The organism is Nocardioides sp., assembly GCF_047606145.1.
GTDB lineage: Bacteria > Actinomycetota > Actinomycetes > Propionibacteriales > Nocardioidaceae > Nocardioides.
Window position 1 is genome coordinate 1 of sequence record NZ_JASGET010000172.1, and the last position, 57,671, is coordinate 57,671.

At 69.3% G+C, this 57,671-nt stretch carries 51 protein-coding genes and 1 tRNA gene (1 of these 52 running past the window's edge); 24 read left to right on the plus strand and 28 right to left on the minus strand.

Annotated features, from left to right (window positions below; all coding sequences use genetic code 11):
- Window positions 1–276 precede the first annotated feature (276 nt).
- On the plus strand, window positions 277–984 hold the full coding sequence (locus QM638_RS23050) for a helix-turn-helix transcriptional regulator (protein WP_415146029.1): 708 nt from the start codon (window positions 277–279) through the stop codon (window positions 982–984).
- A 50-nt stretch (window positions 985–1,034) separates the two neighbouring features.
- On the opposite strand, the gene pth is transcribed toward QM638_RS23050, so the two are convergent.
- Together pth and QM638_RS23060 are read right to left on the minus strand one after the other, a co-directional pair.
- Window positions 1,035–1,637, minus strand: coding sequence for an aminoacyl-tRNA hydrolase (gene pth, locus QM638_RS23055; protein ID WP_415146031.1), 603 nt, complete (start codon window positions 1,635–1,637; stop codon window positions 1,035–1,037).
- A 49-nt stretch (window positions 1,638–1,686) separates the two neighbouring features.
- Window positions 1,687–2,304 carry a 50S ribosomal protein L25/general stress protein Ctc gene (locus QM638_RS23060; protein ID WP_415146033.1) on the minus strand — a complete coding sequence of 206 codons (618 nt, stop codon included), beginning with the start codon at window positions 2,302–2,304 and terminating at the stop codon, window positions 1,687–1,689.
- A gap of 250 nt (window positions 2,305–2,554) precedes the next feature.
- Here QM638_RS23060 and pepN point away from each other — a divergent pair, with 250 nt between their 5' ends.
- Entirely contained in the window at window positions 2,555–4,978 is a 2,424-nt protein-coding gene (pepN, locus tag QM638_RS23065; protein ID WP_415146035.1) for an aminopeptidase N, read from the plus strand.
- A 111-nt stretch (window positions 4,979–5,089) separates the two neighbouring features.
- Here the strand turns inward: pepN and QM638_RS23070 are convergent, their stop codons facing one another.
- The 7 genes from QM638_RS23070 to QM638_RS23100 are packed head-to-tail and all read right to left on the minus strand — an operon-like array spanning window position 5,090 to window position 13,384.
- Window positions 5,090–6,370, minus strand: coding sequence for an MFS transporter (locus QM638_RS23070; RefSeq protein ID WP_415146037.1), 1,281 nt, complete (start codon window positions 6,368–6,370; stop codon window positions 5,090–5,092).
- A gap of 37 nt (window positions 6,371–6,407) precedes the next feature.
- Window positions 6,408–6,893, minus strand: coding sequence for a ribonuclease E activity regulator RraA (rraA, locus tag QM638_RS23075; protein WP_415146039.1), 486 nt, complete (start codon window positions 6,891–6,893; stop codon window positions 6,408–6,410).
- Window position 6,894: 1 nt separating this feature from the next.
- The gene (locus QM638_RS23080) at window positions 6,895–8,565 is read right to left on the minus strand and encodes a thiamine pyrophosphate-binding protein (protein ID WP_415146041.1); all 1,671 of its coding nucleotides are present in this window, start codon (window positions 8,563–8,565) and stop codon (window positions 6,895–6,897) included.
- A 41-nt stretch (window positions 8,566–8,606) separates the two neighbouring features.
- Window positions 8,607–9,353 carry an SDR family NAD(P)-dependent oxidoreductase gene (locus QM638_RS23085; protein ID WP_415146043.1) on the minus strand — a complete coding sequence of 249 codons (747 nt, stop codon included), beginning with the start codon at window positions 9,351–9,353 and terminating at the stop codon, window positions 8,607–8,609.
- A 13-nt stretch (window positions 9,354–9,366) separates the two neighbouring features.
- The gene (locus QM638_RS23090; protein ID WP_415146045.1) at window positions 9,367–10,533 is read right to left on the minus strand and encodes an ABC transporter ATP-binding protein; all 1,167 of its coding nucleotides are present in this window, start codon (window positions 10,531–10,533) and stop codon (window positions 9,367–9,369) included.
- Window positions 10,530–12,284 carry an ABC transporter permease gene (locus QM638_RS23095; protein ID WP_415146047.1) on the minus strand — a complete coding sequence of 585 codons (1,755 nt, stop codon included), beginning with the start codon at window positions 12,282–12,284 and terminating at the stop codon, window positions 10,530–10,532. The genes QM638_RS23090 and QM638_RS23095 overlap by 4 nt, the downstream gene beginning before the upstream one ends.
- Window positions 12,281–13,384, minus strand: a complete 1,104-nt coding sequence (locus QM638_RS23100; RefSeq protein ID WP_415146049.1) for an extracellular solute-binding protein — start codon at window positions 13,382–13,384, stop codon at window positions 12,281–12,283. Before QM638_RS23100 ends, QM638_RS23095 begins: the two co-directional genes overlap by 4 nt.
- A gap of 452 nt (window positions 13,385–13,836) precedes the next feature.
- Here QM638_RS23100 and QM638_RS23105 point away from each other — a divergent pair, with 452 nt between their 5' ends.
- Both QM638_RS23105 and QM638_RS23110 read left to right on the plus strand, forming a co-directional pair.
- Window positions 13,837–15,231, plus strand: coding sequence for a CapA family protein (locus tag QM638_RS23105; protein WP_415146051.1), 1,395 nt, complete (start codon window positions 13,837–13,839; stop codon window positions 15,229–15,231).
- A gap of 98 nt (window positions 15,232–15,329) precedes the next feature.
- Window positions 15,330–16,334: a LysR family transcriptional regulator gene (locus QM638_RS23110; RefSeq protein ID WP_415146052.1), complete on the plus strand. Its 1,005-nt coding sequence runs from the start codon at window positions 15,330–15,332 to the stop codon at window positions 16,332–16,334.
- 234 nt (window positions 16,335–16,568) lie between these two features.
- On the opposite strand, the gene QM638_RS23115 is transcribed toward QM638_RS23110, so the two are convergent.
- The gene (locus QM638_RS23115; protein WP_415146054.1) at window positions 16,569–16,751 is read right to left on the minus strand and encodes a hypothetical protein; all 183 of its coding nucleotides are present in this window, start codon (window positions 16,749–16,751) and stop codon (window positions 16,569–16,571) included.
- Window positions 16,752–16,776: 25 nt separating this feature from the next.
- Between QM638_RS23115 and QM638_RS23120 the strand changes: the two genes are divergently transcribed.
- Window positions 16,777–17,772, plus strand: a complete 996-nt coding sequence (locus tag QM638_RS23120; protein WP_415146056.1) for an L-dopachrome tautomerase-related protein — start codon at window positions 16,777–16,779, stop codon at window positions 17,770–17,772.
- Window positions 17,773–18,055: 283 nt separating this feature from the next.
- Here the strand turns inward: QM638_RS23120 and QM638_RS23125 are convergent, their stop codons facing one another.
- From QM638_RS23125 to QM638_RS23135, 3 genes are all read right to left on the minus strand, one after another.
- Window positions 18,056–19,027 carry a ribose-phosphate diphosphokinase gene (locus QM638_RS23125; RefSeq protein ID WP_415146143.1) on the minus strand — a complete coding sequence of 324 codons (972 nt, stop codon included), beginning with the start codon at window positions 19,025–19,027 and terminating at the stop codon, window positions 18,056–18,058.
- Window positions 19,028–19,115: 88 nt separating this feature from the next.
- Window positions 19,116–20,597, minus strand: coding sequence for a bifunctional UDP-N-acetylglucosamine diphosphorylase/glucosamine-1-phosphate N-acetyltransferase GlmU (gene glmU / locus QM638_RS23130; RefSeq protein ID WP_415146058.1), 1,482 nt, complete (start codon window positions 20,595–20,597; stop codon window positions 19,116–19,118).
- A 19-nt stretch (window positions 20,598–20,616) separates the two neighbouring features.
- Window positions 20,617–21,084: a type II 3-dehydroquinate dehydratase gene (locus QM638_RS23135; RefSeq protein ID WP_415146060.1), complete on the minus strand. Its 468-nt coding sequence runs from the start codon at window positions 21,082–21,084 to the stop codon at window positions 20,617–20,619.
- A gap of 281 nt (window positions 21,085–21,365) precedes the next feature.
- Between QM638_RS23135 and QM638_RS23140 the strand changes: the two genes are divergently transcribed.
- On the plus strand, window positions 21,366–23,534 hold the full coding sequence (locus QM638_RS23140; RefSeq protein ID WP_415146062.1) for a PQQ-binding-like beta-propeller repeat protein: 2,169 nt from the start codon (window positions 21,366–21,368) through the stop codon (window positions 23,532–23,534).
- A 130-nt stretch (window positions 23,535–23,664) separates the two neighbouring features.
- On the opposite strand, the gene QM638_RS23145 is transcribed toward QM638_RS23140, so the two are convergent.
- The 6 genes from QM638_RS23145 to QM638_RS23170 all read right to left on the minus strand — a co-directional run bounded on the left by QM638_RS23145 (window position 23,665) and on the right by QM638_RS23170 (window position 31,747).
- Window positions 23,665–24,432 (minus strand): ABC transporter ATP-binding protein, encoded by a 768-nt coding sequence (locus tag QM638_RS23145; protein ID WP_415146064.1) that lies wholly within the window; start codon window positions 24,430–24,432, stop codon window positions 23,665–23,667.
- Window positions 24,429–26,294, minus strand: coding sequence for an ABC transporter permease subunit (locus QM638_RS23150; RefSeq protein ID WP_415146066.1), 1,866 nt, complete (start codon window positions 26,292–26,294; stop codon window positions 24,429–24,431). Before QM638_RS23150 ends, QM638_RS23145 begins: the two co-directional genes overlap by 4 nt.
- Complete coding sequence (locus tag QM638_RS23155; RefSeq protein WP_415146068.1) at window positions 26,291–27,160, minus strand: branched-chain amino acid ABC transporter permease; 870 nt, start codon at window positions 27,158–27,160, stop codon at window positions 26,291–26,293. Before QM638_RS23155 ends, QM638_RS23150 begins: the two co-directional genes overlap by 4 nt.
- 74 nt (window positions 27,161–27,234) lie before the next feature.
- Window positions 27,235–28,389 (minus strand): ABC transporter substrate-binding protein, encoded by a 1,155-nt coding sequence (locus tag QM638_RS23160; RefSeq protein ID WP_415146070.1) that lies wholly within the window; start codon window positions 28,387–28,389, stop codon window positions 27,235–27,237.
- Between the two features lie 37 nt (window positions 28,390–28,426).
- Entirely contained in the window at window positions 28,427–30,220 is a 1,794-nt protein-coding gene (locus tag QM638_RS23165) for a thiamine pyrophosphate-binding protein (protein ID WP_415146072.1), read from the minus strand.
- 42 nt (window positions 30,221–30,262) lie between these two features.
- Window positions 30,263–31,747: an aldehyde dehydrogenase family protein gene (locus tag QM638_RS23170; protein ID WP_415146074.1), complete on the minus strand. Its 1,485-nt coding sequence runs from the start codon at window positions 31,745–31,747 to the stop codon at window positions 30,263–30,265.
- Window positions 31,748–31,945: 198 nt separating this feature from the next.
- On the opposite strand from QM638_RS23170, the gene QM638_RS23175 reads away from it, so the two are divergent.
- The 9 genes from QM638_RS23175 (at window position 31,946) to QM638_RS23215 (ending at window position 42,160) form a co-directional block, all read left to right on the plus strand.
- On the plus strand, window positions 31,946–32,728 hold the full coding sequence (locus QM638_RS23175; RefSeq protein WP_415146075.1) for an IclR family transcriptional regulator: 783 nt from the start codon (window positions 31,946–31,948) through the stop codon (window positions 32,726–32,728).
- A gap of 62 nt (window positions 32,729–32,790) precedes the next feature.
- Window positions 32,791–33,984: a CaiB/BaiF CoA transferase family protein gene (locus tag QM638_RS23180; protein ID WP_415146077.1), complete on the plus strand. Its 1,194-nt coding sequence runs from the start codon at window positions 32,791–32,793 to the stop codon at window positions 33,982–33,984.
- Between the two features lie 3 nt (window positions 33,985–33,987).
- On the plus strand, window positions 33,988–34,833 hold the full coding sequence (locus QM638_RS23185; RefSeq protein WP_415146079.1) for a citryl-CoA lyase: 846 nt from the start codon (window positions 33,988–33,990) through the stop codon (window positions 34,831–34,833).
- Window positions 34,830–36,728, plus strand: coding sequence for an FAD-dependent oxidoreductase (locus QM638_RS23190; protein WP_415146081.1), 1,899 nt, complete (start codon window positions 34,830–34,832; stop codon window positions 36,726–36,728). The genes QM638_RS23185 and QM638_RS23190 overlap by 4 nt, the downstream gene beginning before the upstream one ends.
- 103 nt (window positions 36,729–36,831) lie before the next feature.
- Window positions 36,832–36,960, plus strand: coding sequence for a hypothetical protein (locus QM638_RS23195; RefSeq protein ID WP_415146083.1), 129 nt, complete (start codon window positions 36,832–36,834; stop codon window positions 36,958–36,960).
- Window positions 36,957–38,768: an FAD-dependent oxidoreductase gene (locus QM638_RS23200; RefSeq protein WP_415146085.1), complete on the plus strand. Its 1,812-nt coding sequence runs from the start codon at window positions 36,957–36,959 to the stop codon at window positions 38,766–38,768. The genes QM638_RS23195 and QM638_RS23200 overlap by 4 nt, the downstream gene beginning before the upstream one ends.
- Window positions 38,765–39,577: a sugar phosphate isomerase/epimerase family protein gene (locus tag QM638_RS23205; RefSeq protein ID WP_415146087.1), complete on the plus strand. Its 813-nt coding sequence runs from the start codon at window positions 38,765–38,767 to the stop codon at window positions 39,575–39,577. Before QM638_RS23200 ends, QM638_RS23205 begins: the two co-directional genes overlap by 4 nt.
- A gap of 461 nt (window positions 39,578–40,038) precedes the next feature.
- Entirely contained in the window at window positions 40,039–41,109 is a 1,071-nt protein-coding gene (locus QM638_RS23210) for a ThuA domain-containing protein (RefSeq protein ID WP_415146089.1), read from the plus strand.
- 160 nt (window positions 41,110–41,269) lie between these two features.
- Complete coding sequence (locus QM638_RS23215; RefSeq protein ID WP_415146091.1) at window positions 41,270–42,160, plus strand: shikimate dehydrogenase; 891 nt, start codon at window positions 41,270–41,272, stop codon at window positions 42,158–42,160.
- A 155-nt stretch (window positions 42,161–42,315) separates the two neighbouring features.
- On the opposite strand, the gene QM638_RS23220 is transcribed toward QM638_RS23215, so the two are convergent.
- The 4 genes from QM638_RS23220 to QM638_RS23235 all read right to left on the minus strand — a co-directional run bounded on the left by QM638_RS23220 (window position 42,316) and on the right by QM638_RS23235 (window position 44,764).
- A tRNA-Gln gene (locus QM638_RS23220) sits at window positions 42,316–42,397 on the minus strand.
- A gap of 101 nt (window positions 42,398–42,498) precedes the next feature.
- A complete protein-coding gene (locus tag QM638_RS23225; RefSeq protein ID WP_415146093.1) occupies window positions 42,499–42,726 on the minus strand; it encodes a DUF6752 domain-containing protein in 228 nt (75 codons plus the stop codon).
- A complete protein-coding gene (locus tag QM638_RS23230; RefSeq protein WP_415146094.1) occupies window positions 42,723–44,342 on the minus strand; it encodes a class I SAM-dependent methyltransferase in 1,620 nt (539 codons plus the stop codon). Before QM638_RS23230 ends, QM638_RS23225 begins: the two co-directional genes overlap by 4 nt.
- The gene (locus QM638_RS23235; RefSeq protein ID WP_415146096.1) at window positions 44,339–44,764 is read right to left on the minus strand and encodes an adenylyltransferase/cytidyltransferase family protein; all 426 of its coding nucleotides are present in this window, start codon (window positions 44,762–44,764) and stop codon (window positions 44,339–44,341) included. Before QM638_RS23235 ends, QM638_RS23230 begins: the two co-directional genes overlap by 4 nt.
- 481 nt (window positions 44,765–45,245) lie before the next feature.
- On the opposite strand from QM638_RS23235, the gene QM638_RS23240 reads away from it, so the two are divergent.
- The 7 genes from QM638_RS23240 to QM638_RS23270 all read left to right on the plus strand — a co-directional run bounded on the left by QM638_RS23240 (window position 45,246) and on the right by QM638_RS23270 (window position 51,750).
- Window positions 45,246–45,989 carry a hypothetical protein gene (locus tag QM638_RS23240; protein ID WP_415146098.1) on the plus strand — a complete coding sequence of 248 codons (744 nt, stop codon included), beginning with the start codon at window positions 45,246–45,248 and terminating at the stop codon, window positions 45,987–45,989.
- Window positions 45,986–46,513 (plus strand): hypothetical protein, encoded by a 528-nt coding sequence (locus QM638_RS23245; RefSeq protein ID WP_415146100.1) that lies wholly within the window; start codon window positions 45,986–45,988, stop codon window positions 46,511–46,513. The genes QM638_RS23240 and QM638_RS23245 overlap by 4 nt, the downstream gene beginning before the upstream one ends.
- 547 nt (window positions 46,514–47,060) lie before the next feature.
- Entirely contained in the window at window positions 47,061–47,252 is a 192-nt protein-coding gene (locus QM638_RS23250; RefSeq protein WP_415146102.1) for a hypothetical protein, read from the plus strand.
- A gap of 78 nt (window positions 47,253–47,330) precedes the next feature.
- Window positions 47,331–48,668 carry an MFS transporter gene (locus QM638_RS23255; RefSeq protein WP_415146104.1) on the plus strand — a complete coding sequence of 446 codons (1,338 nt, stop codon included), beginning with the start codon at window positions 47,331–47,333 and terminating at the stop codon, window positions 48,666–48,668.
- 125 nt (window positions 48,669–48,793) lie between these two features.
- Complete coding sequence (locus QM638_RS23260) at window positions 48,794–48,976, plus strand: hypothetical protein (RefSeq protein WP_415146106.1); 183 nt, start codon at window positions 48,794–48,796, stop codon at window positions 48,974–48,976.
- A gap of 1,105 nt (window positions 48,977–50,081) precedes the next feature.
- The gene (locus tag QM638_RS23265; protein ID WP_415146108.1) at window positions 50,082–51,167 is read left to right on the plus strand and encodes an ATP-dependent DNA ligase; all 1,086 of its coding nucleotides are present in this window, start codon (window positions 50,082–50,084) and stop codon (window positions 51,165–51,167) included.
- 19 nt (window positions 51,168–51,186) lie between these two features.
- The gene (locus tag QM638_RS23270) at window positions 51,187–51,750 is read left to right on the plus strand and encodes a hypothetical protein (RefSeq protein WP_415146110.1); all 564 of its coding nucleotides are present in this window, start codon (window positions 51,187–51,189) and stop codon (window positions 51,748–51,750) included.
- Window positions 51,751–52,026: 276 nt separating this feature from the next.
- On the opposite strand, the gene QM638_RS23275 is transcribed toward QM638_RS23270, so the two are convergent.
- On the minus strand, window positions 52,027–53,109 hold the full coding sequence (locus QM638_RS23275) for a DNA polymerase domain-containing protein (RefSeq protein WP_415146112.1): 1,083 nt from the start codon (window positions 53,107–53,109) through the stop codon (window positions 52,027–52,029).
- A gap of 22 nt (window positions 53,110–53,131) precedes the next feature.
- Between QM638_RS23275 and msrB the strand changes: the two genes are divergently transcribed.
- On the plus strand, window positions 53,132–53,539 hold the full coding sequence (gene msrB, locus QM638_RS23280; RefSeq protein WP_415146114.1) for a peptide-methionine (R)-S-oxide reductase MsrB: 408 nt from the start codon (window positions 53,132–53,134) through the stop codon (window positions 53,537–53,539).
- 44 nt (window positions 53,540–53,583) lie between these two features.
- Entirely contained in the window at window positions 53,584–53,898 is a 315-nt protein-coding gene (locus QM638_RS23285; protein WP_415146116.1) for a thiamine-binding protein, read from the plus strand.
- Between the two features lie 82 nt (window positions 53,899–53,980).
- Here QM638_RS23285 and hemQ read toward each other — a convergent pair whose 3' ends face one another.
- The 4 genes from hemQ to QM638_RS23305 form a co-directional block, all read right to left on the minus strand.
- On the minus strand, window positions 53,981–54,697 hold the full coding sequence (gene hemQ, locus QM638_RS23290; RefSeq protein WP_415146117.1) for a hydrogen peroxide-dependent heme synthase: 717 nt from the start codon (window positions 54,695–54,697) through the stop codon (window positions 53,981–53,983).
- Complete coding sequence (gene hemG, locus QM638_RS23295; RefSeq protein WP_415146119.1) at window positions 54,694–56,067, minus strand: protoporphyrinogen oxidase; 1,374 nt, start codon at window positions 56,065–56,067, stop codon at window positions 54,694–54,696. The genes hemQ and hemG overlap by 4 nt, the downstream gene beginning before the upstream one ends.
- 100 nt (window positions 56,068–56,167) lie before the next feature.
- A complete protein-coding gene (locus QM638_RS23300) occupies window positions 56,168–57,508 on the minus strand; it encodes an MFS transporter (protein WP_415146121.1) in 1,341 nt (446 codons plus the stop codon).
- Between the two features lie 8 nt (window positions 57,509–57,516).
- A protein-coding gene (locus QM638_RS23305) for a flavin reductase family protein (RefSeq protein ID WP_415146123.1) crosses the window boundary here: on the minus strand, window positions 57,517–57,671 show its final stretch. 403 nt of this gene lie beyond the right edge of the window; 155 of the gene's 558 nt are visible here — the last part of the coding sequence; the start codon falls outside the window, past its right edge; the stop codon is at window positions 57,517–57,519.

Genomic DNA, 57,671 nt, shown 5'->3' on the forward strand with positions numbered 1-57,671 from the left:
GCCGGCGTCGGCCGGCGTCGGCCGGCGTCGGCCGGCGTCGGCCGGCGTCGGCCGGCGTCGGCCGGCGTCGTCTGGGGGAACACTCCCCGGTACGTCGTACCGCCGGCGGCGCCGCGTCCCCAACATGAGTGAGGTTCGTCGCCGCGTGGACCAGGTCGAAGCCGATCACGACGAAGATCGCCGAAGAGGTTCCGTGCGTGGCGCGTCGCCGGGCACGGAAGCTCCCAGGACAGCCCGGGCGGATTCGCGAGGGCTCGACCGCTAGGAGACCACCACATGTCAGCCCCGTCCACGGGACGCCTCCGAGTCGCCATCGCCGCGGAGGCCTCACTCGTGCTCGAAGCTGTCCGCGCCGCGCTGACCGCACGCGACTTCGACGTCATCCCGTTGCACTGGTCCGAGGACGGCCCCGGCTTGTGGATGGGGCCGGACGAGGTCGACGTCGCGCTGATGATCAGCGAGCTCGAGAGATGGCAGCGACTGCGCACCGTCGGCGGCATGATGCGTGCCGTCGGGGCTCCGTGGGTGGTGCTGACCGGCGCGCCGCGCGGATCGATGTGGGGCGCGGTGATCGAGTTCGGAGCGCGCACCATCCTGCCCAGCGACACCTCGCTGCGCGCCGTACAGCACGCGCTGCGAGCGACGGTGCGTGGCGAGTCGACGCTCTCCGCGCTGGAGACCGCGGTGCTGCGCAAGAACTGGGCCCAGCTCCGTGAGGAACGGGAGGCGCTGCGCGGCAAGGTCGCCACCCTCACCCCGCGAGAACGCGAGGTGCTACGGCTGCTCTACGCCGGCGACTCGGTGGTCGGCATCGCCGAGACGTTCAGCGTCTCCCCCACCACCGTCCGCAGCCAGGTGAAGGCGATCCTGCGCAAGCTCGAGGTCAACTCCCAGCTGGCCGCGGTCGCCGCGTTCGACCGGTCCATCGACTATCAGGGCGCCGACCTCCCGATGGCCGTCCTGAGCCAGGCGGAGCCCGGCTGAGCCGGCGACGCTGCCGCGTCGCGGCCGTCGGTCTGGTCGGCTCGGTCCGGTCAGGAGTTGAAGCGCTGCTGGGTGGTCGCGAGGCCGTCGACCAGCAGCGACTCCGCCGCGTCCGCGGCGTTGTCCACCACGAACGGCAGCGCCTTGCGCTCGATGGCGGAGAAGTTCGACAGCACGAAGTCCGCGACGTCCTGTCGTCCGGGCGGGCGGCCGATGCCCACCCGCACCCGGTAGAAGTCGCCGGTGCCCAACGACCCGCGCAGTGACTTCAGCCCGTTGTGCCCGTTGTCGCCTCCGCCGAGCTTGACCCGGAGGGTGTCGAAGGGGATGTCGAGCTCGTCGTGCACGACCACGAGGTGGTCGGGCGCCACCTTGTAGAAGCTGGCCAGCGCCTTGATCGGGCCGCCGACCTCGTTCATGTAGGAGCGTGGGCGCCCGATCACCACCCGCGGACCGGGCCGCCCGGGCATCCCCAGGCGGCCCTCCACGACGTCGGCGCGACCGGACTTGTGGGCGCGCAGACCGCCGCCCAAGCGGCGTACCAGCTCGTCGGCGACCAGATACCCGATGTTGTGCCGGTGTCCGGCGTACGTCGGACCGGGGTTGCCCAGCCCGACGACCAGCCAGACCTCGCCGGCGGGAGTCTGCGTCACGGGTTCCTCGCTGCCTCGATGATCGGCCGGCGTCGCCGGCCGATCCGGGTCACTCGGCCGACTCGGCCTCGGTGCTCTCCTCGTCCGCGGCCTCACCCTCGGCCACCGTCTCCTCGACGGCCTGGGCCTGGGCGGCGGTGACGTTGACCAGCAGGGTCTCCGGGTCGGTGGCCAGCGAGACGTTCGCCGGCAGGGTGAGCTCGGCGGCGGTGATCTGGGTGCCGGCCTCGGCGCCCTCGACCGAGACCTCGATGCCCTCGGGCACGTGGGTCGCCTCGGCCTCGAGGGTGACGGTCTCGCTGATCGTGCTGACCAGCGTGTCGGGGCCGGCCTCGCCGACGACCACCACCGGGATCTCCACGGTGACCTTCTCGCCGGCGCGCACCGCGATGAAGTCGACGTGCTCGATGACGCGGCGGACGTTGTCGACCTGGACCTGCTTGGTCAGGGCGAGCTGGGTCTTGCCGTCGATCTCGAGCTCGAGCAGCGCGTTCGGGCCGTGGTGCTTGAGCGCCATCATGGTGTCGTGGCCGGGCAGGGTCACGTGGACCGGGTCCGCGCCGTGGCCGTAGAGCACGGCCGGGATCTTGGACTCGCGACGGATGCGGCGGGCCGCGCCCTTGCCGAACTCGCTACGCTGCTCGGCGACGATCTTCTCGCTGGACATATCTACTCCTGGTCTGGTGCTGACGTCGGTGCCGCCGGAGCAGTGCGAGCGGGCCGCGATCCGGCCCGGGCGCACCGAGTGCGCCAGCCCTGTCGATCACGGAGCGTCCGCTCCCTCGCCGAGGCAACCGGTACAGCCTAGCCAGCGCCCCGGCGTGGTCGCCAATCCTCGTCGGCCCCCGGCACCCGAGCCGCGGGCGAGCGCGCCCGACGACGACCGGCACGTAGGCCGGCGCCACGTAGGGTGGTGGGTGTCCCTGACCCTCGCCGAGGCCCGCACCCGAGCCGCCACCGTCCACGCCGTCTCCTATGACGTCGACCTCGACCTCACCGACACGCGGAGCTTCACCAGCCGCACGACGGTCCGGTTCACCAGCAACGGCACCGAGACGTTCCTGGAGCTGAGCGACGCGGACCGACTCGAGGTGAGCGCGCCCGGACCCACGTCGTACGACGGCCGGCGGCTGCAGCTCCACGATCTGCCGGTGGGGGTTCCGGTCGAGGTGCGGGTGCGTGCCGAGCTGCCCTACCGCAGCGACGGCGCCGGCATGCACGCCTTCGTGGATCCGGTCGACGGCGAGCGCTACCTCGGCGCCTACCTGGGGCTCGACCTGGCCCAGCGGGTCTATCCCTGCTTCGATCAGCCCGACCTCAAGGCACCGTTCCGGGTCAGCGTGCGTGCCGACCCGGCCTGGACGGTGCTCGCCAACGCCCGGGTCGAGAGCCGGGAGCCGGGCAGGTGGCGGTTCGCTCCCACGCCGCCGATCCCGGGCGCTCTGCTCGCGATCTGCGCCGGACCGTGGCACTCGGCGACCTGGGAGCACGCCGGACTGCCGTTCGGCTGGCACGCGCGGCGCTCGCTGGGGGCCGAGCTGGAGCGCGACCTGCCCGAGCTGCGCGCCACCACCGAGGCCTGCTTCGACCACTTCGCCGGGCTCTTCGACGAGCCCTACCCGTTCGACTCCTACGACCAGGTGATGGTGCCGGAGCTGAACTGGGGCGCGCAGGAGCTGCCGGGATGTGTGATCCTGCGTGACGAGCTGCTGCCCCGCGGCGCGGTCACCGAGCGGTTGCGCGGCACCCGGGCGATGATCATCGCCCACGAGATGGCGCACATGTGGTTCGGCGACAGCATGTCGCTGACCTGGTGGGAGGACACCTGGCTGCAGGAGTCCTTCGCCGACTACATGGGCTACCGGGTCGCCGAGGCGTTGGGCAACCCGGCGCTGGTGGAGCTCGAGATCGCCCGCAAGCCCTGGGGGTACGACGGCGACGCCCGGCGCTCCACCCATCCGGTCGCGCCCCGGGCCGAGGAGGTGCCGGACCTGGACGTGGCCGCCACCTGCTTCGACGCCATCTCCTATGCCAAGGGCAACGCCTGCCTGCGGCAGCTGGCGACCTGGCTCGGAGACACCGAGTTCCTGGCCGGGGTCAACGTGCACCTGAGCCGCTTCCGGTTCGGCAACGCCACGCTGGCCGACTTCGTCGACTCGCTCGACTCGGTCACCGACCGCGACGTGCGGGCCTGGACGCAGGCGTGGCTGCGGCGGACCGGGTTCGACACCATCGGTGTGACCCGCCGGCCGGACGGCGTACCGGTGCTGCACCGGGAGGGCACGCGCACCCATGCCGTCACCGTCACGGCGTACGACGACCGGCTGCGGACGGTCGGGACCCGACGGGTGGAGCTCGGCGAGGAGCCGCTGGCGCTGCCGGAGTACGCCGGCGCGGCTCTGTGCCCCAACGCCGGCGGGGAGACGTTCGCGGCGCTGCGGCTGGACCCGGACTCGTGGGACCGGCTCGGCGGCGGACTGTCCCGGGTCGAGGACCCGATGGTCCGGGCGGTGCTCTGGTCGACCGCCTATCGGCGGGTGCGAGCCGGCGAGTCGAGCCTGCACGAGCATCTCGAGCTGCTGGTCGACCAGCTGCCCGCCGAGCCGCTGCCGGTGATCATCGAACCGACGCTGCAGCGTGCCCTGCGGCTGATCTCGGAGCTGGCCGCTCCGGGACAGGTGGCGGACTGTCGGCGGCTGCTGGCGCGATGCGCTGCCGCGGGGCTCGCCGACGCCACCGCGAGCACGCACCCCGGCGGCGACCAGCGAGCGCTGGCCTTCGCCGAGACGCTGGCGGCGACCGACAGCGAGGTGCGCCGGATGCGACGACGGCTCGCGACCGGCGCCCTCTCCCCCGGCGTGCCGCTGCTGCCCAGCGTCCGCTGGCGGATGCTGGCGAGACTCGCCGAGCTCGGCGCCGCGGACGCCGCCCTGATCGAGACGGAACGGCGGCGCGACGGTACCGCCGAGGGTGACCTCGGCGCCCTCCGCGCGTTGGCCGCACGGCCGCTGCCGGGAGCCAAGGCGGACGCCTGGCGTGCCATCGCCGAGGATCCCGAGGTCTCCAACCGGTCGGTCACCGCTCGCGCCGCGGGCCTCTGGTCACCGGAGCAGACCGAGCTGTTGGCCGACCACGTCACCGCGTACGTCGAGACCGCGCCCCGCCTGGCCGCCCGCGGACCGGCCTTCGAGGGCGTCCTCGGCGACATCTTCCCGGCGATCCCACTCACCGCCGCCCAGCTGGGCCTCTTCCGGGCCGCCCTCGACTCCGGCCGGGTGCCGGTGGTGCTGGCCCGGGCCTGGGAGGACGCGCTCGACGACCGGATGTGTGGAGCGACTTGACCGCATAGAGGTCACTGCACTCCACACATCAACGCAGCGGAGCGACCGCCCGGCCAGCCAGGGGTGATCGGGTGGCGACCGATCGACCGACCGTCGGGGCAACGCTGGGTGCTACCGATCGACGGCACCCCGCCCCGCGGACGGTTCGGGTGCCACCGGCGCGGCTCGTGTGCCGATGATGCCACTGGCACCGGCCAGACCCACCCCTGCGGCGAGCGCGCACCCGACCGCGCCGACGCCGAGGGCGGCCCGGGCCGAGACGTGCTCGGCGACGATGCCGAGGAGCGGGCCGCCGATCGGCGTACTGCCAGCGAAGCTGATCGACCACAGCGACATCACGCGGCCGCGGAACTCGTCGGCGCTGGCGAGCTGGATGGTGGCGTTGGCGACGGACATGAAGATGGTGCCTCCAGCCCCCACCAAGACCGCCACGCCTACGGCGACGATGACGTTCGGTGACAGCGCCAGTACACCGATCGCCGTACCGAACCCAAGACCGGCCACCGCCATCCGACGCAGTCCGACGCCACTGTGCCGAGCGACGGCGAGCCCGCCCGCGACCGCACCGACTCCCATCGCGGTGGTCAGCCAGCCGTAGGTGCGCGAGTCACCATGGAGTCCTCCGCGGGCCAGCATGGGCAGGGTCACCGGGAACTCCCAGGCCAACGTGCCGACGAGCGCGATCGCGGACAGCGGCAGGAGGAGTTCGCGACGGCCGAGGACGTGGGCCAACCCCGCCCGCAGCTGACCGGATGCTCGCGGCGCAGCGATCACAGCCGCGGTCGGCAGCGGCAGGGTGACCAGTGCCGCGATCACCGCCACGAAGGAGACCGCGTTGGCCGCGAAGCACCACCCGGCGCCGACGGCTGCGACCAGGATGCCAGCGATCGCCGGACCGACCGCACGGGCGCAGTTGATCGCGATGCTGTTGAGCGTGATGGCGTTGCGCACCAGCTCCCTGTCGACCAGCTCGCTCACGAACGCCTGCCTGGTCGGGTTGTCCTGCGCGGTGGCGATGCCCAGCACGACCGCACCGATGACGATCGCGGCCACGCCGACGTGCCCGGAGAGCGTGAGCACCGCCAGGACGAGTGCGACCGCGGCCATCGTGCTCTGGGTGAGGATCAGCAACAGTCGCTTCGGGTGCCGATCCGCCATCAGGCCGGCGTACGGTGCAAGCAGGAGCACCGGTACGAACTGCGCCGCCGTCACCAGGCCGAGAACGGTGCCCGAATCGGTCAGCTCGAGCACCAGCCAGCCCTGAGCAATGGTCTGCATCCATGTCCCGGGCAGGCTGAACGCCTGCCCGATGAAGTAGCGACGATAGGCGGGAGAGCCGAGCGCCGCGAACGTGCCGCGGGCCTTGATGACCGGTGATGTCTCCGTGCTCACCCGCCGCAGCCGCCGCGACCTGGCGGAGGAGACGCGATCACGAAACCATCACGACGACGCCGTCGTCGTCGACGAACACCCGGTCGCCGGGGGTGAAGACCACCCCTCCGAAGCCGACCGGCACGTCCCGTGCACCGGCGCCGGCCTTGCCGCTGCGTCTCGGGCTGCTGCCGATCGCCACGACACCGAGAGCGATCTGCGCCAAGGCTCGTACGTCGCGCACGGAACCGTTGACCACGAGCCCGGTCCAACCGTTGCTGACGGCGAGTTCGGCCATGTTGTCCCCCAACAGCGCCACCCGCCGGGATCCCGACCCGTCGACGATCAGGACGCGGCCGTCGCCGGGCTCGCTGAGCACCGCACGCACGAGCACGTTGTCTTCGTGACAGCGGACCGTGGAGACCGTTCCGTCGAATCGCCGGCGTCGACCGTAACTGACGAACGGCGTCTCGCAGCAGGCCGCCTCGGCATGTTCGTCGCAGATGTCGGCGGTGCGCCAATCGCTGTTGATCTCGAGCGTCATCTCAGGCTCCCCTCCCTACCCGGCCGCGTTCCATCGGGCGTTCACTCGGGTCGGGCAGACGCCGCCACCGCAGGTGCCGGCTCTCCACGCTCCGGGAGGTGCGCAGTTCCAGCAGACCGATCGGTGCGGCGAGAACTCGATCGATCGCATCGCGGACATCGGCCTGACTGGCGACTCTCACGGCATCGACGCCGGCAGAGCGTGCCATCGTGGCGATCTCCGGGGTGGGCACGAGCGCGAGGTCGGCACCCTCTCCTTCGTGGTGGAGGCGGTGATACTCGGTCCCCAGCGCCTCGTCGTTGAAGACGATCGCCGTCAGGTGGGCGCCGACACGCCTGGCCGTCTCCAGCTCCTGTGCGTGCATCATGAATCCCGCGTCTCCCTCGAAGACGACAACGTGGCGCTCGGGCGCGCCCAGCGCGACGCCGACCGCGGTCGTCAGCCCCTGCCCGATCGCCCCGAAGCCCTGGGCGAGGTGCAGTCGCCGTGGCCGCGAGGTCCGCACCAGCGCCGAGGCGAACCCCGAGCAGTGGCCGTTGCTGATCACGATCACCGCATCGTGGGGAAGCCTGCGGTCGATCTCGATCACGGCGATCCGTGGGTCGACCGTGTCCGGCGCCAGTTCGGGGGCGAACTCGTCGAGTTCGGTGCGCCAGTTCTCCGGCCACGCACGACAGGCGGGGAACCAACGGCCGGCGACGCCCCGCTCACGGTGCCGCCTCGCGGCGGCGGTGGCGACCGCGGCGGCATCGCCGAGGATCGCTGGTACGGCGGACCCGGCAGCTCTCTCCGGGTTGCGCTCTACCCGCAGGACCCGGGCGCTCGAGAAGAGTCGGCCCGAGCGGGTGGTGCTGGCGCCCAGCGAGGTGCCGAAGGCGAGCACCAGATCTGCCCTGGCGAAGACCGGCTCGGCGTCCGGGCTGGTGAGGCCGCCCGCGATGCCGAGATCGTTGTCGTGGCCGTCGAAGAGACCCTTGGCCGGGAGGGTGGTGGCGAGGCCGGCTCCGCTCGTCTGGGCGAGATCGATCAGCTCGTCCTGCGCCTGCACCGCCCCGCGTCCGGCCAGGATGATCGGCCGTGCGGCCGCGGCCAGCGCGCCGTGTACGGCGTCCGCGGCAGCCGCGACATCGGCCACGGCGGCAGGCGGCGCTGCCGGCGACTCCGGCTTGGCCAGGCGATCTCCTCGGGCTGCCTCGAGCAGGTCGGAGGGGATGCCCACTACCACGGGCCGACACAACGCGCTCGCGTCGGCGATCGCCGACGCGACCACCGATCCGGCATCGTCTCCCGCCGTCACCCGGCGATAGACGGCCTCGCATGCCTCGACGAACCGGCGTTGGTCGAAGTGCTGGGCGCCGGCGTAGCCGTCGGCGGTCTCCCCGACCAACAGCACCAGTGGACTGCGATTGCGAGCGGCGACCAGCAGCGAGGTGGCCGTGTGGCTCAGGCCCGGTCCATGGGTGGTCGAGCAGATCCCGACTCGTCCCGAGGACCAGCCGTAGCCCTCTGCCATGGCCACTGCGGCGCTCTCGTGTCGCACCTCGACGGGGATGATCCCGGCGGTATCGAGCGCGAGGATCAGGTGCATGTTGCCGTCACCCATCAGGGTGAAGACCCGAGTGCTGCCGTACTCGGCCAGCACTCGGGCAATGGACTGTGCGTTGGTCTGCAAGGAGGGTTCCTTCGCGGTCGAGTCGTCCGGTGTCGAGTTGTCTAGTACTGATAGCGCCGCAGGCCGCCGTCGCAGGCGATCACGGTGCCGGTGATGTATGCCGCTCGCGGCGAGCAGAGGAAGCAGGCGAGCGCGGCGAGCTCGGCGGGATCGCCGTAGCGGCCGACGGGGATCTCGCGGGCGTGCTCGTCACGCTGTTCGGCGGTGTAGTTGCGTTGCATCTGCTCGGTGAGGATCCGGCCCGGCGCGATCGAGTTCACCGTCACGCCGTACGGCCCGACATCCCGGGAGAGCCCCTTCGCCCAGGCATGCATCGCGGCCTTGGCGGAGAACTCCGGGCTCATCCGGGTCGGCTCCGACTTGCCGGTCACGTTGACCACCCGCCCCCAGCCGCGGTCCGCCATCGCCGGCACCAGCCGACCCGCCAGCCGGCGCTGCGGGGTGAAGTTGAGCGCGAACGCATCGGTCCAGGACTCCTCGGCAGCCGGGTCGGCCGGCCGCCTGCCTCCGGCCGCGTTGACCAGGATGTCGACGCCGCCGAGGGCGGCGATGGCCTCCTCGGCGACGACGGCTGGGGCCTCGGGGTCGGTGAGGTCGTGGACGAGGATGGCTGGACGACGCCTGCCGCCCGCGACCAGCTCATCGGCCAGGTCCACCAACTGCTCGGTGCGTCGGGCGACGACCGCCAGCCGCACGCCCTCACCGGCGAGCTCGGTCGCGATGGCACGGCCGATGCCCGCGCTGGCTCCGGTGACGAGGGCGGTGCGGTCCCTGAGTTCGAGATCCATCAGCTCGCGCCGCTCACTCGGCCGGCTGCCAGTTGACCAGGTCGCGCCCGTGATCCTTGCGCAGTCCGATCACGACGACACCGCCGGGAGCCAGCTGGTCCGGCCGACCGTCGACCTCCAGTCTGAGTGGCACCGCGCCCGCTCGGGCGGTGAGCTCGGTGCGATTGCCGAGGAACTCGACGATCTCGACCTCGGCGGCGAATTCGCCGACTCCCGGAACGGAGGAGTCGGAGACGGTGAGCGCCTCGGGGCGGATCAGCAGTTCGATCCGTTGGCCGACCCTCGCCTCCTGGTACCCGGGAGCGAGTGAGATCGTCGGGCCCTCGGGTACGCCGGAGAGCTGGGCGGTGCCGTGCGGGCCGGCGCCGACCACCGTCGCCGGCACGACGTTGACCGGTCCGAGTGCTTGGGCGACGAACCGGTTGCGTGGCGAGGTGTAGAGCTCGCCCGGCGGACCGGCCTGTTGCACCACGCCGTCCCGCATCACGACGACTCGGTCGGAGAGCGCCAGCGCCTCGGTGCGGTCGTGGGTGACGTAGAGCATCGAGAGACCGAGGCGTCGCTGGAGGTCAGCGATCTCGGTGCGCATCTTGGCCCGAAGCTCGGAATCGAGATTGCTCAGCGGTTCGTCCAGGAGCAACAGCCGCGGACGGGTCGCGAGGCCGCGGGCCAGGACCACCCGCTGCTGCTGGCCACCACTGAGCGCGCTGGCCGAGCGGTCGCCGTACCCACCGAGACCCACCAGTTCGAGGACCTCCTCGACCCGTGCCGGGATCTCGGCGCGCGGCACCTTCACCGCTCGCAGCGCGTAGGCGATGTTGCCAGCCACGCTCATGTGCGGCCACAGCGCATAGGACTGGAAGACCATGTTGAGTCCGCGCCGCTCCGGGCGGACATGGGTGGAGGCGTCGGCCATCGTCCGACCATCGATCCGGATCGAGCCCCCGGAGGTCCGGTGCAGACCGGCGACGCAACGCAGAGTCGTGGTCTTGCCGCAGCCGCTCGGTCCGAGCAGGGTGACGAACTCGCCCTCCGCCATGCTGAAGGAGATCCCCTTGACCACCTGGTTCGTGCCGTGGCCGGCGACCAGGTCCACCACCTCGAGGATCGGGCCGCTGACCGACCCGCCCTCCTCGGCGGGCGGCGACGCCGGACTCGGCTTGTGTACCTGGGACTTCATGAGGCATTCCTCTTGTCGGGGTTGAGGACGAGCCGGAGTACGCCGGTCCCCACGAACATGACGACGACCTGGACGATGCCGACCGCAGCCGCCTTGGTCAGTGCGCTCTGGGAGTAGTTCCACGCGACCACCGAGAGCACCGTCGAGTCGGGCGAGTAGAGCACCACCGCCACGTTGAGCTCACGCAGCGCCAGCACGAAGATCAGGATGAACGTCGAGAAGATCGACGGCCGGATCAGCGGGAGCAACACCGACCACACCGTCCTCATCCGCGATGCGCCGGTGACCAGTGAAGCCTCCTCGAGCGTCGGGTCGATCTGGTGCAGGCCGTTGGAGATCAACCGCACCGCATGGGTCAGCGAGATGGAGACCAGCCCGATGCCGATCAGCGGCAGCGTGAGGTAGAGCGGCGTACGGATGAACAGGAGCAGCACCCCCATGCCCATCACCAGGCCGGGCAGCGCCATCGGTGCGGTGGCCACGTAGGTCATCAGACCGCTGGTGGGTGCCCGCAGGCGCTCGGCGAGATAGACCACGGCCAGGCCGATGGCGATGCACAGGACCGGTACGACGATCGCCAGCTCGAGCGAATGGATGGTCGCGGTCTTGACCTCGTCGGTGTCGACCACATGCCACAGATTCGCAAACGAGAGGTGCATGTCGCCGAGCGAGGGCGCCAGATACTTCGCGAGCGCCATGATCACCAGCGTCGCCAGCGGGATGATGAAGCCGACCAGGCCGTAGAGCAGGGTGAACGCCCAGACCACCACCGCGGTGCCGCGACTGACCGCGATCCGGCTCTGCCGGTGGCCCCGGCCACTGACCGAGACGAATCGGGCACTCGAGCGCACGGTGCGCTGGTACAGGGAGAGACCCAGCAGACAGACGATCAGCAACTCGGTGCTGATCGCCGCGCCGAACGGGATGTCCTGGTTGTCGCCGTACAGGGCGTTGTAGACGTAGACCGAGAGCGGGGCGAACGCGCCGCGCTGGCCGAGCAGGCTGGGCACGGTGAACTCGCCCATGGCGAGGATCGCCACGAAGAGCGTCGAGGACAGGATGGCCGGACGCAGCAGCGGCATCGAGACCCGCAGGCCAGTGAAGAGCATCGACCGGCCGGTGACCAGCGAGGCTTCCTCCAGCGTGGCGTCGAGACCTCGCATCGCAGCGGAGATGAACAGGTACGGGTAGGGCACATAGTGCGTGACCAGAACGAAGACCATCCCGCCGACCGTCATCACGTTCGGCTGCAGCGCGCTCGGCACCTGCAGGTCGGCGAGCAATTGGTTGAGTACGCCGGTCTGCGGACTCGCCAACCAGATCCAGCCGACGGCCGTGACGAACGGCGCCACGAACAGCGATCCGATGCACAGCGTCTCCCGCAGCCGGGCGCCCCGCATCTGCAGTCGGGTGGTGGTCCAGGCGAGCAGGGCGCCGAGCACGGTGGTGATCACCGCGACCACCAGGGCGAACAGGACCGTCTCGAGGAGCAGCTTGAGCATGTGCCAGGTCGCGAAGACCTCGCGCACCGTGGAGAGATCGAATCCGGAGCCGATGTCGATCGGGTCGACCAGGGTCATGGCCAACACGACATATCCGACCGGCACCACCACCAGGACCAGCAGCACCAGCCAGGTCCCGGGGAGCAGCAACGCCATCGAGCGTCGGGACGAGCCGTGCGACGGCGTCCGCGCGCCACGGCGTGGTGTTGCGGACTCCGGGGCGTCGGGAAGCGGCGCGAGAGTTGTCATGACGACATGTGGAAGACCGACTTCCACTTCTCCAGGAAAGTCTCCAGCTGGTCACCCTGGAACCGCGGGTCGGTGCGCCACTCCAGCCAGGAGTTCTTCGGAGGCTGGTACCAATCCAGCTTCTCCGCGTAGGCGACGTTGTCCTGCCAGCCCTTGATCGAGGACTCGCCACCGGTGGAGGCGGTCATCGCCTGCTGCCCGGCGAGACTTGAGGACCACTCCGAGAAGAGGCGTGCGGCGGCCGGGTGAGGTGCGTCCGATGGGATCGCCTGCATGAACTGGGTGGCGTTCATCGTCTCCAGCGAGGAGAACTGCAGCGGAGCGCCGTCATAGGCGAGCGGCCCGAAGATGGCCTCGTCGCCGAAGTTGGTGGCGTAGTAGGTGCCAGCCGAGACCTGCTGCGAGATGGACGCGATGCTCTCCGAGATCGCCGGCTCCTGGGCGGCCAGCTTCTCCAGGTACGACCAGCCGTACTGGTCTGGATAGTTGACGATCATGTTCGCGTAGTACGCCATCCCCGATCCGCCGTTCGACGGGTCGATGAGCACGATCTTGCCCTTCATGGACGGGTCGAGCAGCCCCTGGTACGGGTCGTCGACGAGGACCTTCTGGACGTCGGCAGGAGTGACCTTGGTGTTCCAGGCGATCGCGCCGTTGGACTGGTAGAGGGGATAGAAGTAGCCAGCCACCACCCGGTCCGCTGGGTAGAGGTGCGCAGCGGCTGGGGTGTAGTGCGCGAGCCAACCCTTGCCCTGGAACTCCTTGAGCTGAGCGAGGTTGCTCGTCTGCAGCACATCACCCTTGTTCTTGCCCGCCTGCTCTTGGGTCTGGAACGTGGTGCCGAGGTCCGCACTGCTCAGGCGCAGGATCTTGACCTCGATGCCGTACTTCTTGGTGAACTTCTCGACCCAGGGCTGCGCCTGCTCGGTCTGGATCGCCGTGTAGAGCGTCAGCGTGCCCTCGGACTTGGCGGTCTTCTCCAGTTCGGTGAGGTTGCCGGCGGAGGTGAGCTTGGCGGCCTTCTGAGAGGCCGAGGACAGCCCGCTTCCTCCGCAGGCGGCCAGCACGACAGAACCGGCCGCGAGCGAGAAAACGCCCAAGGCCCCTCTCCTGCTCAGTGGTTTCACGTCTGCTTCCCATCGCTTCGATCCGGGGTTATACCCGCCGCAAGCCGACCTGCGGCTCATGGAACACAACCGGCCCTGTGTGACACCCGTCAACCTGAAGGAACTGAGGGGGTGAAAAGGTGAATCGATCGCTCACATCCGCCGATCCACGCTCATATCGGCCGTCGACGCTGCACACCGTCCCGGTCGACGGCGGGTGGGATGATCGGACCGAACAGGTGATCAGGCGGGGCTTCTCGCCCCTTCATCGATGCTTGCTTGACCCTCGTGATCACGGCCGCATTCACTGATCCGGCAGTCACCGATGCGGCAGTGCCGCGGGTGCACCCACGCCGCGCCCAGCGGCCGATCCTTCAGCTCCCCCGGAGCCGTCGTGCACTCCGCGATCCGCGCACACCGAACTCCGAGAGGTCACGAGGTCCCACATGTCACGAGGAAACACCTGGTCAGTAGCCATCGCCGGAGAGTGCATGGTGACTCGACCGTTCGCCATGCACGACGAGCCGAAGTTCCTGGAGGTGATGGAACGGCTCCGCTCGAGCGACTTCACCTACGCCCATGTCGAGACGAACTTCGGCGAGTTCGGCGAGGTCGAGGCACCCGCGCGCAGTGACCAGATCGGCAGCTACTTCATGACCGACCCGCAGGTCGCACACGATCTGCGTTGGGCGGGGGTCGACATCGCGTCCTTGGCCAACAACCACAGCTTCGACTACGGCGCGAAGGGGATCTTCTCCACCATCAAGCACGTCGATGCGGCCGGCATCAAGCACGCCGGGACCGGTCGCGACCTGGAGGAGGCCCGCGAGCCCGGCTACCTCGAGACCCGTAACGGCCGGGTCGCGCTCGTGTCCACCAGCTCGGGAAACAAGTCGCACGAATGGGCGACCCCAGCCAAGGCGAGCCTCGCGGGACGCCCGGGAGTCAACCCGCTGCGCGCGACGATGCGGTACGTCGTAGACGAAGAGGCGTCCGAGCAGCTCAAGGCGATCGGCTCGAAGCTCGGCATCCTCCGTGAGTCACACATGAGGGTCGAGGGCAGCAGCGGCCTGCTGATGCGGGCCGTCGAGGGCGAGTTCAGCCTGGCGATGCCGAACGACCAGTCGACCACAGGGTCCAACATCTTCACTCCCTCGGACCACTTCGAGGTCTCCTCCAGCGGTGACGGCCGCGACCTGGCGGGCAACCTCCGCTCGATCCAGGAGGCGGCGGTGATGGCCGACCTGGTCCTGGTGGCCCACCACTTCAGCATCTCCGAGGGTGGGCGCGGTGACGCCCCACCGACGTTCGTGCGGGAGTTCGCTCACGCCGCCATCGACGCGGGTGCCGACATCTTCATCGGACACGGCTGGCACAAGACCCTGGGCGTCGAGATCTACCAGGGCAAGCCGATCTTCTATGGACTGGGCAACTTCTTCGCCCAGTCCGAGTTCGTGCGTCGGGTCCCGTTCGACGCCTACGAGTCGTGGGGGCACGACGTGGATCGCCTCCCCACCCTGACGCCGGCGGCGCACCCGTTGCATCCGGGTCTCAACGCCGGCAACGAGACCTGGTGGAGTTCGGCCGTGATCAACCTGGCCCTCGATGACGGCGAGGTCCGGGAGGTCGAGCTCCACCCGGTCGAGCTCGGCCGGGAGGTCAGCAAGGAGGCACCGCTGCGGCGCTCGGTCGGCAGCGCGAAGCAACCGTTGACCGACGGCCGGCCGATGACCGCCACCGACGCTGATGCCCAACGGATCCTGGAGCGTTACCAGCGACTCTCCGCAGGCTTGGGCACCACGGTGGTGATCGAGGACGGCGTCGGGAGGATTCAGATCTGAGCGGCCAACCCGGTGTGTAGTCTCGGAAGGGCCCCGTTGTGACTCCCGTCACGGCGGGGCGCGACGGCCCTCAGCGTCGACGGTCGAAGGAGACCTCGGTGAGCGATCCCACGCCCCCGCACCGGCAACAGTTGCTTCGCGGTCTGACCTTCGACCAACTGTTCGCCGTTCGGATGATCGCCAGTGCCGGATCCTTCCGCGAGGCCAGCAAGATCCTGTGCCTGTCGCAGCCGGCGATCTCGCAACGGGTGCAGCACATCGAGCACATTCTGGGTACGTCGATCTTCGAGCGGCACAGCGGCATCGGGGTGAGCCTGACCCCGGCAGGCGAGACATTCCTGCGGTTCTGTGATCGTGCGATGGGCGAGCTCGACGGCCTGTTGGGTGATTTCTCGGCGACCGCGGAGGAGCCGGAGCGGACGCTGACGATCTCCGCGCCCTCGGACAGCATCCAACACTTCTTGATTCGCCTGCTGCCGCTTTTCCGCTCCCAGCTCGCACACCGGCAGATCCGAGTCACACAGTCGGGGTCCCGCTCCGAGACCGTGTCGCAGATCACCAGCGGGGCCGCCGATCTCGCCTTCTATCGGATGCCGATGGACACCCGGCTCAGCTCCATCGCCCTGATGAGTGAGACGCTCCACCTCGTCGCCGTCCCCAGCCACGAGATCTTCAGCCTCGCTCCCCACGACCGACCGGCAGCCCTGGGCGGCTACTCGTTCGCGACCTTCCTGCCCACGATGCGCTCGCGTCAGCTGATCGAACGCTGGGCGGTCAAGGTGGGAGCACGCCTCGAGGTGGAGATCGAGTCGCAGAGCATCTCGGTGATGCAACAGGCCGTGCTCGGCGGTTCGGTCCTGAGTGTGCTGCCCAGCATCGCCTTCGAAGAGCATCTACGAGACGGCAGGCTCCGGATCGTCGATATCGAGGGCATGCCGCTCCCCCGTGCCACCGCGATCGGCGTGGCACCCGGCAATGAGCATTCGCCGGTCATCCGCGAGCTGATCGAGTTGCTGATCAAGATCACTCGTGCGAAGTCCAATCGCGCGATGCCGGAGATCCGCTGGAACTCCTCTCCCCGGGTTCAGACCCGGACCAGCTGACCAGCTCTGCGCGAGACCGCGTTCGAAGAGCTTCCTCACGGCGATAAGCGGCACCAAACTCCCGATCAAGAGGTCGGTCGTTGACCGCTCCGCTGGGCATGACGAGGCTTCAAGAGCGACATCAGCATTCTCATGTGTCGTCATGATCGGCGATATCGGGTCGCCGACACGTCCTGATAAGGATGGATCTCTCGTGCCTCAATCGAGTTCAACGAGCCTGCTCAGCACGCGTCGTCAGTTCGTCGCCACCACCGGGATCATCGCTCTCGGGGCCGCTGTCGCGGGCTGCGGAAGCGGATCGACGTACTCCCGGTCGTCGGGCCGCAGATCGACCTCCGCCGCCGCTGCCTCCGCCGACGAACTGGACCTGACCACGGCAGCCCGGTCGGACTGGATGGCGAACCAGGTGGCACTCACGTCAACCGGATCGATGTTCCTCGGGATGCCTCGCTACCCCGGACACGAGAAGACGCCGAGCGTGGGACGCCGGCAGTCTGACGGGACCGTGGCGCCCTTTCCCGGTGACGCCTGGAACGAGTGGAGGCGCGGCGACTCCGGCAGGGACGCGTTCGTCTACGTCAACGGGATGCATGTCTTCTCCGACGACACCGTGTGGTGCGTGGACCAGGGGGCATTGCGAGCCGACTCGGCTCCGCCGAGGCTGGCGACCCCGAAGCCGGGCGCCCAGAAGTTGGTCCAGCTCGATCCGGCGAGCGGCGAGGTGCTGGAGGTGATTCGCTTCGACGACGACATCCTGCCGGCGCAGGCGAAGATGAACGACCTGCGAATCCACGGCTCCACCGCCTACATCACCGACTCCGGCATCGGCGCGATTATCGTCCACGATCTCAACACCGGGACGACACTGCGGCGGCTCTCGGGTGCTGCCGAGATGCAGGCCGAGGATTCCGCCGATGGATCCGCTTCGGCGAGCGCGTCCACCGGTGCGCACAAGACGCCGAAGAGCGACATGATCGAGGTCAGCAACGACGGGAAGTGGCTGTATTGGGCAGCCCCGACCGGCCCGTTACGACGGATCCGCACATCGTTGATCACCGATCGGAGCCTGACCGACTCCGACCTGGTCCCGCACATCGAGAAGGTGGCGGACATCCCGAAGAGCGGTGGCTGCTCGATCGACACACTCGGAAACTTCTACTTCTCCGATCTGGAGCACAAGCAGATCGTCGTACGAGCACCGGACGGCCGCACAGCGGTACTCGCTGGCGACCCCGAGCTGGTCAGTCCCGACGGCTCGTTCATCAGCGCCGACCGGCACCTGTACGTGCCTGCCACCCAGTCCGAGCGGACCAAGCTCTTCGGAAACCCGCGAGACATGACAGTCAAGCCGTTCCGGATCTACACGTGTGAGCTACCCACGGAGTACGCCGGCATCCGACTCGGCGACGCCGTGACGGGCTCGGTCACACCCTCCTGACCCGGCCAGCTCCGAGGTCGCCCAGGGGCAGAGCCCGCCGAGCGACGGGACGCCGCGGGCCACCCTGCGGATCTGCGGCGTTCAACGCGTGCGGCCGCAAGGCGGAGGAGCGAAGGCGGTCTGGGAGCGGAGCGACCGCCGAGCGACGAGACGCCGCGGGCCACCCTGCGGATCTGCGGCGTTCAACGCGTGCGGCCGCAAGGCGGAGGAGCGAAGGCGGTCTGGGAGCGGAGCGACCGCCGAGCGACGACAACGCAGCGGACGCTCCGTTGAACGCCGCAGATCAGGCGTGGCCGTCGAACATGGACGTTACCGACCCATCCTCGAACACCTCACGGATCGCGCGCGCCAGCATGGGCGCGATCGACAGCGTGGTGAGCGTGTCGAACTGCTTCTCCGACGGCACCGGCAGGGTGTTGGTGATGACCACCTCGACGGCGGGGCTGTTCTTCAGCCGGTCGACCGCCGGCTCGGAGAGGATGGCGTGGGTGGCGGCGATGATGACGCCGGAGGCTCCCTCGGCCATCAGCGCGTCGGCCGCCTTCACGATGGTGCCGCCGGTGTCGATGATGTCGTCGGTGAGCACGCAGATCCGGCCCTTGACGTCACCGACGACCCGGTTGGCCACGGTCTCGTTGGGCCGATCGATCCGCCGCGACTTGTGGATGAACGCCAGCGGCGCGCCGCCGAGTCGGGCCGACCAGCGCTCCGCGACCTTGATCCGACCGGCGTCCGGTGAGACCACCGCGAGCGGTTGGTTGCCGTACTTCTCCTTGATGTAGTCGGCCAGCAGCGGCAGCGCCATCAGGTGGTCGACCGGGCCGTCGAAGTAGCCCTGGAGCTGGTCGGCGTGCAGATCGACCGAGATCACCCGATCGGCACCGGCGGTCTTGAACAGGTCGGCGACCAGGCGCGCGGAGATCGGCTCACGACCGCGGTGCTTCTTGTCCTGTCGGCTGTAGCCCCAGAACGGCATCACCACGGTGATCCGCTTGGCCGAGGCGCGCTTGAGCGCGTCGACCATGATGAGGTGCTCCATGAGCCACTGGTTGATCGGCGCGGTGTGGCTCTGGATCACGAAGGCGTCGCAGCCACGCACCGACTCCTCGTAACGCACGTAGATCTCGGAGTTGGCGAAATCGTAGGCCGAGGTGGGCACCAGCTGCGTGCCGAGCAGATCGGCGACCTCAACGGCCAGGACCGGATGGGCCCGTCCGCTGAAGACCATCAGGTTCTTCTCGGTGGTCCGCTTCATTCCGGTCACGCGTGCTCCTGGCCCCGAGGGTGTAGAGGTGGATTACATGGTGATTCTGTCCCACCGTCGGTGGGTTCCCCAACCTGGCTCAGGTCGCGGGATCGGCGGCCCCGCCCGAGGCGGGGTCCGATGTGACCGACGCCTCGTCGAGCGCGGCCTGCGCGGCCGCCGCCTGCGGCGTCCCGGGCCGACGGGTCACCGCCCACCGCTCGATGGTCCGCTGCGGCCCCGCCGAGACCGCCAGCGCACCCGGGGGTACGTCGTCGCGGACGACGGTGCCGCCGCCGGTGCCGGCGCCATCGCCGACGGCGACCGGGGCGACGAAGGTGTTGTTGGCACCCGTCTTGGCATGGCTGCCGACGGTGGTGCGGTGCTTGGCAACGCCGTCGTAGTTGGCGAAGATCGTGCCGGCCCCGATGTTGCTGCCCTCGCCGATGGTCGCATCACCCACATAGGACAGGTGCGGCACCTTGGCGCCGTCTCCGATCTGGGCGTTCTTGGTCTCCACGAAGGTGCCGATCTTGCCGTCGGCGCCCAGCAGGGTGCCGGGCCGTAGGTAGGCGAACGGCCCGACGCCGGCACCGGCGCCGACGACGGCGAGCTCGCCGTGGGTGCGGATCACCCGAGCGCCGGCACCGATCTCGCAGTCCTTCAGGGTGCAGTCCGGGCCGACCACCGCGTCCTCGTCGATCTTGGTCGCTCCGAGGAGCTGGACGCCGGGCAGCAGGGTGACGTCCTCGGCCAGCTCGGTCTCGGCGTCGATCCAGGTGGTGGCGGGATCGATCACCGTCACCCCGGCGCGCATCCACCCGGTCACGATGCGCTCGTTGAGCGTGCGTCCGAGCGCCGCCAGCTGGGCCCGGTCGTTGGCTCCTTCGGTCTCGGTGACGTCGGCGACCCGAACGGCGCCGACGGCGAGTCCGTCCGCGGCGGCCAGTCCGATCGCGTCGGTGAGGTAGTACTCCGCTTTGGCGTTGTCGTTTCCGATCCGCGGCAGCAGGGCGGCCAGGGCGGCCGCGTCGAAGGCGACGATCCCGGAGTTGACCTCGGTGATCGCCCGCTGCTCCTCGGTGGCGTCCTTCTCCTCCACGATCGCCCGTACGGCGCCGGTCTCGTCGCGCACGATCCGGCCGTAGCCGGCCGGCTCGGGGACCACGCCGGTGAGCACGCTGGCCGCGCGACCCGACGAGCGGTGGTCGGCGACGAGCGCGGCCAGCGTCCGCCCACGCAGCAGCGGAGTGTCGGCGTAGAGCACCAGCACGGTGCCGCTCGGCGGCTCACCCTCGTCGGCAGCCGCGGCCAGACCGACGGCGACGGCGTGTCCGGTGCCGAGCTGCTCGGTCTGCACCGCGATCACGGCGTCGGGGGCGAGCTCGGCGATGTGTGGGGCGACCTGTTCCCGACCATGGCCGACGACCGCCACCACCCGGGTCGCCCCGGCCTCGGCGATCGCCGACAGCACGTGCCCGACCAGACTCCGCCCGCCGATGGTGTGCAGCACCTTCGGGGTCTTGGACTTCATCCGGGTGCCGCCGCCGGCGGCCAGCACGATCACGGTCAGCTCGCTCATGGGGCCGAGCCTACGGCCGTCACCGGAGTGCGGTGGGCGGTGGCGTCCGGGTGGTGCCGGTGAGCAGCTGATGGAGTCGAACGAGCGCCGCGGAGTAGCCGAAGACGCCGAGGCCGCAGAGGTACACGTCCGCGTCGGCCTTGAACAGATCGGGAGTCGAGGCGCCGTAGTGGCGGTAGAGCTGGGTGATGTGCACGACCGCGACCGGCACCTCGAGGTCGAAGACCGCGTCGTAGAGGGGCCGGCCGTACGGCGTGAGCCCGGCCGGGTTCACGATGACCGCGTCGACATCGGTGTGCTCATGCACCCAGTCGACGAGGACGCCTTCGTGGTTGGACTGGATGTGGCACAACGTCATGTCCAATGCCCCGGCGAACTCGTCGAGACGGCTCGTCACGTCCGCCAACGTCTCGTGGCCGTATCGCTCGGGACGACGCCGACCGAGACGGTTGAGGTTCGGGCCCTGGATGACTGCGATCGCGTGCACGGTTCTCCTTCTCGTCACGCGCGAGCGACGGTGTGGCACCGGTCCGGAGCGGGACAGCCGCGGTGACGAACGTGCTCACCTGCCCTCGTTCTCACGCGTCTTCTCGAGTTGGTTCCACTAGATGGTTCATTTGAACCGATTTTATCTCATCCTAGAGCGGCGCTGGCGCCCAAGGAAATCACTGGAAATGGCCTTGATGTGCCGGTGGTCACAGTCCTAAGGTGGACCGACACTCGGATTATTTGAACCATACAGTGGTTTTCAACTTTGGAGGATGACCCATGCAGAGACGCCACTTCCTCGCGGGGGCGGGTGCCGCCGCCGGCAGCGCGCTCCTGACCACGACCGTCGGAGAATCGCCTGCTCGGGCGGAGAGTCCGGTGAGCCGACCGGTACCAGCGCCGAGGCAACCCACGAGCTTCGGTCGGGTCGGCGCCGACTTCGTGAAGGTGGGCGGCAACTACGGGAATCAGAACTACTCCCCGCTGCGCCAGATCAACCGCCGTACGGTCTCGAGGCTGGGCGGGGCATGGCACACCAATCTCGAAGGCGGAGACACCTCCCAGGCGCAGCAGAGCACCGTCGTGGCGGAGAACGGCGTGCTCTACGTCCAGACCTCGCAGCAGAACGTCTTCGCGGTCGACGGACGCACCGGGGCGGTGAAGTGGAAGACGAACGTCGGCTCGGAGACGACGAACATGCGCGGCGTCGCGCTCGACGAGAGCCTGGTCTTCACCATCTCGGGTGAGAACAACGTCTATGCGCTGAACAAGAAGACCGGTGCGGTGGTCTGGAAGACCCTCTTGCTCACCGAGGACGCGGGTAGCGGCGACAACGACGGCTGCGACCCGACGAACGGCCAGTGCGGCGGGTCGGTGGGATCGCTGGCCGGCGCCGTCGTCTACTGGGACGGCCTGATCTACGTCGGCATGCAGGGCAGCACCGTCGGGGCGCGCGGGCGCGCGTACGCGCTCAAGGCCGACACCGGCGAGCTGGCCTGGACGTTCTGGAGCGCTCCGGGATCCGGCGAGTACGGCAACGACACCTGGGCCGGCGAGAGTTGGAAGACCGGTGGCGCGGTCCCCTGGATCCACCCGGCGATCGACCCCGACCTCGGCGTCGTCTACTGGACGTTCGGCAACCCCTATCCGCGGACCAACGGCGAGACCCGTGAAGGTGACAACCTCTTCGCCAACTGCCTGGTGGCGCTCGACGCCAAGACCGGCACGCGGAAGTGGCACTTCCAGTCGGTGCACCACGACATCTGGGACTACGACAACGTGATGGCGCCGGTGCTCGCCGACGTCCGGATCGACCGCAGGATGCGCAAGGTGGTGGTCTACGGCAGCAAGGTCGGGATGTACTACATCCTCGACCGGACCAACGGGAAGCCGATCCTGCCGATGGAGGAGCGGGCCGTCCCCCAGGACAGCCGTCAGAAGACGTCAGCGACGCAGCCCTACCCGACCGGCGAGTCGTATCTGCCACAGGCACCGCGGTTGGACAACGCCACCAAACCAGTGCCGTTCTATCCCGTCGGCGGTGTCTTCGACACCTTCTGGGACCGGGCGACCATCATCTTCCCGGGCGCCGGCGGGGGCGCGGACTGGGGGCATGTCTCGTTCAACCCGAACACGGGCTGGGTCTACGTCGGCTACGGCCTGATCAACTCGGCCTATTCCAATACCGTCGGAGGCCGGGTGAACACCGCTCGGCCATTGGGCGAGTACTTCGGCGGCGGGATCGCAGCGGTCGATCCGCGTGACAACACCGTGGTGTGGAGCATCGAGAAGGAGTGGTCGCTGGCCCACGGCAACGGCATCCTCACCACCGCCGGCCGGGTGATGTTCCAGGGCGGGCCGGACGGCGTGCTCCATGCGATGGACGACGAGACCGCCGAGGTGCTGTGGAGCTTCCAGTGCGGAGCCGGGGTGCACACCAGCCCCATCGCCTACGAGGTCGATGGCGAGCAGTATCTGGCGGTCTTCGCCGGTGGCAACTCGCTCCCCTACCCCGACATCCCCCGGGGCGATCACCTGTGGGCCTTCAAGATCGGCGGCAGGGTGAAGCAGGCGGCCGCGCCGACCCCGCCGTCGAAACGCAACCAGGTCCGCACGACTGCCGTCACCGCGGCTGCGGCCGGCAACAAGGTGACCCTGGGGAGGGTCTGGGACACGACGACCGGCGCACCGGGTGCCACCGAGAACACGGTGGCACAGAACGCGATGTCCCCGCAGAACCTGAGCGTGCCGAAGGGCACGACCATCACGTTCGTGAACCCGGCCGACAACGAGTACGCGCACGGCGCGGCGGTGTTCTTCGAGTACGAGTTCGACACCGGCGTGCTGATGCCCGGTGACACCTTCCAGCACACCTTCGACACGCCCGGTGAGTACTTCTACAACGACCCGATCTTTCCGCAGAACACCGCGAAGATCGTCGTCACCTGAGTCTGCCGAACGCCCGTAGGGCCCCGAAGGCGTCACGCCTTCGGGGCCCTATCGCTGTCGAGTGAGGCGTGCCCGGTCGAGGAGAGGCGGCGTACGCCGGAGTGCGTCCGGGCGCCCCTGGTCCGCCGATCTAGAGGCCCAGATAGATCTTGCGCACCTGCGGGTCGTGCCGGAGCTGGTCGACCGGGCCCTCGAGAGCGACCTCGCCGTTCTCCATCACCAGGCAGCGTTCGGTGGCCTCGAAGGTGAGCCAGGCGTTCTGTTCGACCAGCAGCACACTCAGGCCGCGCTCGCGCAGGGTCAGCAATGAGTCGAGCACCTGGCCGACCAGCTTCGGCGACAATCCCATGGACGGCTCGTCCAGCAACAGCACCTGCGGACGCGACATCAGCGCTCGCCCGATGGCGAGCATCTGCTGCTGGCCTCCCGAGAGCGCTCCCCCGAGACGCTCCCGCATCTGATGAAGGACCGGGAACAGCCGGTAGACCTCGCGCAGCGACTCGTCGTCATCGCCCTGCCACTTGCGCGAGTAGGCACCGAGCTCGAGGTTCCGCTCGACGGTGAGTCCGCCGAAGATATGCCGCCCCTCGGGCACATAGCCGATCCCCTGACGGACCACGTTGCGAGCCTTCGTCCTGGTCAGGTCGACCTCACCGAGCCGGATCGCGGCCGCCTGGCGCGGGGCGAGGCCCATGATCGCCTTCAACGTGGAGGTCTTGCCCGCACCGTTGGCGCCGATGATGCCGACGCTCTCGCCCGGCTCGACCCCGAAAGAGACCCCGGAGACGGCGACCACGCCGCCGTACCTGACGCTGAGCCCTTCGACGCGAAGCGGGGGCGGAGCGGTGGGATCGGTCGGCGAGCTCCCGGTCGTGCCGGAGGATGTCGCGGCACTCATGACGAGGCCTCCTTGCTCAGCTCGGGGGCAGGATCGGTCACCGGCAGTTCGGCGACCAGGTCCGCCATCTGATCGACATCGCCGAGATAGGCCTCGATGACATCCGGATTGCTGACCACCTCCGAAGGCTCGCCGTCGGCGATCACAGCGCCGTTGGCGAGCACCGTGACCTGGTCGCACAGCGTCATCACCAGACCCATGTTGTGCTCCACCATCACGACCGTGACCCCGAGATCCCGGATGGCGAGGACGATCTCCTTCAGCTCGGTCACCTCCTGGCCGTTCAGACCCGCGGCGGGCTCGTCGAGCAACAGCAGTCTCGGGTTGGTGGCGATCGCGCGGGCCAGCTCGATGCGGCGCTGGATCCCGTAGGGAAGCGACGTCGGCGCCTCCTCGGCGTAGTCGACGATGCCGAACTCGACCATGATGGTCTCTGCCCGCTTGCGCAGCCGACGCTCATGGCCGATGACACCCGGCAGCCAGCCGAGATATGCCAGCGACGAGGTGGCCGGCGTCCGATCCAGTGCGACCAGGATGTTCTCCCTGACCGTGAGATCGGCGAAGAGGCGCAGGTTCTGGAAGGTCCGCGCCACGCCACGCAGCGACAGGGCCGTCGGCGAGGCGCCGGTGACCTGCCTGTCGTCGAGCCGGAGCGATCCACCGTCGACCTTGTAGAGGCCGCTGATCACGTTGAGCAGCGTGGTCTTGCCCGAGCCGTTGGGCCCGACGACGCCACGGATCTGACCAGCGGGGACGTCGAGCTCGACGCCGTCGAGCGCACGGAGACCGCGGAAGTTCTTGACCACGCCATCGACCCGCAGCGCCGCCGGCGGACGGGCAGAGAGCTCGGCCAGGGTCCCGTCCAGCGACCACTGCCGCAACTCGGCCCGACCGCCAGCGCCCGTGCCGAACAGTCCGCGCAGGCGCTTGGGCAGCCCGGCAAGCCCGGTGGGCGCGAAGACCACCGCGAAGACCACCACGGCGCCGTACCCGAGCTGGGCGTATTCGGAGGCGTCGACCAGCGCCTCCCGGATCGCAGAGAGCACGACGGCTCCGATGACGCAGCCGATGATGCTCTGCCGCCCACCGATGATGACCATGGCGAGCAGCAGGAACATGGTGGTGGTGCTGAAGGAGTCGGGCGCGACGTACCGGATCAACCCCGCGTAGAGCACCCCGGCCACGCCGCCGTACAGGCTCGCCACGCCGAAGGCGATCATCCGCAGCACCGGCACGTTCGCCCCCAAGGCACCTGCCGCGATCGCGTCGTCGCGCATGGCGCGCATCCGACGCCCGAGCCGGGTCCGAACCCAGAAGATGGCGTAGGCGGTGGTGATCAGGAAGACCACGATCTCGAGGTAGTAGTACAGATACTCATCGCTCAGATCGACGCCGAACAGTGGCGGGACCGGGATCCCGGAGATGCCGTCGGCGCCGTGGGTCGAGGCGCTGTTGGTCACCCAGCTCGTGAAGGCGAGCGCGAGTCCGAGCGTGACGATGCCGAGATAGTGCGACTGCACCCTCAAGGCGGGGATCCCGACCACCAGACCGGCGACGATGCTGGCGATCACGCCGAGCACCGCCGCGACCCAGAACCCGTATCCGTGCTGAGTGGTGAGCATCGCCACGGCATACGCTCCGATGCCGAACATGGCGACCTGGGCCAGGTTGATCTGACCGCCGATCCCCATCGCCAGTCCGAGGCCCACCGCGAGGATCGCGAAGATGATCGTCACGTCGACGACATGGATGCGGTAGGCGTTGACCGTGTAGGGCAGGAAGTAGAGCACCACCACGACGATGACGAGCGCCGCCGCCTTGGGCGGCCAGGAGCGTGCGGCCCGGGTGATCAGCTGACTCATGCGCGATTCACCGTCTTCTCTCCGAACACCCCGGTGGGGCGGATCATCATGAACACCGCGAACACCACGAACACCACGAGCTCGGAGTAGCCCTCGAACTGGCCGGAGGCCCAGGAGTCCAGGATCCCGATGGCAAGGCCTCCCAGGATGGCGCCCTGGATGTTCCCGAAGCCGCCGAGGATGGCGGCCGCGAACCCCTTGATGCCCAGCGAGCCGCCGAGCGAGGCGTTGACGTAGAGCAGCGGCCCGGCCAGCCCGCCGGCGAGAGCGGCGAGGCCGGCGCCGATGGCGAACGCGATCGCGTTGCTGCGTCCGACGTGGATGCCGACGGCGGTCGCGGCGTCGCGGTCCATCGCGGCGGCCTGCATGGCGGCACCGAGCTTGGTACGGCGCAGGAACACCAGCAGCGCTATGGTCGCCACCGCCGCAACGGCGAGGATCACCAGGCTGTAGGTGCGTACCTTGATACCCCAGATGTCGAGCGGCGCCGCGTTGATCGGCGACGGCACCGCGCGTCCGGTGGCCCCCCAGATGATGATCGCCAGCGCCTCCAACATCACGCCGAAGCCGATGGTGCCGATCAGCATCAGGTCGAAGTCGCGTCCCTCCAAGGGACGCAACACGAACTCGATGACGATGCCCATCAGGCCGGTCACCACGACCGCGCAGACCACCGCCAGCGCGAACGGCAGCTTGGTGGACATGTAGAAGGTCGAGGCGGTGAACGCCCCGATCATCACGATCTGGCCGTGTGCGAAGTTGACCAGACCCATGGTCCGGTAGACCAACGAGAATCCGAGCGCCACCAGCGCATAGATGGCGCCGAGCGTCAGCCCGCCGACGATGGTTTGCAACGCGACTTGCATGTGGGTCCCTATCTGCTCACGCGCCGGGACCGGATCAGATCCGGCCCCGGCACCGTGTACGTGCCGGTGAGCGGCTACTTGTCGGCGGCAGCGAGTGAGCCGTCGGTGATGACGCCGATCTGGGTCTGATGGATGCCGACGCCGCCGTCATCGAACTTGAAGGTCCCGAGCAGTCCTTCGTACGACGTCGACCGGATCTGGTCGGCCAGGTCCTCGCCACCCTTGCCACCGGTCGCCTTCAGCGCGTTGAGGAAGATCTGCGCGCCGTCGTACGCCTTGGCGCCGTGCAGCTCCGCGGTGTCGCCGTACGCCTTCTGATAGGCGGCCGCGAACTTCTTCGACGCCGAGGTCGCATCATTCGACAGGTAGGGCGTGGACACGATCGTGCCCTCGGCGTTGGCCTTGGTCGCGGTGCTGACGTAGACCGGCGTGGACAACGGAGCCGCACCGGCGAAGACGGCGTCGATGCCCAGCTCGCGGGCCTGCTTGGCGATCAGACCCGCCTCGACCTCCTCGGTACCGATGAAGAGCACCTCCGGCTTGTGCGACCGGATCGAGGTCAGCACCGAGGAGAAGTCCTTCTGGTCGGTGGTGACGACCTTGTCGTCGGTCGGCGTGATCCCGTGGTCCTTGGCCGCAGCCATGAACGCGTCATGCTCGCCCACGCCGTAGCCGCCATTGTTGGAGATCATGGCGACGCTCTTGTAGCCCTTGGTGTCGAACAGGTAGTTCGCCAGCGTGTCGTCGTAGGTGACACTGGTCGGGCCGTTGAGGAACTGGAACTCGCTGCCCAGGTCCACGATCGCGGGAGCCTGGCCGGAGGTGATCGAGGGGATCTCGGCCTGCTTCAGGATCGGGTTCATCGCCTGGGTGACGGCACTCTCCGCCGTTCCGAACATCGCGACGTAGCCGCCCGAGGCGATCTTACGGGCGATCGTGGTACCGGTCGTGGGATCACCCTGGTCGTCGAAGACGTCGAGGGTGAGCTTGCGGCCGTCGATACCGCCGGCCGCGTTCCACTCGTCGACCGCGAGCTTGACCCCGTTCTTCTCCCATGCGCCGAGTGAGGCGAGCTGGCCGCTCTGGGCATCGACCAGGGCGAGCTTGATCGGACCGGTGCTGTCGTCGGAGCCGGACTCGGACTTCGAGCCCGGGGCCCCGCAGGCCGTGACCGCGAGCGTCGCGGCGGCCAGGACGGCGGCCGCAGCCACCATGCGATGACGAGTCATCATGTTCCTCACTTCGTGTGGTTGGGGTGGACGCCGATCATTCGAAACGGCCCTGATAGATGTCCTTGATGTTCCAGTGGCCCGGAGTGGGCACCGGCTCGTTGACCATCGCGACGTCGATGACCGCGGTACGGCGACTCGCGACGGCCTCGGCGAGCATGGAGGCGAACTCATCGGCCGAGCCGGGCAGATAGCCGTCGGCTCCGCAGGCGCGAGCCATCGCCGCGAAGTCGGGGGTGTAGGGGTTGCCGTCGACGTCGCGGAACTCGCAGCCGTACGTCGCCCCGAAGCTCCCGGCTTGCAGGTCGGCGATGGTGCCGTGGGCGCGGTTGTTCATCACCACGAAGATCACCGGCAGGCCGCGCTCCACAGCCATCGGGAGGGCCGGCAGCTGGGCACTCATCCCGCCGTCGCCGATGAGGGCGACGACCACCCGGTTGGGCTGTGCGATCTGCACGCCGACCGCGGCGGCCGGCCCGAATCCCATCGTGGACAGACCACCCGGCGTGATGAAGCGGCCCTCCTCGGGCAGCTCGTAGCACTGGGCCACGCCGTTCTTGTTCCAGCCGACGTCGGTGACGAGGACCGCGTCGGCCGGAACGGCCTCGCGCAGGTCCCGCAGGATCCGCTCGGGGCGCAGCGGGAACGCATCCGAGGCGCCGCGCTCACGGCTGCTCTCGAACAACTGCGCGCGCGTTGCACCGATCGACTCCCGCAGCCCTGGTCGGGTCACCGGCTCGGGCGCAGCACGCCGTACCGACCGCTCGATGGCCTCGACGGCGAGGGTGGCGTCGGCGACCACGCCGATCTCGACCGGATAGTTGCGCCCGATCTCGGCCGGGTCGAGGTCGACCTGGACCAGCTTCGCGTCGGGATTGCCCCAGGTGTAGCGCTCATCCCAGGAGCTGGCGTCGGTCTCGGCGAACCGAGTGCCGAAGGCGAGCACCACGTCCGCGGTACGGGTGTACTCGTTGGTCGGTTCCAGGCCCCAGAAGCCGGTCATGCCGAGCAGCAGCGGATGCCGGTCGCCGACGGTGCCCTTGGCCATCAGCGAATGGGCGATCGGAATGTCGAGGTGCTCGGCGAGACCGATCAGCGCCGACCGGCCCGCCGCGGTGCGTAGCCCGCCGCCGACGTAGATCAGCGGCCTGACGGCACCCACCAGCAGGGTGGCGATCCGTTCCGCGGTCGCCTCGTCGAGCGCCGGAGTGCTGCTCGCGGCCGGTCGCGGGTGGTGCCTGGTCGGGACCTGGCGGGAGAAGTGGTCCATCGGCACGTTGAGCAGCACGGCGCCCGAACGGCCCGAGGTCGCGGTGGCGAAGGCGCGTTCGGCGAACCTGCCGAGGTCCTCCGCCCGGTGTACGTTCCAGACCCGCTTGCAGAACGGCGCGTAGATGGCCCCCTGGTCGGCGTCGCGATGGAGATTGACCTCCTGATGCGGATGCCGCCCGTCGTAGTAGGACGGGATGTCGCCGGAGATGGCGATCAGCGGCACCGAGTCGAACGCGGCGGTGGCCACGCCGGTGACACCGTTCATCATGCCCGGCCCGACGTGCATGAGGACGACGCCCGGCTCACCGCTGGCGCGAGCGTACCCGTCGGCAGCGTGTGCTGCGGCCTGCTCGTGGCGGGCGATGACGAACTCGATCGAACTGCGGCCCAGCGCGTCGAGCAAGGCGATGTTGGTGTGCCCGCAGGTGCCGAAGACGTATTCCACGCCGTAGGACTCGAGTTGCTCGACGAGCGCCTGGGCCGCGGTCACGGTGCTGCTCTCTGTGTTGCTCACGGTGGGCGACGAGACGGTTCCGTCGTCCGCGATGGTGGCGGTCATTGATGCCTTCCCTGTGTGGTCGTGCTGGTCGCGTCGGGCAGGTCACGACGCACTGGTGCCCCAGATGGAGAGATCGCGGAGCATGAGGGTCTTGGTCGAGGTGTAGTCCTCGATCATGTGGCGCGGAGTCTCCCGGCCGAACCCGGACTCCTTCACCCCGCCGAACGGCACGTGGTCGAGCCGGTAGTTCGACGAGCCGTTGACGATGACGGCGCCTACCTGGAGGTCACGCCACGCCTGCACGATCCGGTCGATCCGCGTGGTGAACAGGCCCGCCTGCAGGCCGTAGCGGCTGGAGTTGCACTCGTCGATCACCGCATCGAAGTCGCGGTAGGTCATCACCGCGACCGCCGCACCGAATGCCTCCTCGCGAACGATGGTGGCCTCCGGGGGCGGTCCGGCCACGAGAGCGGGTGTCAGCGTCGCGCCGTCTCGGACCCCACCGGTCAACAGCCGGGCACCGACCCGGACGGCATCCGCGATCCACGACTCCACCCGCGCCGCGCTGGCCTCGTCGACCATCGAGCCCACCTCGGTCTTCGGGTCCTCCGGATCGCCGACCACCAAGGTCTCCACCTCGGCACGCATCAACCGCAAGAACTCCTCGGCGACCGGCTCGGCGACATACACCCGCTGCACCGAGATACAGCTCTGTCCGGAGTTGGAGTAGCCGGTGCGGGCGCAGATCCTGGCCGCCGCGGCCAGGTCGGCGTCCTCGCAGACGATGGTGGCGGCGTTGCCGCCCAGCTCGAGCACCAACGGCTTGGCGCCGGCGGCTCGTGCGACAGCGGCCCCGGTCGCCGCGCTGCCGGTGAAGCTGATCACCGCGACCTCGGGCGCCGCACACAGCGCGGCGCCGAGCTCACCGCCACCGTGGAGCAGGTTCACCGCCTCGGCCGGCATACCAGCCTCGAGCAGTACGGCGACCACCGCTGCCGTGCTCGCCGGAGCCTGCGGCGGCGACTTGACGACCGTGGTGTTCCCGGCGGCGAAGCTGGCGCCCAGCTTGTGAGCCAGCAGGTTCGCCGGTGCGTTGAACGGGGTGATCGCCAACGCCACGCCGAGTGGAGCCCGGAAGGTCATCGCGGTGTTGCCGACCCCGCTCGCCCAGCCGGCGACGGGCAGCACGTCTCCGCCGATGTGCCTGGTCTCGTCCGCACAGACGTCGAGGGTGGCGGCGACCCGGTCGATCTCCTTGCCGGAGTCGCCGATCGGCTTGCCCAGCTCACGAGCCAGGATCAGCGCCAGGCGGTCGCGCTGAGCGCGGGTGATCGTGGCGGCGCGGCGAAGGACCTCGGCACGGGCGGCCGGCGCCAGCGCTGCCACCCGGCGCGCCCCCTCGGCGGCCGCAGCACGAACGGTCACGACGTCCTCGTCGCTGGCCTGGTGGGCCCGCGAGACGACTCGACGCAGCCACGGGCCGACCCGATCCGCTGACCGACCGTGCCTGCGCCAGGCACCCTCGATGAAGGCCGGGACCGCGATCACCTCGTCGGACTCGGCCGCTGTGACGAACTCTTCCCACACGCTGTCTGCACCTAATCTCTGAAACCGCTAGTTGGTTCATCTAGACCGCTGAGTGGTCTTCGTGTAACCTACCGAGTGATCGCGGTCACTGGCAAGTGCTATGGACGAAATGGTTCATCGCCTATCCCGGGGAACTCGCATACCCGCAGGTGACATGGGGGACAATGACTCGCCTACTCAGGAAAGGACGTAACCGCTATGCCGAGCAGCACGCCAGAGCGAGACGCCAAGAGTGACGGGTCAGGGGTCCGCAGTGTGGCACGAGCCGTCGAGATTCTCGCCTTGCTCCGCGAGGACCGCCCGATGGTCACCGTCGCCGAGGCGGTCAAGGAGACCGGGCTCGCCAAGACCACCGTCGTACGAATGCTGCACACGCTCGAGGCCAACGGCCTGGTGTGGAGCACCCCACGCGGCATCACGGCCGGTCCGGGACTGTGGCGCTGGGCGTATCTGGCCCAGACCGCGTGGCAGATCCCGGGCGAGATCCGCCAGCTGATGCGCGAGCTCTCCGACCAGACCAAGGAGACGGTGAACCTCTACGCGCGACGCGACGTCATGCGGGTGTGCATCGCCCAGCAACAGAGCACGCAGACGCTGCGCCACGTGGTGCGCGTAGGTGACGAGCTTCCCCTGTGGGCGGGGGCGTCGTCGCGAGTCTTGATGTCCGACGCGAGCAGCAATCTCATCGCCCGGGTGGCCGGCCTCTCCCCACACGGCGCAGCCCTGCTTCCCCAGCTCACCTCCTCGGTCGATCGAGCCCGTGAGGACGGCTACGCCGTCACCCACGGCGAACGTGAGGTGGGAGTCTCGGCGATCGCCGTGCCGGTCTTCTCGCCGAGCGGCCGCGTCGGTTCCGCACTGACCATCAGCGGTCCCACGGCCCGGTTCACCGACGAGCGGCTGGAGGAGTTCCGAACCCGACTGGGCGAGGTCGCCGCGCAGATGACCAGCCGTAGCTTCAGCCATCCGTTCGAGGACTGAGGCCAGGGCACAACGACGATGTCGGCCACCGTCTCGGCGGGCCGTGAGAGAGAAGGATCCGAGTGGAACCACGACCCCTGGACGGTGTCCGCGTCATCGACCTCACCAATGTCTTGGCGGGCCCCTACTGCAGCTACCAGCTCGCGCTCTTCGGCGCCGAGGTGATCAAGATCGAGAAGCCCGGATCGGGTGATCTCGCCCGGCACCTCGGCCCGGACCCGACGCTCAACGAGGCCGGGGTGGGCGCCTCGTTCCTCGCCCAGAACGCGGGCAAGAAGTCGGTCGAGCTGGACCTGAAGGATCCCGCTGACCGGCATCGGTTCGAGCAGTTGCTGACCGAGGCCGACGTGCTGCTGGAGAACTTCCGGGCAGGGGTGATGGCTCGGCTGGGCTACGACTGGGAGACCGTGCATGCGCTGAATCCACGGCTGATCTATTGCGCCATCACCGGTTTCGGGCAGACCGGACCGATGAGCCAGGCACCGGCGTACGACCAGATCGTGCAGGGGCTGTCCGGGATGATGTCCATCACCGGGACGGCGACCACGGCGCCGCTGCGGATCGGTTTCCCGGTCTGCGACACCGTCGGCGGCCTGATGGCCGCACTCGCGGTGTGCGCGGCGCTGACCGACCGGGAGCAGACCGGAGGGCGATTCCTCGACGTCTCGATGCTGGAGGCGTCTCTCTCGGCGATGGGGTGGGCGGTCTCGAACTACCAGGTGAGCGGGGTCGAGACGGTTGCGATGGGCGACCAGAACGCCACCGCGGCCCCGTCCGGAACCTTCCGTGCGGCCGACGGCCCGCTCAATATCGCCGCGAACCGGCAGACGCAGTACGAGAGCCTGTGCCGGATCATCGGTCGCCTCGATCTGATCGACGACCAACGGTTCGCCACCCGTGAGCTCCGCAAGCAGCACCGCTTCGCGCTCAACGACGAGCTCAACCAGGCCCTCGCCGCGCGCAAGGCCTCCGTCTGGGCAGACCTGCTCACCCGAGCCGGCGTACCGGCGGCGCCGATCCTCACCGTCGCGCAGGCCGTCGAGACACCGCAGCTGGCACACCGCGACTTCTTCTACGACGTACCGTTCCCCGGCGATCCGGGACGGACGGTTCGCACCAGCAGCAACGGCGCCCATATCGACGGGGTGGCACTGCACCCGGTCACTGGGCCTCCGCTGCTCGGTGAGCACAACAGCGAGCTGCTCGACGACCCGGCCGATTCCGCGGCGGACGCCGTTCTGAGCGCGGAAGGCTGAGCGATGTCGCGCTATCCCGAGCCGACACTGGCCGAGGTCGCCGACTGGTGGACCACCGGCGTCACCCGGATCGCCCCCGGCGAGGTCGAGCACCGCGGCGTGCCGGTGGCCGACATCATCGGGGAGCGGGACCTGGTCTCGGCGATGTACTTCCTGGTCCTGGGCGAATGGCCGTGCACCGCTCATCGTGATCTGCTCGAGGCCGCACTGGTCGGTTCGATGGACCACGGGCCGCAGGCGCCGTCGATCGCCGTGGCCCGGATGGCGGCGACCTGTGGCATCGGGATCAACAACGCGATGGCCTCGGCGGTCAACACCCTCGGTGACTCCCACGGCGGAGCGGCCCAGCAATGCGTCGAACTGCTCAACGACGTGGTCGGCTACGCCGAGCGCGAGGGAGTCACGATCGACGACGCGACCGAGGTCGTGGTGGCGATCTGGCGAGAACGGTCGCCGTACCTGCCCGGGTTCGGGCACCGCTTCCACCCGATCGATCCTCGTCGTGGCCCGTTGCTCGGCCTGGTCGAGGCCGCCGTCGCCGACCGCCACGTCGCGGGCCGACATCTGACCGCGGCTCTCCGGGTCGAGGCGATCCTGGCCGCTCAGCGCACCCCGGTGCCGATGAACATCGATGGCGCCACCGCCGTCATCTACGCCGAGCTCGGCATCGCGCCCGAGCTCTCCCGCGGGTTCTTCGTGCTGAGCCGCAGCATCGGCATCCTCGCCCACGCCTGGGAGGAGCGTTCCGGCGGGCGACGCAACAAGGGTCCGATGCCACCGGCGATCCTGCCGACCTATCGACCCTCGGCCCCCATCCCGGATGTGTCCGCCCCGCCGGCCGCGCCGTGAGCCGGACGGAGCCCGCGACGTACGCCGATCCGCTCCGGCTCGGCGCGTTCCGGCTGCGCAACCGCTTCGTGTCCGCCCCGATGGAGCGCAACTACGGCACCGCTGCCGGCGCGCTGACCGACGAGTACGTCGACTATCTGACCCGCCGCGCCGACGGCGGCGCGGCCCTGGTCTTCACCGAGGCCAGCTACGTCCGGGCGGACGGCAAGGGCCGGATCAGGCAGCTCGGGATGGACACCGACGAAGCCATCGCCGGCCACGCCCGGCTCGCCGAGGAGATCCATCGTCGTGGCGCGTTGCTTGGTGTCGAGCTCAACCACGGCGGCCGGACCGCGCAGGGTGCGGTGAGCGGATACTCGCCGGTGGCGCCCTCGCCGATCCCGTGCGAGGTGGTCGGCGGCGAGATGCCGGCTGCGCTCGACGATGAGGAGATCGAGGATCTCGTCGAGTGCTTCGGCGAAGCCGCCGCGCGCTGCCAGCGGGCCGGCGTCGACGTGGTCAGTCTGCACGGCGGCCACGGCTACCTGATCCATCAGTTCCTCTCCCCCGCCTACAACCTGCGCGAGGACGAGTGGGCCGACCCGACGCGGTTCGTGAACCGGGTGATCGACGCCGTGCGTCGGCATGCGCCCGGGTTGACACTCGGGCTGCGGTTCTCCGCGTTCGAGGGCGTCCCCGGTGGGCTCACTCCCGAGCTCACCCGGGCTCGGATGGGTGCCATCGACACCGACCGACTCGACTTCCTGGACGTCTCGGCGGGCAACTACGAGGCCGGCCAGTGGATCATCCAGCCGGGCGAATGGCCGCGCGGTCTGCTCCGTGAGTACGCCGCGCCCTATCGATCCGACCACGGCCTCCCGGTCGGCGTCGCCGGCCGGATCAACACCCCGCAGACGGCCGCGGAGATCCTCGCCGCCGGGCAGGCCGACTTCCTCAGTCTCGCCCGCACGCTGCACGCCGATCCCGACTTCCCGCTCCGCGCGCTCGACGGCGGCCGCTATCAACCCTGCATCGGGTGCAACTACTGCATCGACTCGCTCGCCGCCGGCCCGGTGCCGTGCTCGGTCAACCCGTGGGTACGGCGACCTCGCGCCGAGCAGAGGCACATCGGCCTCGCCGCGGCGCCGAGCAGAGGCATATCGGGCTCTCAAAGGCAACGAGCAGCGGCACATGGTGCCGAAGCAGATGGGGCAGTCCTCGAGGCTGTCGCGCCGACCACGGCAGAGTCCCCAGCCGCCGGGCCGGCGCCGGCACTCTCCACCGCGGCCGCTGCCGTGGCCGCCCCCGCCCGGGTCGCGGTGGTGGGCGGTGGACCGGCCGGACTCGGCGTCGCTCGGGAGCTCGCCAGGTCGGGTCTGCAGGTGGAGGTCTACGACGAGCGTGCCGAGCCCGGTGGCGACTTCGCGCTCGCCGCCCGGCTCGCCGAGTATCCCGAGTACGGCCGGTTCCTGGAGTGGCAGATCGCCGAACTGGTCGACCTCGGCGTCCTCGTCCATCGCCAGGTGCGAGCGAGCGCCGACATGCTCGCGGACCGGGAGTACGACGCCCTGGTGCTCGCCAGCGGCGGCCGTGGGTTCGCCCCGCGACTCCCCGGCAGCGAGAGCCGGGCGGTGCGCGACGTGCGTGACTTCCTCCTGGACCCCGACCCGGCGCCGTCGGCGGTGACGATCTACGGCGGTGATCGGGAGGCCGCCGCCGTCGCAGACGATCTGCTGAGCCGCGGGACGCACGTCGTACTCATCGCACCGCAGGACGAGCTCGCCGCCGACGTCGGCCGGCGGGCGAAGATCGTGCTGCTGCCACGACTGATCGCCGCGCCCGCGCTCGACCTGTACCTGGCGACCCGGATTCGCCGGGTCGCCGCCGACCGGGTGCTGATCGTCGCCGACGGGTGAGGAGCGCTGGGTCGACGCTCCCGGCGAGCTGCTGATCTCCCAGGGGATCGAGCCGCGCGTCGAACTGCTGACCGATCTACGGGCCCTCGAGCCCCCTCTGGGCGTGCACCTGGTCGGCGACGCCGACGGGCACGGCGGCTCGGTCGAGGGGGCGTTGCGCACCGCCGTCGAAGCCGCGCTCACCATCACCGCCCGCGCCGCCGCGACGCAGACGACGAAGGAGCAGACATGACCACGCAGGCGTCCCCACCGAACCCCTCGGCGACCGAGACGTTCGACGTGGTGGTGGTCGGCTCTGGTGCCGGCGGGCTCGCCACCGCGGTGACCGCCGCCCACGGCGGCGCTCGGGTGCTGGTGGTGGAGAAGACCGAACCCTGTGGCGGAGCCACGGCGTGGTCGGGCGGCTGGATGTGGACGCCGGGACACCGCTTCGCCCGGCGCGCGGGCGTGGCGGAGAGCATCGAGGAGCCGCGCACCTATCTGCGTCATCGCCTCGGCGAGGACTACGACCCCGACCGGGTCGACGCCTACCTGCGGGCGGCGCCACAGATGGTGGACTTCTTCGAGGAGAACACCGCGCTGCAGTTCACCCCCGGAGCGGGGATCGCCGACATCCACGGAGGCACTCCCGGGGCCGCCGAAGGCCACCGCCAGGTCGCGCCGAAGCCGGTGCGGCTCACCGGGCTCGGCCCCGATGTGGCCGAGCTGTTGCGGCGTCAGCTCTACGAGACCTCCTTCCTGGGGATGGGGATCATGGCCGGTCCCGATCTCCAGGCATTCCTGCACGCCACCCGTTCGCCGCGCGCGTGCTGGCACTGCGCCCGGCGGGTCTCTCGCCACCTGCTCGACCTGGTGCTGCACCGTCGCGGCCAGCACCTGGTCAACGGCACCGCACTCGTCGGCCGGCTGCTCCGCTCCGCACTCGACGCGGGCGTCGAGATCCGGGTGCGTACGGCGGCCGTGGAACTGCTCGGCACCGACGACGCCGTCGGCGGAGTCCGTCTCCAGGGTCCCGCCGACACCTACACCGTCGCGGCCACCGCGGGGGTGGTGCTCGCCACCGGCGGCTTCGGTCACGACCGCGACCTGCGTCGCGCGCACTTCCCGCGGACGCCCACCGGCGCCGAGCACTGGACGCTGCCACCTGCCGGGACCAGCACCGGCGACGGGATCCGGCTGGCCGCGTCGGTCGGCGGTCGGCTCGACCTCGACGTTGCCTCTCCCGCCGCCTACTGTCCGGTCTCGCTGGTCCACTACCGCAACGGCCGGACGGGGGTGTTCCCACACATCCTCGATCGCGGGAAGCCGGGCGTGATCGGCGTACTCGCCAGCGGCAGGCGGTTCGTCAACGAGGCCGACGGCTACCACGACTACACCCTGGGGATGCTGCGCGGCGTGCCGGAGGGCGCGGAGGTCTGTTCCTGGCTGGTCGCCGACGCGACCTACCTGCGCCGCTACCCGCTCGGGATGGCCAAGCCGTTCCCGGTGCCGAGGTTCCCCTATCTGCGCTCCGGTTATCTGCGCACCGGGGCGACCCTCGCCGAGCTGGCGCGACGCTGTGGCATCGATCCCGGCGGGCTGGAAGAGACCGTTCGCGAGTTCAACGAGCACGCCCGCCGCGGCGAGGACCCGAGCTTCGGACGCGGACGGACCCGGTTCAACAAGAGCTCCGGCGACCCGGACAACCCCTGGCCGAACCCGAGCCTCGCGCCGATCGAGCACGGTCCGTTCTATGCGGTCAAGGTGCGGCCGGGCAGCTTCGGCACCTTCGCCGGGCTGCACACCGACACCGGATCGCGCGTGCTGGACCGCGACGAGGCGCCGATCCACGGCCTGTATGCCGTCGGGGTCGATCAGCGCAGCGTGCTCGGCGGGCACTACCCCTCCGGAGGGATCAACCTCGGCCCGGCGATGACCTTCGGCTATCTGGTCGGCCAGCATCTGGCACGACAGGCGTCACGACGACAGGCACCGGCACAACAGGCACCGGCACGGCAGGCACTGGGCCGGCAGGTCCACGGCGGGCGGAGCGCACGATGACCACCACGCTCGGGCTGGCCGCCCTCACCGTCCTCGACACCGCGCCATTCGACCAGATCGGCCTCGCCGAGTCCTGCGGCTACGACTCCGTCGGCTTCCGGCTGCTCCCGGCCTCCCCCGGCACGACCGCGTATCCGCTGCACACCTCCCGGCACGACCTGGACGCCGTCGCCGCCCGGCTCGCCGACTCGGACGTGACGGTGCTCGACGTCGAGATCGTCCGGCTCGACGCCGGCTTCGAGCTCGAGGCGCACCGGAGACTGCTCGAGACCGCCGCCGCGCTCGGTGCCCGAGCGATCCTGGTCGCCGGCGACGACCCCGACCGGGCCAGGCTCGCCGACAGCTACGCGGCGCTGGCCGAGGCGTGTGCCGCCTACCGGCTGGCGGCCAGCCTGGAGTTCATGCCCTGGACGGCGGTACCGGATGTGCGTACCGCGCTCGCGGTCGTCGCCCAGGCCGCGGGCCCGGCCCGATCGGTCCTGGTCGACACCCTGCATGCCGGGCGTTCGGCGACCAGCCTCACGGATCTGCGCGACATCCCGCCCGATTGGGTCCACTACGGCCAGCTCTGCGATGCCGAGACACCGACGCCGGCCACGCAGGAGGAGCTGATCCACGATGCCCGGAATCATCGACTGGCGCCCGGCGAGGGCGGACTCGACCTGACCGGGATGTGGTCGACCCTGCCGAGCGGCACCCCGGTCAGCGTCGAGGTGCCCAACCCGGCACGGCGTACGGCGATGGGGACCTCCGCATGGCTGCGGCACCTGGCCCGGCGCGCTCGCGCGGTGGTCGGGTCGGTGCGCTGACCGGGTCCGTACGCCGTACCCGGCAGCCGCGCACCACGAGGAGGTTCGAGGCGGGCTCCTGCGAGGTGTTGCTCCACACGCCGGTGAGACGGGTGTGCTCAGGTGTCGTGGCGGTGCCGCGCTCGATCCACCTCCCACTCGCTCTGAAGCCCTCACGCGGCGACACCGGCGACATCGCTCGGCAGGCGTTCAGCCACCTGGTGCCGGCCCAGTCGCCGCGACAGGCGAACCGATGATCGGTCCATCCTCGTCAGCCATCGGATCAGGGCAGAGCACCCGACAAGCCGCCCGAGCGGGCGGCACAGGCCCGCGACCCGGCGGCGCGGACCGAAGCAGGGCCAGTCAGAGGGGACAACTTTCGGCGTACTCCTTGTGCCCGCGCCGGGGCCGTCTCTATATTGAGGCGTACCTCACAGTGACACAAATGATCCGTCTAGCGGACCTCTTGAAGGATGGTAGGTATGTCAGGAATTCCTCGGCGCGCGATGCTGCAAGGAGCGGCCGCGGCAACCGCGGCGGCGGCAGCCACCACGGTGGGAACCACGGCGGCCGTGGCCGCCGGCAAGGGCAAGGGGCATGGCAAGGGTCCCTCGCCCAAGGAACCCACCACTCCGACCCCGGTGACAGGAAACGTCCCGGACGGGTTGGAGAAGTTCTACGACCCGACCTACGACGTCGTCCGCGGCCAGGTCCCGGCGTCGTACCACCCGTGGGTCTCGACCCGCGAGGATCGAATCCTGCTCTACACCAGGACGGCCGGGCCGCGGCACGCCCACCTTGGCCCGGCGCTCGCCGCCGGTCTCAATCCGACTCTCACCTCGGCCCACGTGCTCCAGAACGCGATCATCACGTGGATGGCCGAGGTAGGGGTCGAGGTCGACTGGACCGAGGACGTGACCCAGATGGCCATCTCGGCGAGCGCGCCGTACAAGGCGGTCGTCTTCGGCAGCACCAGTCGCGACACCATGTGGAGACACGGCACTGCCGTCGACTCCTCCGCGGCGGTGAACACCACCACCGGGGCTCACCTCGACGCCGCCAAGACGGCGCTCCACCAGTACATGCGGGCCGGCGGCGGCTTCGTCGGCATCCACAACGCCGTCGGCGGCACGGAGTACAACTGGAAGTGGTTCGAGGGGCTCACCGGCTCCCAGTACTACGACCATGGCGCCCTCCAGGACGGCACCGTGGTCACCTACGCCAAGGACTCCTCCACCGAAGGACTTCCGGCGCGATGGGCCTTCAAGGACGAGTGGTACAACTGGATGCCCTTCCCCACCCGGGTGAAGTTCTTGCTCGGCGTCGATGAGTCGACACTCGCCACCAAGTCCCAGGTCCACCCCGGGCATGGGAAGTTCCACCCGCTGTCGTGGTGTCAGTATTACGACGGCGGCCGATCCTTCATCACCGCACTCGGGCATGACTCGCTCGCCTGGACCGACGGCTCCGACTATCCCGGTCAGAAGTTCTTCAAGAAGCACGTCGTGAACGGCATCCTGTCCACCATGGGGAAGCTTCCGTTCTGTAGCTAGCGGGTTCGGACGGCCGCACTGCTGCTCGGAGGCATCACCCGGCGGTGCGGCCGCGGTCACCGCGGCCTCCTCATCGCGTTCCGCGTGATCCTTGACCGGGCTCCCGCGCATGTGGTGTGCTGCGATCATGAACGTACTGGATCGTTCACTAGGAGCCGAGATGACGGATTCCTACCTCCTGGGTCTGATCGGATCGGGCGTCACCCATTCACTGACACCCGCCCTGCACATGCGGGCAGCGAGACGCCTGGGTCTCGACTACGAGTACCGGACCATCGACCTCACGCCTCTGGGCCTTCCGCCCGAGGCCGTCGGCGATCTGCTCAACAGTGCACGACGACTCGGCTACGACGCCCTCAACATCACGGTCCCGTGCAAAGAACTGGTGCTCGAGCACCTCGATGAGCTGGATGAGACCGCCGAGCGGCTCGGAGCGGTCAACACGGTCCTCTTCCGAGACGGCCAGGCGGTCGGTCATAACACCGACGTGACCGGTTTCGCCACCGCAATGCGAACGCAGCTCGCAGGCGAGTCACTCGAGACCGTGCTCATGATCGGTGCCGGAGGTGCTGGTCGAGCCATCGCCGACGCACTGTTGACGCTGGGGTGCGAACGCCTGATGGTGCTCGACATCGACGATGCCCGCTCACGCCGGGTCACCCGCGAACTCAGCCGACGCTTTCCTCGCTCCTCAGTCGACATCCTCCGACCCGGCGACCTGGCGACCGCGCTCCCCCACATCAGCGGGATGGTGAACTGCACACCGATCGGCATGGAGGGTCATCCTGGGACTCCGATCGATGCCGATCTCATCCCTACCTCTCGCTGGGTGGCGGACATCGTCTATCGGCCTTTGCAGACCGCCCTGCTCGGCGAGGCGGCAGCGCGGGGTTGCCGCACCCTGTCGGGCGGCCACATGGCCGTCAACCAGGCGATCGACACCTTCCGGCTGGTCACCGGCCTCGAACCCGACGCACAGACGATGCTGGAGCACCTGGCCGAGCTCACTGCCGACGAGTGCCCGGTTCCGTACGCGCCGTCGAAGCCGTGATCGGTCGACGACAGCAAAGACCGGCCGAGCGGCCATCGCGGCGAACCTCGGACCGCGGCCGCGCAGGGTCGGCGCAACCGACGAAGACTCCCGTGCCACCAAGCGGGCGACCCGTCTCGATGACCGCAGGGGCTCTGACTCGCCGCTCCGTTGACTGGCTCCCCGGGCAGGAGTCGAACCTGCGTCGCTAGTCCTGATTCAAAGTCAGGCGGGCCCTGCCGGCAGACCAACCGGGGATCGCTCAACTCACCCGCCGGGCGGGACTCCTCGGTGTGGCCGGCAGGCCGACCGGGGAAGGAGTTGAGGCCGAACCAGCCTAGAGGACCCGCGCCACGGAGTCAGATCCGCCGTCGATACCGCTGCAGCTGTTCCTCGATCCGAGCGCGATCGCTCAGCTCGATCGGGATCAACAACTCGGTGACCACATCGGTCAGCTCGGCGATCCGACGGTTCAGCTGACGCTGCTCGGTCACCTCCGCCTCCAGCGCCGCGACCCGCTCCCGGAGCGATCCGGGACGGCGCTCGTAGCGGTCGCGCGCACGGCGGGCGATATCGGTCAGGCTCATCGTTCCTCCAGGTTCATCGTGGGCTTCGACCCCGGCAGCGGAGGCCACCAGACCCTCATCCAGCAGCGCTGGGGGTCGAGGTCGTCGTACTGATCGCCGGCGGGGCCGAGGATGGTCTGCTCCACCACCCCGCCGGCCCGCTCGACCTCGGCACGGATCCGGTCGGCGTCCAGGCGCCGGTTCAGCCCTTCCGGCGGTGGCGCGGGCAACGACCGCCGCGGGTCCCCGACGGGGAAGTCGAGGTAGAGCCGGCCACCGTGCGGCCGGCACCCCATCCGGGCCAGCTGCCACAGCTGGGTGCGGGCCGCGTCGTCGAGGCAGCCGAGCAGGTCACGGGCGTAGAGCTGGTACGGCTCGCGAGCGATCCGAGCGCCCAGCTGCAGCACCGAGCGCAGCTCGCCGAGGATCAACTGGTCGACGCTCAGCGCCAGCCGGCCGCGCCGTACCGCTCGGCGGGTGCGCAGCCGCAGGTCGCTCACCGCGATCCGGGAGAAGTCCACCGCATGCACCGTGCGCCCGTTGCGGGCGAAGAAGCGCGCGTCCCGGCCGGTTCCGGTGCCGAGATCGAGGACCGCGGACCCCGCGGGCAGATCGCGCTCGACCCAGCGGGCGAACGCCGAGCGGCGGTTCGGCACCCGCACCGCGTCGACCCGGTGGAAGGTCGACCAGGCGCCCATCGTGGTCCGGAACCCACGCAGCCACCCGTCCAGGCGCCTGATCCCCTCCGGTGGGTCCGCGTAGCGGAAGGACGGGTCCGGGACCCGCCAGTGCGGACCGTAGACGAAGGCGAGCATCGCCTCCGGCCGCGCCGGTACGACGAACTCGACGCCGTGCAGGGATCGGGTGGCGACCGGGGTGATCACGTCTCGCGGCAGCCGGCCGCTGCGGTTGCCGAGCTGGAAGAACCGCTCCCCGCCGACGCCGTCGGCGACGTAGAAGGCGACGAAGACGTCGATGTGACACAGCCGGCCGTCGCTGAGCGGCAGCAGCAGCTTGACGTCTCCACCGGACATCCGCAGCAGCCGCCAGCCACGCCGCCGCATCACCCGCTCGACCGCGTAGGACTCGGTGATGATGTCGGCGGGCGAGGTGTGTCGCGACAGGTAGCACAGATCGGTGTCGGAGTCGTGCGCGAGCATCCGGTCCTCGCGGACCGCGCCGAGCAGCGCGCCGTAGTTCAGATAGGCCTCGACGCCGGCGTGCTCGCGCAGGTCGCGCAGCGCGCGCTGGGTGCCGCGCAGGATCTCGGCTCGGATCTCGATCCCGGTCGCCTCGAAGGCACGGGCCAGATGGCCGACCTTGTCCACGCAGAGCGGATGGCCGGCACGGTCGACGATCTCGATCTGTCCCTCGCCGGAGCCCAGCGAGACCGGAGCGTCGAAGAGCACCGCCTCACCGGACACGTCGGTCAGTCGCATCCGGGCCTGACCGTTGAGGTAGGGCAGCAACACCGGCGGCCACTCGACCCGCCAGCCGGCCAGCGTCGGCGTACCGTCACGGTGTGGCGTCAGGGACCAGAGGTAGCGGTCCTCGATCCACAGCACCAGGGCGCCGAAGTCACCCGGGACCAGCAGGCCGTCGTCATCGATGTCCGCACCGCTGACGGCCGTGCTCACGAGACCTGTGCCTCGCCGAGCGCGCGTCGTCTCGCCGTACTCGAGGTCTGCAGGGTGTAGGGGAAGTAGTGCACCCGTACGCCGATGCCGGCCATCGACTGCTCGAGCGCGCGTCCCTTCGCGGTGCCCTGCCAGTCGTCACCCTTGAAGATGACGTGGAAGCCGACCTCACGCCACGAGTCGAGCTTGTCGGTGGACAGTTCGCCGTAGGTGGCGTCGACGAGCCCGATCGCGTCCACGATCTCGATCCGCTCGGCGAACGGGACCGTCGGGCGAAACCCCTTGACCGCCTCGCACGCCTCGTCGGAGACGACGCCGGCGACCAGGAGGTCGCAGCGGGCACGGGCCTGACGCAGGGCGTTGAGATGACCGACATGGAAGAGGTCGAAGACGCCCGGGATGTAGCCGACGAGCGGGTCCATGGACACCTGCTTTCTTAACGAAGTTTTTCTACTTGATTAGTATACTTTACGGCGCCGCGCCGCCGTTCGGACCTACAGCGGCGACGCGACCGCCGAGCAACTGCTTGATGAACGTCTGCTCGACCACGAACCGCCGGGCCTTCTACTGATCGGCACCCGATCCAACAGTGTTGACGGACACCTCGCCACCGATGAACCGCCCCGCATCGCACGCAATCCTCCGCCTACACCCCGACCCCACCAGCCCAATCACGCTGCGAGCAACGAACTTCAACATCAACCACATCCGCGAGCCCGCAGAGACCAGCCCCATGCTCGCCGCCGCTTCCCTCGATTCACGAGAACACTCTGCCGGCGAACATGCACTCGGTTGGCAACTCGAAAGCCGCGACCGGACTGAACGGTTGATTCAGCCGCTCAGACGACTTAGGCTGGTTCCATGAAGACCATCCCCCAGCCGATCGTGCCGTGGGAGACCGTCGTGCGACTCAGCGACCCGCTGCATGCCCCCTCGCGGCAGCGGCTGCGGACTCTCAAGACGGCCCGCACGGCCTCCGAGGGCGTACGCGTTGTGTCCCGGGAGCACGGGCGAGCACGAGGCAGCGCGGTCTACTACAGCGCGCTGACCGCGCTGGCGGCTCAAGCACGCCAGCGCGGTGACGAGCAGACCGAGAAGCTGCTGAGCGAGGCAGGGGGCCGGATCGAGACCTCGTTCAGGGAACTGCTCCAAGGCTTTCTCTCCTCCAACTCGATCGATGCGTTGCCCGGCGCCTCGTTCTACCGAGACCTCGTCGCCGCCACGAGGGAGGCTGTGGAGCGGGTATGGAGCAACAACAGCACCGATCTGATCGTTGGCCAGATCAAGAGCACCCGTGGCGACCTGGTGCAGATCGAGGGCAACTTCCAGGGCCGGGCCGCCCGGATCGATCTGCCCACCACCTTGATTCTCCAGATCGATGGCCAACCCGGAGACTACGTATGGGTCCTGCGACGCCTCATCGGTTCGGCGGCTCTCCTCACCGTCCTCCCCGCGGTGGTCTCCGACTCGGAGCAGACCGACGGATCCGTCGACGCGCCAAACACGGACGGTCCGCCGGATACCGAGGCCGACGACACCTATCTGAGGACCGGCGCGGGCGCTCTCATCAGCGGGGCGGAGGCGGCCTTCTTCGCGACGCTGGAAGACGACCTTCCCGACGCACGGATCCTTAGGCTCGCCGGGTGATCCTGGACTGGCGAGAGGCCACCAAGGACGACCGCCCGCTGCTGCAACGGTTCGAGTGCACGACACCCCCACCACGCGAGCCCGGCAGGCGCGCCCAACCTCATCCCAAGCCATATGAGTACAACGTCCAAAAGGCGATCCACACCCTCAACGTCCCGCTCCACGGTGACGACGGCACAGTGCTCCTCGGCCTCGGTCCCGACGGCGATCTCGGCGCCGTCTCGGTCTGGTCCTCGATTCGCGCCCATCCGGGCCTGCACAAGATCCGCCTCGTCGCAGTCTCACTGGCCTACCGGGGCACGTCAGCAGACCCAGACGTCGCGGGCAAGGTGGCATCGGAGACCCTCGATGTCACCCTCTCGAAGCTGAGCGAGTACGCCGCCGGCGAACGGGTCTTCGGACTCGTCGACCATCACAACACCGGAAGTCTCCGCCTGCTGGGGACCCACGGCTTCGTCCACCTCCCCAACGGCCCGGTCGACAACCCCGATCTGCAGATGTGGGCGGCGCGAGTCCCGAGCTGACGGCGAGGCAACCGACAGTCGTTCCGGCCCGTCTCACCACGCCGCGGTCTACCAACTCCTGGCCGATCGATGTGGAAGACGTCGAGGATGGTCGACTCATCGCCATCCATCATGTCGAGCACGAATTCGGAGCTGCTCAGCGGTGGTCGACAAGCATGGCTACGTGGCTGAAGAAGAGTCCGGCTCCGCTTTGATCCTGACCCCACAGGGTCAGGATTAAATTTGATAGCACGACTCCAGGGCACAGTCGGTCGACGACACACAAGTGGGTCCGCAACACGGCGAGGCGATAGGCGATAGGCGATAGGCGATAGGCGATAGGCGATAGGGATGGTTGCCCCACAGGAGCGCCGCCGAGGCTGAAGATGCCAAGGTCGGTTTTCAAGCCAGCGCAGCAGCTTGTGAGTGTTACCCAGGAACTCGTGTGATTCGTGTGTGAGACTATGCGAGTGTCCGTCTGGCTTGGAGGATCGAGGTTGTTGAGGCTTCGAAGGTCCAGGCTGGAGGGACCCTGTAGGCCCCACCAGAGCAGTACACGACCAACCAGATGTCCTACGACCTCGCCGGTGACGGGCAGCGCGTCGCGCTGTTCTACACCAAGGTCCACAACCGGATCCTCGGCCCCCTCATCGCAGCCGACCGGCCACCCGCCGATCCCCGGCTACGACGAGCACTCGCCACCATCGGCCGCTCCGTCAACGACAGGATCAAACAAGCCGCCATGCGAAAGGCCGCCTGAAACTCAAGACGCCTGCCACAGATTGGAACCCCCAGCGAGGCTAGAAAGTGCAACGCTGATCGACGGTGATGGACCGCGATGAGGAAAGCGAATGGCAAAGCGGCCGCCGTCGTCGACTCGGGGACTTCTGCTGCCGCAGAGGCAGCAGGCGGACAAGTTGCGTCCCTGTGGCGGAGTCGGCAATTCATGGGCCTGTGGGCTGGTCAGTCGGTGTCGCAGATCGGCTCGGCCGTCACGGTCTTCGTGCTGCCGCTCGTGGCAATCCAGAAGTTGGGGGCTGGCCCGGGAGACGTTGGGCTGATGCGTGGTTTGGCTGCTACAGCTGCGATCCTCGTGGCGATCCCAGGCGGAGTGCTCGTCGACCGCCGCCGCAAACGCCGGGTGATGATCGCGTGTGACCTTCTGACCGCGACGGCCCTGGTCTCGCTCCCGGTCGCGGCACTGCTCGACGTGCTCCGCCTCGCGCAGTTGTACGTCGTGGCCTTCGTGACTGGAGCCGTTGCGCTGGTGTTCGGTGTGGCGTACCACGCCTACATCCCACGGCTGGTGCCTGTCGCCGCGCTCAAGGAGGCCAACAGCAAGACCGCAGCCACCGAAGCGGTGGCGCGGGTATCGGGCCCGCCGTTGGGAGCCTCGCTGGTATCGCTCTTTGGTGCCGCGACCACAGTGTTGCTGGACGTGGTCTCATGCCTGGTGAGTGCCGCGACCATCTGGCGGCTGACGCCGGCGGAAGGTGATCGCGCCGGCGGGGAACGGACCAAGGTGGACGACGCCCAGGGGGTGTGGGCGCAGGCCAAGGGAGGGGTCCGGCTCGTCTTCGCCAACCGCACCCTTACTCAGACTGCGGTGACCACGATCGGCTCGATGTGGGCGTTCGCCATGTTCGATGCCGTTCTCCTCTACTTCATGCTTACTGATCTGGGAGTCTCGACCGCGGTGGTCGGTGTGGTGTTCGCAGTGGGTGAAGCTGGCGGCTTGTTGGCGGCCTTGTTCGTGGGCAAGTTGATGACTTGGGTGGGCAGCGCCAGGATAATGTGGCTCGCCGTGTTTCTCTCGGCATTCGCTTTTCTCCCGGTGTTCGCCCACGGCCAACAGGGCGCCTGGCTGGTGGCGGCCTTCGGCGCTTTGTCCGCGGCCCGTTTCGTCATTTTCGACGTCGCGCAGTACGTCTATCGCCAGACAGTCTGCCCGCAGGAGTCCTTCGGGCGCATTACCGCCACGATTCGACTGGGAATCGGGATCAGCACCGCGTTGGGCGCCTTCTTGGGCGGGCTTGTCGGCGCGGCCTTCTCAGCCAGGGCGGCGCTTCTCGTAGCAGCCATCGTCATGTGTCTCGCGAGCTTGCCGGTGCTTGTCTCGGCCGAGCTCCGGAGGGTCCGCGACATCGAAGAACTCGCGTCGATCGACGTGGGGTAGCAGCACGCCTTTTGCGCCGACACCCGGCCTGCGGTCGTCTCGAGTTCCCCAGCAGTGGGTTGGGCGGGAGGCGCCGCATGACGAAGGGGCCACTCACCGAACTGCTGTACTCGACCGGAGGGCCTGTGACCGTCATCGACCGGAAAGGCAGAGCTCGGACCGCGCGCCTTCGAGAACCGGAGCATCCTGGCCGGCTGCAACAAGCGCCAGCCATGAAGGAGCGCCTCAACGCCATCAAGCTCCGCGAGCGCGACCGACCCGTGGCGCCGATCTGTCTCAAGTCGGCGGCGGCCGACGTGTCGCTCTGATATGTACAGGGGTTCTGTCAAGGGGCAGGGTGAGGCGCCCGTCGCGGTGATCGTCTGTGGGGGGCGCCTCGTGCTTGGTCGGTCCGTGTCCGGTGAGCGTGTTGTGGGTGACGCGCGGTCAAACTGACGTGCGCGGGTTGGGTTGAACTCTGCGCGCCACTGGTAGAAGTGGTTGAGTGGCACCGTGCGAGTCCCTACGGTCGCAGTGTTGCCGATGGGCGGCCAGACGACGGTCGCTCGCATATCCTCTTGGGTGCACTCGATGAAGCGAGCAGCGTTCTCCTCAGAGGTCACCATCGACTCGATGACGAGCAGTCCGATTCCGTTGCTGGCGGTGAGACGCGCGTGATCCTGACGCCAGCCCAAAGGCAGGAAGGGTTGGTGCGGCTCCTCGGAGGCGGCGGCCAAGATGGCCAGCCGGAGGATGTACCCGGCGGAGGCTTGCGCTCGGCGCGCAGCTTCGCGAGCTCGCCTCGCCAGTAGGCGCGGCCTCGCTCGGACAGCGCCGTCCGGCCTTCCTGCTGGGCCCATAGGTCGGCACAACCGAGGATGTACTCGATGTCCTTCAGCCATGCCCACGCCGCGACTTGGTTCATCTGGCCGCGGTCAAGGATCTGCCGCTCCCCACGGGCGAACGGCTTCAAGATCGGTGCAGCAGGATCTTCGAACTCGATGCCGAGCCCGCGGTTGCAATCGGCGCAGGCTAGGAGCTTGACCCGGGACGGCCACTGTCCGTCGACCGGCGACTCGGCGAGCTCAGCCCGCAACTAATTGCGGGCCCAGATGGGAAACACGTCCTCTTCTTCCAGGAGGTCGGCGTGTTCGCCGCACAGAGTGCAGTCCCCTGTTCGACGTACCGCCATGCCCAGGATGTTAGGTCAACGCAGGCCTCTATCCCGCCCGCTTTGCCCAGGCCGAACGTCGAACCCGAGGAGCAACGACCCCCGCATGCGTCTCATTAGCTCATGGGGCACATGCCCGACTCTTCGCACGTTAGTTGCAGTACTTGGGCAACCGCAGAGGTGCGTGGCAGACCCGTCACCACCCCCCACGCACGACCTCGCTACTCGTCGCACGGTCGCACCTCGGAACTAGAGTCCTGAGCGTGGACCTTCCTGTGATGCCGCCGATCCTGCCGATGCTGGCCAAGTCCGTGCGCAAGATCCCCACCGACGGCAGCTTCAGTTTCGAGCCCAAGTTCGACGGCTTCCGCTGCCTGGTCTTCAAGGACGGCGACGAGATCGAGCTCGCCTCACGCAACACCAAGCCGCTGACCAGGTACTTTCCGGAGGTCGTCGCCGCGCTGCGCGACCAGCTGCCGCAGCGGTGCGTGCTCGACGGCGAGATCTTCGTGGCGATCGCTCCCCCGGACGGCCCGCACCGGCTCGAATTCGAGGTGCTCCAGGAGCGGATCCATCCGGCCGCCTCCCGGATCGAGCGGCTCAGCGTGGAGACGCCCGCCTCCTACGTCGCCTTCGACCTGCTGGCCCTCGGTGACGCGAGCCTGCTCGACCGGCCGTTCGCGGAGCGGCGAGCCATGCTGGTCGAGTCCCTGGCCGGCATACGGCGTCCGGTGCACGTGACCAAGACGACCACCGACCCGGACACCGCCATGCAGTGGTTCACCAGGTTCGAGGGGGCTGGGCTGGACGGCGTGGTGGCCAAGCCGTTGGACGCGCCGTACCTGCCCGACAAGCGCGCGATGTTCAAGATCAAGCACGCCCGCACCGCCGACGTGGTGCTGGCCGGCTACCGCGAGCACAAGACCTCGACGCCGCAGACGCCGTTGCTCGGCAGCCTGCTGCTCGGTCTGTACGTCGACGACCAGCTGCAGCACATCGGCGTCTGTGCCTCCTTCACCGCCGCCCGCCGAGCGGAGCTGATCGCCGAGCTGCAGCCACTGGTCTGCGACCTCGCCGAACATCCCTGGGGACACTGGGCCGAGTTCCTGACCGCGAACCCCGACCGCGTCCCGGGCACCCAGAGCCGGTGGTCGCAGGGCAAGGATCTCTCCTTCGTGCCGCTGCGTCCCGAGCGCGTGCTCGAGGTCGGCTACGACCACATGGAAGGGCGCCGACTCCGGCACACCGCGCAGTTCAAGCGGTGGCGCCCCGACCGCGACCCGAGCTCGTGCGGCTACGACCAGCTCGAGGAGCCCGTCTCCTACGACCTCGCCGACGTGCTCTCCTAGGAGATCGTAGGCTGGGGCCATGCCCGAGGAGACCCCCGAGTCCGAGACCCCCGAGTCCGAGACCTACGACGTCGTGCTGCTCGTCGAGCAGCCGCTGACCGCTGACGACGCCGGCAGGATCCGCTCGCTGCACGAGGCGATCGACACCCAGGTCGTCTACCACGTGCTGCTGCCGGTCGAGGACGCCGCGGCCAAGATCGAGAGCGCGATGGGCTCGCTCAGCTCCAACGAGATGCTCGGCGCCGAGCCGATCGGTTCGGTGGACCTCGAGGCGGTGCGCGCCGAGTCGAGTGAGCGAGCCACCGCGGACCTGGACTCGACGCTGCGGGCGCTGCGATCGGCCGGCGCCATCGCCCACGGCCAGCTGGTCGACTCCCCGGTGGAGGCGCTGCGCGCCAAGGTCGCCGAGGTGGACGGTCGCGAGGCCATCGTGCTCACCCGGCCGCATGTCGTGGCCGAGTTCTTCCACGTCGACTGGTCCGCCCAGGCACGACGGCATCTGCACGTGCCGGTGCTTCACCTGCTCGAGCACGAGACGTTCGACGAGCAGTCGGGCGAGGGCGAGGGCATCTCGCTGATCTGAGTGGACCTCGGTGGGTCCCGGTGGATCCCGGTGGCTATCGGTGGACCTGAGTGCGGCGTCCGGCGATCGCGCAGGTCTTCGGTCCTTCTGTTGACCTTCTGTCACCGGGGTGTTGTCGAACGGTGACCCGGCGGCGCCTAGGCTTCGGACGTCCTGTTGTTCCGGGGGGATCTGCAGGCATGGGGCCCATCTGCGCGCCTCGCCGTGTGTCCGCGTCGCGCGATCGGGGGATCCGCGTGGCGCGGACACACGGTCACTCGTCCGAGCGCCGGCACATCACTCGATCCGGTGGCCGGCCTCGTCCCAGTGGTCGGCGCGCTTCTTCGACGGTTGCACCCGGGGCGGCTCGCCGGGCATCTTCGGGTAGTCCGGCGGGAAGTTCAGCTCGCCACCCGGCAGGGTCTCCCACAGCTCGAGCAGCGGGTCGAGGGAATGCGCCACGTCGTCCATCTCGGCCCATGGGTCACCGCGGTCGGCGAGCAGCTTCGGCACCGTGCTCAGGTTGAGCTCCCGGGGGTCGTCCAGCTCGGCGAGCTCGGCCCAGGTCAGCGGCGTCGAGACCGGAGCACCCGGCCGCGGTCGCAACGAGTACGCCGAGGCGATCGTCCGATCGCGGTTGTTCTGGTTGAAGTCCACGAAGATCCGCTCGCCCCGCTCCTCCTTCCACCAGGCGGTGGTCACGCCCGGGTCGCGCCGTTCCAGCGCCCGCCCGAAACCGATCGCGGCGTGCCGAAGCTCCTCGAAGGTCCAGGCCGGCCGCACCCGCACGTAGACATGCACGCCGCGGTTGCCGCTCGTCTTCACGAACGCGCGGATGCCGAGCTCCTCCAGCAGTTCGCGGGCGACGCCGGCTACCCGGACGACATCGGCGAACGTCGTACCGGGCTGGGGGTCGAGATCGATGCGCAGCTCGTCGGGACGGTCGACATCGGCTCGACGTACCGGCCACGGGTGGAACGTCAGCGTCCCCATCTGCGCGCACCAGGTGGGCACCGCGATCTCGGTGGGACAGATCTCCTGCGCACGTCGCCCGCTCGGAAAGGCGACCTCGACGGTCTGCACATAGTCCGGCGCGCCCTTCGGCGCCCGCTTCTGATAGAAGCCGTCGCCCTCACGGTCGGTGGGGCCGGTCGCCAACCTCATCCCCTCGCGCCAGCCGCTCGGCCAGCGCTCCAGCGCGGTCGGCCGCTCCCCCAGCGCACGCATCAGCGCGTCGCCCACGGTGACGACGTACTCGGCCACCATCAGCTTGGTCACCGCCGGCGTCCGCTCGGTCGCCTCGTAGACGATCCGGTCGGGGCTCGTCACCCGCACGCGGCGCTCGCCCGCGACGACCTCGGCTGCCGGTGTCTTCGCCATGGCGCCAACGTACCCTTGGACCATGGCCTACAACGTGGAGAAGAGCGACGCCGAATGGCGCGCGGAGCTGTCGCCGGAGGAGTATGCGGTGCTGCGCCAGGCCGGCACCGAGCGGGCGTTCACCGGTGAGTACACCGACACCGAGACCACGGGCGTGTACAGCTGCAAGGCCTGCGGGGCGAAGCTGTTCGAGTCCGACACCAAGTTCCACTCCGGGTGCGGCTGGCCGAGCTTCTACCAGCCGATCACCGACACCGTGGAGTACCTGGAGGACAGCTCCCACGGGATGAAGCGGGTCGAGGTGCGCTGCGCGAACTGCGGCTCGCACCTGGGGCACGTCTTCCCCGACGGCTACGGTACGCCGACCGGCGACCGCTACTGCATCAACTCGATCTCCCTCGCCCTGCAGCCCGCCGACCCGGAGGCGTGAGCCGCCGGGGAGGCGTCGGCCGCACGACTCGATAGCGTGGGGGCATGATCGTCGCCATCAGCATCAGCCCCACCGGCGGGGACGAGACCGGCGGAGTCGCCGAGGCCGTCGCCGAGGCCGTCCGTGTCATCAGGGACTCCGGCCTGCCCTGTGAGACCAACGCGATGTTCACCAACGTCGAGGGCGAGTGGGACGAGGTGATGGCGGTGGTCAAGAAGGCCGTGTTCACCGTCGCGGAGCACAGCCCACGGGTCGGGCTGGTGCTCAAGGCCGACCTCCGACGCGGTCACGACAGCGGCGAGCTCACCGGGAAGATCGAGCGGCTGGAGGCACACCTGGACGACCCGGGGACCGACTGAACGGCGTACTCGATGGTCCTAGGGACCGATTCGCCCGTCCGGAGGACCGACTCGGCCGTTCTAGGGACCGACTCGGCGAGGCTCAGGGGAGGCGGTCGACCAGGTCGGCGACCTCGACCCGGGCGCCGGTGTAGAACGGCACCTCCTCGCGGACGTGGCGCCGGGTCTCCGAGCCGCGCAGGTGCCGCATCAGGTCGACGATCCGGGACAGGTCGTCGGCCTCGAAGGCGAGCATCCACTCGTAGTCGCCGAGGGCGAAGCTCGGCACCGTGTTGGCGCGCACGTCCGGGTAGTCGCGGGCCATCCGGCCGTGCTCGGCGAGGAGCCGGCGGCGCTCGGCATCCTCCAGCAGATACCACTCGTACGACCTGATGAACGGGTAGACCGCGACGTAGGCGCGCGAGCGCTCCTCGGCCAGGAACGCCGGCAGATGACTGCGGTTGAACTCGGCCGGCCGGTGCAGCGCCATCTGCGACCACACCGGCAGCAGCCGCGCTCCGAACGCGGTCCGACGCAGCCGGTGGTAGGCGCTCTGCAGCGCGTCCGAGGAGCCGGCGTGCAGCCAGAACATCACGTCGGCGTCGGCGCGCAGTCCGGCCACGTCATAAACGCCGCGCACCACGACGTCCTCCGCGGCGAGTTCGGCGAGCAGCTCCTCGACCTCGGCCGCCTCCGCCTTGCGGTCGGCGTCGCCGAGCGGTTCGAAGAGCTGGAAGACCGACCACATGGTGTAGCGGACGGTCGCGTTCAGCTCGTTGATCCTCGCGGCGTTGGTCTTCGGGTCGGCTGGGTCGCTCATGCTCCCATGATCCCACCGACCACCTCGGCCGCCGCACGGTGGGCCGAGGCGACCACCGCCGGAATGCCCACCCCGTCGTACGCCGCGCCGCAGAGCGCGATGCCCGGCTGTGCCGCCACCTCGGCGCGGATCCGCTCGATCGCACGCAGGTGACCCGGCGGATACTGCGGCAGCGCGCCGAGCCAGCGCTGCACGTGGCTGTCGACCGGGCGGCCGGTCGGTCCGATCGCGGCCCGCAGGTCGGCCAGCGAGCGCTCGACCAGCTCGGCGTCGGTGTGGTCCAGGGCCCCGACCTCGCCCGCGCGGCCGACGCTGGTGCGCACCAGCAGCAGTGGATCGCCCGCCTCGCGGACCCAGTCCCACTTGGCGAAGGAGAAGGTCGAGGCCTTGATGAACCTGCCCTCGACGGGTGGCACCAGGAAGCCGGAGACGGTGCCGTCCAGCGGCAGCTCCCCGGTCCGGAAGGCGAGGGTGATCACGGCGACGTCGGCGTAGTCGAGGGACTCGAGATGCTCGCAACAGCGGAACGAGCCCAGCATCCCGACCGCCAGCCGGCCCGCGGTGCGGGCCGGCGTCGCGAGCACGACCCCGTCGGCGTCGAACGCCTCGCCGTCGGTGGCCACGCGATAGCGGTGGTCACCGGTCCGTCGCAGGGCGCACGCGACAACCCGCACCCCGGTGCGCACCTCCAGACCGACCGCCAGCGCCTCGGTCAGCCGCCCCATCCCGCCGGCCACCCCGGCGAAGACCGGCGCCCCCGACGCCGGCGGGATCGCCGCCGCCTGCGGGGTCACCGGGCCCCGCGCCACCATCGCCGCCAGCTGTGGAACGGCGGCGCGCAGCGAGATCTCCCGCGCTCGGCCGGCGTAGACGCCGCCGAGCAGCGGCTCGACCAGCCGGTCGGTGACCTCGGCTCCGAAGCGGTCGTCGACCACCTCACCCACCGACAGGTCGGAATCCGCCAGGTTCCGCCGGAGTACGTCGATCGGCAGCTCGGCCTCGGCGCGGGCCCGCGCGAGTCCGCGCGCGGAGAGCACGCCGGTGGCGGCGAGCTGGTCGAGATCGGTCGGTACCCCCATGATCGAGCGCGGCAGCGCTCGCAGCTCACCCCGGGTCCACAGCCGCGAGGTGGCGGTGGTCGGATGCACCACCGGCAGCCCGAGCGAACGGGCCAGCTCGACGCCCTCGGGGCGCCGGGCGAGCATCGCCTCGGCGCCGACATCGACGCGTACTCCGGCGACCTCGGCGGTCCGCAGCTTGCCGCCGATCCGCGACGAGGCCTCCAGGACCGTCACCTCATGGCCACCGGCGACCAGGTCGCGTGCCGCGGTCAGACCGCCGATCCCGGCTCCGACGACGACGATCCGCACCCGTTCATCCTCGCACCCTCGGCGTGGCCATGCCGAGCAGACCCCGCGGGGAGCCGACCGGGTGCGGGTCCGCTCCCCGCGGGAGATCGAGAGGGCCCCGTCAGACGGACGCCCGGGCGGGCCTGAGCTCGGTGGCGACCGGGGCCACCGACTCGTCGACCGCCTCCAACGGACGGCCATGGGTCTCCGGCAGCAGCTGCATCGAGATCAGGCTGATCACCGCGACCACGACGTTGTAGCAGGCGACCAGCCACAGGCTGCCACCGCCGAGGGTGACCAGCGCAGCGGCGATGATCGGGGTCAGACCGGAGGCGAGCACGCCGGAGACCTGGTAGAGCGTGCTCAGCGCCGAGTAGCGGTACCGGGTCTCGAACAGCTCGCTCCAGAACGCGGCCAGCGGCCCGTAGACGGTCCCGTAGACCAGCCCCAGACCGGCCACCAGGCTCGCCACCACCGCCAGGGTCACCCCCGAGGAGACCATCGCCGCGGTCGGGAACGCCAGCGCGAGCCCGAGCAGCGCACCGATCCGGTAGACCGGCTTCCGGCCGAGCCGATCCGAGAGGGCTCCGGCCACGACCGTCAGTGCCACCCCGAGGGCGGCTCCGGCCATGATCGCGTCCAGCACCGTCTGCTTCTCCACCCCGACCGTGTTCACCGCGTAGGCGAGCAGATAGACCGAGTAGAGGTTGTAGGTGAAACCCTCGATGAACCGGGTGCCCATGCCGAGCAGCAGGGTGCGGGGCTGGCAGCGCAGCAGCTCCTTGACCGGCACCTTGATGACCTCGTGATCGCTCTTGACCTGCTGGAACGCCGGCGTCTCCATCACCGAGAGGCGGATCCACGACCCGATCGCCAGCAGCACGATGCTGAGCAGGAAGCACACCCGCCAGCCCCAGGACATGAACGCGGCGTCCGGCAACAGGCTGGCCAGGGAGAACACCGCCGAGGCCAGGAAGAGTCCGCCCGGCACTCCGGTGTGCGCGAAGCTGCCGAAGAAGCCGCGGCGCTGCGGTGGGGCGAACTCCACCGCGAGCAGCACCGCGCCGCCGTACTCGCCACCGACGCCGATGCCCTGCAGGATCCGCAGCACCACCAGCAGGATCGGCGCGAGCACGCCGATCGAGTCGTAGGTGGGCAGTACGCCGACCAGCGCGGTGCCGACCCCCATGATGACCAGGGTCCAGATCAGCATCGCCTTGCGACCGATCCGGTCGCCGAAGTGCCCGAAGATCAGCCCGCCCACCGGCCGGGCCAGGAAGCCGACGGCGAAGGTCCCGAAGGAGGCGAAGGTGGCCGCCGAGCCGGACAGGCCGTCGAAGTAGAGCTTGTCGAACACCAGGCCGGCGGCGGTGCCGTAGAGGAAGAAGTCGTACCACTCGATGGTGGCTCCGACCGCCGCCGCCAACGCCACCCGGCCGGGTGAGACCTGCGAAGCGCTCATGATCGGCCTCAGGCGGTCGCCGAGAGCCGGCCGAAGCCGGACCGGTGGAAGACCAGCGGCTGTCCCGCCGAGTGCTCGACCCGGTGCAGCTGGAGCAGCACGATCACGTGGTCGCCGGCCTCGACCTCACGGTAGATGGTGCAGTCGAACTGGGCGATCCCGT

Coding starts and splice junctions, on each gene's coding strand:
- QM638_RS23225 (WP_415146093.1), bottom strand. CDS start 42,726: ATGAGCCTGACCGATATCGCCCGCCGTGCGCGCGACCGCTACGAGCGC.
- QM638_RS23275 (WP_415146112.1), bottom strand. CDS start 53,109: ATGGCGAAGACACCGGCAGCCGAGGTCGTCGCGGGCGAGCGCCGCGTG.
- QM638_RS23120 (WP_415146056.1), top strand. CDS start 16,777: ATGCCTCGCTACCCCGGACACGAGAAGACGCCGAGCGTGGGACGCCGG.
- QM638_RS23155 (WP_415146068.1), bottom strand. CDS start 27,160: ATGCAAGTCGCGTTGCAAACCATCGTCGGCGGGCTGACGCTCGGCGCC.
- QM638_RS23090 (WP_415146045.1), bottom strand. CDS start 10,533: ATGAAGTCCCAGGTACACAAGCCGAGTCCGGCGTCGCCGCCCGCCGAG.
- QM638_RS23200 (WP_415146085.1), top strand. CDS start 36,957: ATGACCACGCAGGCGTCCCCACCGAACCCCTCGGCGACCGAGACGTTC.
- QM638_RS23125 (WP_415146143.1), bottom strand. CDS start 19,027: ATGAAGCGGACCACCGAGAAGAACCTGATGGTCTTCAGCGGACGGGCC.
- QM638_RS23160 (WP_415146070.1), bottom strand. CDS start 28,389: ATGACTCGTCATCGCATGGTGGCTGCGGCCGCCGTCCTGGCCGCCGCG.
- hemQ (WP_415146117.1), bottom strand. CDS start 54,697: ATGAGCGACCCAGCCGACCCGAAGACCAACGCCGCGAGGATCAACGAG.
- glmU (WP_415146058.1), bottom strand. CDS start 20,597: ATGAGCGAGCTGACCGTGATCGTGCTGGCCGCCGGCGGCGGCACCCGG.
- QM638_RS23270 (WP_415146110.1), top strand. CDS start 51,187: ATGCCCGAGGAGACCCCCGAGTCCGAGACCCCCGAGTCCGAGACCTAC.
- QM638_RS23095 (WP_415146047.1), bottom strand. CDS start 12,284: ATGACAACTCTCGCGCCGCTTCCCGACGCCCCGGAGTCCGCAACACCA.
- QM638_RS23165 (WP_415146072.1), bottom strand. CDS start 30,220: ATGACCGCCACCATCGCGGACGACGGAACCGTCTCGTCGCCCACCGTG.
- QM638_RS23205 (WP_415146087.1), top strand. CDS start 38,765: ATGACCACCACGCTCGGGCTGGCCGCCCTCACCGTCCTCGACACCGCG.
- QM638_RS23215 (WP_415146091.1), top strand. CDS start 41,270: ATGACGGATTCCTACCTCCTGGGTCTGATCGGATCGGGCGTCACCCAT.
- rraA (WP_415146039.1), bottom strand. CDS start 6,893: ATGACGCTCGAGATCAACAGCGATTGGCGCACCGCCGACATCTGCGAC.
- QM638_RS23185 (WP_415146079.1), top strand. CDS start 33,988: ATGTCGCGCTATCCCGAGCCGACACTGGCCGAGGTCGCCGACTGGTGG.
- QM638_RS23105 (WP_415146051.1), top strand. CDS start 13,837: ATGTCACGAGGAAACACCTGGTCAGTAGCCATCGCCGGAGAGTGCATG.
- QM638_RS23175 (WP_415146075.1), top strand. CDS start 31,946: ATGCCGAGCAGCACGCCAGAGCGAGACGCCAAGAGTGACGGGTCAGGG.
- QM638_RS23085 (WP_415146043.1), bottom strand. CDS start 9,353: ATGGATCTCGAACTCAGGGACCGCACCGCCCTCGTCACCGGAGCCAGC.
- QM638_RS23050 (WP_415146029.1), top strand. CDS start 277: ATGTCAGCCCCGTCCACGGGACGCCTCCGAGTCGCCATCGCCGCGGAG.
- QM638_RS23145 (WP_415146064.1), bottom strand. CDS start 24,432: ATGAGTGCCGCGACATCCTCCGGCACGACCGGGAGCTCGCCGACCGAT.
- QM638_RS23060 (WP_415146033.1), bottom strand. CDS start 2,304: ATGTCCAGCGAGAAGATCGTCGCCGAGCAGCGTAGCGAGTTCGGCAAG.
- QM638_RS23210 (WP_415146089.1), top strand. CDS start 40,039: ATGTCAGGAATTCCTCGGCGCGCGATGCTGCAAGGAGCGGCCGCGGCA.
- msrB (WP_415146114.1), top strand. CDS start 53,132: ATGGCCTACAACGTGGAGAAGAGCGACGCCGAATGGCGCGCGGAGCTG.
- QM638_RS23235 (WP_415146096.1), bottom strand. CDS start 44,764: ATGGACCCGCTCGTCGGCTACATCCCGGGCGTCTTCGACCTCTTCCAT.
- QM638_RS23150 (WP_415146066.1), bottom strand. CDS start 26,294: ATGAGTCAGCTGATCACCCGGGCCGCACGCTCCTGGCCGCCCAAGGCG.
- QM638_RS23300 (WP_415146121.1), bottom strand. CDS start 57,508: ATGAGCGCTTCGCAGGTCTCACCCGGCCGGGTGGCGTTGGCGGCGGCG.
- QM638_RS23285 (WP_415146116.1), top strand. CDS start 53,584: ATGATCGTCGCCATCAGCATCAGCCCCACCGGCGGGGACGAGACCGGC.
- QM638_RS23255 (WP_415146104.1), top strand. CDS start 47,331: ATGAGGAAAGCGAATGGCAAAGCGGCCGCCGTCGTCGACTCGGGGACT.
- QM638_RS23140 (WP_415146062.1), top strand. CDS start 21,366: ATGCAGAGACGCCACTTCCTCGCGGGGGCGGGTGCCGCCGCCGGCAGC.
- QM638_RS23250 (WP_415146102.1), top strand. CDS start 47,061: ATGTCCTACGACCTCGCCGGTGACGGGCAGCGCGTCGCGCTGTTCTAC.